Below are 57,671 nucleotides of genomic sequence, written 5' to 3'. Positions count from 1 at the left end.
GGCGAAGATGGTGGAGGAGGCAACGGTTCATAAAGGGCAAATCAATACCGAGCTTCCCGAGATCCATTCCGGTATTTATGAAGTCAAGCAGTTATTCCAAAGCGCAAAGCTGGCTTTGGAAACCATTGATCATCGCATGCATCAGCTGCACATGGACATACAGACGGATGCTTTGACCGGATTGGCCAATCGCCGTACGTTTGATCAAAAGATGAAGGAACATCTGGAAAGCCACACTCCGTTTTCCCTGATCTTTTTAGATATTGATTCTTTCAAAAAGGTGAATGATACCTTTGGTCATTTAACCGGAGATGAGGTTTTGAAATACTTGGGGGGAATGATGTCCGAGCTGACCCGCCCCGGCGACTTGTGTTTCCGTTACGGGGGAGAGGAGTTCGCCATTATCGTACCTTACGGGGATCGAGACATTGCCAGGGATGTAGCGGAGCGTTTGCGCTCAAAAGTAGAGCTCACGCAAAGTCCCACAGGCCAACCAATCACGATTTCCCTGGGAATCGCCATTTATCCAGAACATGGGGCGGATGCCGCCGAGATCATCCAGCATGCCGATCAGGCTATGTACCAATCAAAAGCACAAGGAAGAAATCAGACAACGATATTCTCTAAGGAATAAACGAAAGCAGCAAGAAACCCCTGACCCACTTCAAAAGAGTGAATCAGGGGTTTCTTTGCGACCAGCTATTCCATCATCCGCGTCAGTTTTCTCGAGAACAGGAGCAAGATCAATCCAAGCCCAATCACGGAAAAACCAATCAGGCTGAAGACTTCGCTGTAGCCCAGTGACTCTGTGAAAGCTGCCAGCTGACCGGCCAACACATTGGCCAAGCCCGATCCGGCAAGCCATACGCCCATCAAGAGGGAAGCGAAGCGGATTGGCGCGATTTTACTCACCATCGACAAGCCGACCGGTGACAGGCACAATTCCCCGAGCGTATGCAGGAAATAGGTCAGAACGATGAACGTGATATTGGCTTTCGCCACAATGTTGGTGTCATCGCTGCCGGTAATCCAGATCGCTGGCAGCAGGACGAGGAAGCCTAGCCCCAGCAAAATCATTCCGAGCGCCATTTTGGTCGGAATGCTCAGATCGCGATTGGAGCTTGCAAGCTTGATCCACAATGCCGACAGGATCGGTGCCAGCAGGACGATGAACAAAGGGTTCAGTGATTGGAACCAGGAAGTCGGCACCAGCCATCCTCCGATTTCCCTGTCGATAAAGGTGTCTGCATAGATGGTCAGCGAGCTTCCGGCTTGTTCAAACCCAGCCCAGAAAAAGACCACAAAGCAGACCAGGATCAAGATGACAGCAGTCCGCATTTTTTCCTGTTTGGTCAAAGGCGCATTTGCTGCTGCGGTATTATGATTGGTCTGAGCAGGTTTGCCGGTAGGTGCTTTTCCGATGTCACCCAAATATTTATTGCCCAGCGTATTGAAAATGACCTGCCCGATAATCATCCCGATGGAAGCGGCCAAAAATCCGTATTTGAAACCGAAGTGCTCGACACCGTCCACGACGGTTTTAAAGTAATCCTCGGCCAAAAATCCGCAGATCAACGGAGCAAAGAACGCGCCGACGTTAATGCCCATGTAGAAAATCGTGAAGGCAGCGTCCCGGCGTTTGTCATTTTCGGTATACAGCTCCCCGACAAGAGTAGAGATATTCGGCTTGAAGAAGCCATTCCCGATAATTAAGAAAGCGAGTCCAAGATAAAAACCGGTTGTATTGTTGAGGGCAAACAAGGCAAAGTTCCCCAAGGCCATCAAAATACCGCCGATGGTAATCGCAGTTCTCCTGCCGATAAACCGGTCGGTCAAATACCCGCCGATCAGTGGGGTAATGTAGACAGCACCGGTAAAGAACCCGTAAATGCTCATGGCATACGCTTTGTCAAAGCCAAGGCCCCCGCTAATCAAAGAGGTAGTTAGATATAGTACCAGAATGGCCCTCATGCCATAGTAACTGAATCGTTCCCACATCTCCGTGAAAAATAACAGGTAAAGCCCCGGAGGGTGTTTCTTGTTGTGTGGATCCTCAAGGTGAACAGCATCAGATGCTCCCATGGTATCCCCTCCCGTAAAAAGTATTCAGAATCACGTAAAAAATTTTAACGTTAAATTAAATTTAGGTCAAATGTATGTTTCACAAACAGAGGTATTTATAGGCTTGTCAGTTATTTTGGGATTGATTCATGGAGCGGAAAGTTATTTATTCCCAAACCATTTTAGGGTTCCCCACATATAGTAAATGGAGCTTGCACATGGGAGGGAATGCAATTTGGCTGATATGATGGGAGACCTGCTGGGAAAGCTGAGCAGAAAAACGGGTCGAGAGTGGACCATGCTGGACTTGCTTAGACTGGCCCAAAAGCTGCCGGAGTTGCAGAAGGATGGGAATGCAGACGGTTTGTTCGCGGAATTGGGCGAAATGGGATTGGAGCTGCCGGAAGAAACGAAGGAGAAAGTAAAAGATAAGCTTGCCAACGGTGGAGTTTCCCAACAGCAGGCCGCACAGATGCTCGACGATATCTCCGAAAAAAAGGTGGAAAAGGTATCGGCCCGAAAATCGGTTGTGAAGAAAAAATCATCCAGTAAAAAAAGAAAGTAAGCAAAAACAGCCGATCATGCGGAAGCATGGGGGCTGTTTTTTAGTGGATACAGTGTGAAGCTGGGGCTGTCCGCTCCGAAGTGAACCGCCGCCCTTACTTTCCTTCCCTCGCTACCATGTACGGATAACGAATTTTTTTATATGTACGAAAGGTGCGATGGTGCCAAGTTTTCTCGGTAATAACCTTGAAGATTACGTACATTTATGCTTTAATATCAGTATATTGTTCGTGTTTTGTCCAATGAAGATAGCGGGAGGTTCTTTTTGTGACGAAGAAAAAAGCGCTGATCAGTGTTTCTGATAAGACGGGACTGGTTCCCTTTGCCCGCCAGCTGTCCGAGCTGGGAGTCGAGATCATTTCGACGGGCGGAACAGCGGCCCTGTTGAAAGAGGCAGGCATTCCGGTAATCGGTATATCCGAAGTAACCGGGTTTCCGGAAGTGATGGATGGACGGGTAAAAACACTGCATCCTGCGATCCATGGCGGCCTGCTGGCTGTGCGAGACAACCCGGTGCATGTGCAACAAATGAACGAACAGGAAATTGAGCCGATTGATTTGGTGATTGTTAACCTATATCCTTTTAAGGAAACGATCTCCAAACCTTCCGTAGCGTTTTCGGAAGCGATTGAAAATATTGATATTGGCGGTCCGTCCATGCTGCGCTCTGCCGCAAAAAATCATGCATACGTGACGGCAGTTGTAGATGCCGCGGATTATGACACCGTACTCGCGGAATGGAAGGCGTATGGCAATACGACGCTGGAAACCAGGCAGCGTCTGGCGGCGAAAGTGTTCCGTCATACAGCCGCATACGACGCAATGATTTCCCGTTACCTCAGCCAACAGGTGGGGGAAACCATGCCAGAGAGCTATACCGTTACGTATGAAAAGGTAATGGATATGCGCTATGGCGAAAACCCGCACCAAGCGGCGGCGTTCTATGCAGAGCCGTTGGCCGGGAAAACCAGCATTGCCAAAGCGGAGCAGCTGCATGGAAAAGAGCTTTCCTATAATAATATTAATGATGCGGATGCAGCACTTGCGATTGTACGGGAATTTGCGGAGCCTGCGGTAGTGGCGATCAAGCATACGAACCCATGTGGGGTAGGGATCGGCTCGACGATTGCAGAGGCTTACCGCAAGGCGTATGAAGCAGATCCGGTTTCCATTTTCGGCGGCATTGTCGCAGCAAATCGGACGATTGATGGTAAAACGGCACAGATGCTTCGAGAAGTATTTTTGGAGATCGTGTTGGCCCCAGATTTTACCGAAGAAGCGCTTGAAATTTTGAAAGAAAAGAAAAATCTGCGCCTGCTCCGTCTAGATATCATGGCGGAAGCAGGAAGCACACAGGAAAGTCAGCTTCGCATTGCGCCAGTTGTCGGTGGCGCATTGATCCAGGAGTATGACCGCAAACAGATTGGCGCAGAGGATCTGCAGACCGTGACGGAGCGTCAGCCTACACAGGAAGAGCTGGAGCAGCTGCTGTTTTCCTGGAAGGTCGTCAAGCATGTCAAGTCGAATGCGATCGTACTGGCTCGCGACAACATGACGATTGGCGTCGGTGCAGGGCAAATGAATCGTGTTGGTTCTGCCCGGATCGCGATCGAGCAGGCAGGGGAGAAAGCAAAAGGGGCCGTTCTCGCATCCGATGCGTTTTTCCCGATGCCCGATACGGTAGAAGAAGCGGCAAAAGCCGGCATTACCGCGATTATTCAACCGGGCGGCTCCGTCCGCGATCAGGAATCCATCGACGCCTGCAATCGTTATGGCATTGCGATGGTCTTTACGGGAGTTCGTCATTTCAAGCATTAATCGATTGGCTTTATCGATTGTCTCTATGGAAATCTCCTCTCGGCTCAAAGGGATGTTATGAGTGAGAGGAGCTAAGGAGGATCAGTATGAACGTATTGGTAATCGGCGGCGGCGGACGAGAGCATACCATCGCCTGGAAGCTGACGCAGAGTCCCAAAGTGAAAAAGATATACTGTGCACCGGGGAACGGCGGAACGGCCCAATTTGCCCAGAATGTGCCCATTGATGTTCATGACTTTGCCGGACTTGCGCAGTTCGCCAAAGACGAAGGGATCGACCTCACCATCGTCGGACCCGAGGATCCGTTGTTTGCAGGCATTGTCGATTTTTTTGAGCAGCGCAATTTGCCGATCTATGGTCCCCATGCGGATGCGGCCAGAATGGAAGGCAGCAAGTGTTTCGCGAAAAAAATGATGAGCCGCTACAACATCCCGACAGCACGCTACGAATCGTTCATTGACTATGAATCTGCGCTTGCGTACGTACGGGAGCAGGGAGCTCCGATCGTGATCAAGGCGGACGGATTGGCTGCAGGAAAAGGAGTCGTGGTGGCCGAGTCGTTGGAGGAAGCCGAAAACGCTTTGTTTGACATGATGAAGACCGGCTCTTTTGGTGAAGCGGGGGCACGTGTCGTGATCGAAGAGTGCATGCGGGGAGAAGAATTAACCTTGCTGTCCTTCGTGGATGGGGAAACGGTCAAACCGATGATTGCCTCGCAGGACCATAAGCAGGTATTTGACGGGGACAAAGGACCGAATACGGGCGGTATGGGCACCTATGCGCCTGTCCCGCAAGTATCGGCTGCCCTCATGGAGCAAATCGTGGAGACGATCGTCAAGCCGATTGCCAAAGGGATGGTACAGGAAGGATTTCCGTTCAAAGGGGTCTTGTACACCGGATTGATGCTGACTGCGGTAGGTCCAAAGGTAGTTGAATTCAACGTGCGTTTTGGCGATCCGGAAACCCAGGTGGTATTGCCGCTGCTTAAAACCGATCTGGTCGATATCGTGCTGGCAACCATCAGCGGAGAGCTCGCGTCCTTGGATATTCAGTGGAAAGAGGGAAGTGCGGTTTGTGTCGTCATGGCCGCCCCTGGTTATCCTGGCGAGTATCCAAAAGGAGCGGTAATCGAAGGGCTCGCGGACGCAAAGGCGGATGACAATGTGTTTGTATTCCACGCGGGAACCAAGCAAGCAGATGATGCCGTCGTGACCAATGGGGGACGCGTATTAGGCGTAACGGGAATTGGGAACGGCTTGATTGAAGCGCGGGATGCCGCTTATGCCGGTGTGAAAAAGCTTCGGTTCGAAGGCGCCCATTACCGGACCGATATCGCTGCCAAAGCGCTTCGCCGCGTATAGGAACGGACGAATCAAGCGAAAAGAAGGGAAGTACCGTCTTACTGGCGGTATCTTCCCTTTTTTGCATTTGCGTGGTAGAGGAAATAACCAATGGCTGCGAGTGAGCCGATGGCCAACGCCAGCACAAAAAAATTGTGCGAAGCCCATTCGTACAGAGGTGTCCCTACAAGCATACGGAGTACCTCCTAGGTGTAATTTGGATAGATGCGCTCGTCCGCTCGGTAGGCATCGGATGGTCGGTGCTGGTGCTCATGATAGGCAGGAGTGGTTGTCCCTTGGCCAGCCAAGTAGTCCTTCAAGTCGTTTTCGATTTGTTGATCCTGTTGGGAAAGGCCTTGCTTAGCTTGGGAGGTTCGAGTCTCTGTGCCGACCATGTTTTGTACTGCCTTGGCGATCATGGTGTCTGTAAAGGATGAGGTTGCTTTTGTCCCTTCCTTTTCATCCGTTCCTTGCAGATTCCCGCGCGTGTTGGTTCCGATCGCATCAAGCATCGGGCAGTAGCGCGTAATGCCTTCCGCGACCTTCATGGCGGAGAGCGTCATTAACACCCATGGGGTGCGCCCGGTGCGTCTGCTCATTTTGCCGATCCCGTATGCCAACCCCAAAAGTCCCATGGTAATACGAATAGTTGCATCTATCGTGCCGACGTTTTTGCGCAAGTCGGTTCTCCTCCTTCAAGTGCTTGGATATACGTAGTGTGCACAGTGGATCGGAAAACACCCAAGGAAAATGTTGTCGCACCTCTCCGGATGCTTTAGTTAAATAAAGTAATGATATAATTAATTGATTTATCATTCGATCAATTTAAGATCAATATGTCCATCGTAAATAGACACGATAAAAATAATTTTCTATCTTGTATATTTTTTAATTTATCTTACAATATTCAATAACCAAGCTATTTCTGGGCTTTTTTCACGGTTTTGCAGGGCCGCTCTCACACCTGAGACCTATCGGAGAAAAGAGACAGATGGTGCAGAAATATAAAAATAAATAAAGTAAAGGGGGATTCAATTGGTCAAAAAGAAATCGTACATCGCATTATTATCAGCCGCGTTGGCGGCAAGCGTTGCCTTGACTGGCTGCGCTGGCGGATCGCAAAATGCTGGTGGAAGCAATGCCGGTGGCGGTACTTCTGCCGAGCAAGGGTCTGCATCAGGTGGAGCTGCTAATGGCGGCAAAATTTTAATCGCAACACAAACACCTTTGTCAGGCAGTCAATCTTCTCTGGGGGATGCGATCAAAACGGGTGCTGAATATGCGCTTTCGCTCCGTCAGGAAGAATTCAAAAAAATGGGTTTTGATTTGCAATTGTTCCCACAGGACGACCAAGCTGACCCGAAAATCGGCGTGTCTAATGCGGAGATGCTTATCTCCAACCCCGATGTAATGGGAGTTGTCGGACACTTGAACTCCGGGGTGGCCATTCCTTCGTCGGTAAAATATGAAGAGGGCAAGTTGGTCATGGTGTCTCCGGCAAATACGGCGGTTACCTTGACAGAAGAAGGAAAGAAAACCGTTCACCGCATTTGCGCACGCGACGACGCGCAAGGACCGAAGGCGGCAATTTACGCGAAAAACTCCCTCGGGGTCAAAACCGCTTTCCTGATTCATGATAAGACCGCATACGGACAAGGGCTTGCGGATCAGGTAAAAGCGCAATTTGAAAAAGATGGCGTTACCGTCCATGGCTATGAAGGCATCACCCAAGGGGAAAAAGACTACAGCGCCGTGCTTAATCAAGTCATCGCAAAGAATCCAGACATCATTTTTTATGGTGGTTTATATCCAGAAGGCGGTATTTTGATCAAGCAGGCACGAGAAAAAGGTTATAAGGGATATTTTATGGGTGGCGACGGCTTGGACTCTTCTGATATGATAAAGATTGCGGGAGATGCCGTTGATGGAGTGGTCTTCACATCGGTTGCCGGCGACGTGGAGCAGACCGCTGAGGGTAAGAAGTGGGCGGAGGAGTATAGAAAAGTGACCAAGAAGCCGCTTGAAACATACTCCGTATACGGCTACGATTCGATGAACGTTATCCTCAACGGTTTGGAAGAAGCGATAAAGGCAAACGGTGGCAAAAAGCCTACTCGCGAACAGGTGCTTGAGGCGGTTCACAATACGAAAGATTTCCAAGGTCAATTTACCAAGGTCACTTTCGATGAAAAAGGGGACAACGCAAGCGCCGATGTCTTTATCTACAAGTATGAAAAAGGTAAGGACAGATCAACATTTGTAGGAAAAGCAGAATAAGACGCACTACACCAACGAATTTTTCTACGCAGCCTCAACTGATCATAAAAGGGGCAACACGAAGGTGTTTGCCCCTTGTTTTGTCGGTCGGAATTGATTGAAAATTGCGATCGAGCCGCGGGCAACTAAGGCCCCGCCATAGCTTGGCGGACCCTAGTTTTCTTTATGGTCCAGAGAGGTTTATCAACAAAGTACTAAAAGGAAATGAGGGATACGAGAGTGCTGCTGAGCATATTACCTCAAGTATTAGTCGACGGCTTGACGCTTGGCTTTATGTACGCGGTTGTGGCATTGGGCTACACAATGGTGTACGGGATTTTGGAATTTATTAACTTTGCCCATGGTGAAATCTTCATGGTCGGCGCGTTTGTCGGTACAGAAGTCTTGTTGATCGCCGATGCCATGGGTTCCTTGGAAGGGATGAATCCTTATTTTGCCCTCATCTTGATTCTCGTAGTCGCGATGGCGGTGACAGGAGCGCTGGGGGTAGGGATTGAAAGAGTTGCGTATCGTCCGTTGCGAGGAGCTCCCCGACTTATCCCGTTGATTTCAGCGATTGGCGTATCTTTCTTGCTGCAAGACCTGGTACGCTTCACTGAAGCGGTAGCGCGCAACGAGTTTTATCTGAATAGTCCGATCTTATTTAATGGTTCCGTAAATCTGGGTATTGCTACTATTCCGCAAAAAGCACTGATTGTAATTGTAATTGCGATTCTTATGATGATGATCTTGTCTTTCTTTGTAAACAAAACAAAATGGGGAATTGCCATGCGGGCGGTTGCTCAGGACCAATCCACCGCTTCGCTGATGACGATAAACGTTGACCGCGTGATCATGCTGACCTTCTTGATCGGTTCCAGCTTGGGCGGGGCAACCGGTGTATTGTTCGCGCAAAACTACGGGACGATCGATCCGTACATTGGCTTTATTCTCGGTTTGAAAGCGTTCACGGCTGCCGTGCTTGGCGGTATCGGCAATCTGCGCGGCGCGATGGTCGGCGGTGTCCTGCTGGGCTTGCTGGAATCCCTGGCCGGCGCTTACATGGGGCCGCTTACTTCCGGTGCATTCGGGGCAGAATATAAGGACGTATTTACGTTCAGTATCTTGATTCTCGTGCTTTTGTTCAAACCAGAAGGACTGTTTGGCGAAGCAGTCAAAGAGAAAGTGTAGGTGAGAGCGAGTGGCAAAGAAATGGTTATCGTCGTTTAAAGGAATTCCGCTGCTCATTACCCTTCTGTGGATCGTTGGCTTCTCCGCTGCGCTCTTTTTCGCGGAGCGATCCGTAACGGCGTTTATCGGTGTGTTGTTTTCGATTATCGTAATCTATTACACCAATTCTCAGAAAAATGTTAAATTGCTCCTCGGGGCACTGGTGCTGCTAGTCATTATCCCCGTCGTTGCGGGGGACAACCGCTATTACATGGAGGTTGCTTCCCAAGTCGGGATCTACGTGGCGATGGCGCTTGGCCTGAATATCGTAGTTGGTTTTGCCGGTTTGTTGGACATGGGGTATGTTGCCTTTTTTGCAGCCGGTGCTTACGCCTACGCCATTTTTGCGACTTCGCAGGCAAACGAGTTCATTCCGGGGGACATCTTTCCGCTATCCGGTGAATGGTTCTGGCCTTTCCTGATTGTCGGACTGATCGTCGCCGCTATATTCGGGATCCTGCTGGGCTTGCCGGTGTTACGGGTAAAAGGGGACTATCTCGCCATCGTAACGCTTGGTTTCGGGGAAATTATCCGAATTATCTTTAACAACCTGGATAAGCCGATCAATATTACGAATGGTCCGCAGGGTCTGACCCCGATCGCATCACCGGAGCTGTTTGGCATCAAGATGAACACGCCATTCTACTTCTATTTCATTGTCTTGGTCGTGATCGCCTTCATCGTATTGGCGAACGTTCGCTTTGAGCATTCCCGACTGGGGCGCGCTTGGATCGCCATTCGCGAGGACGAGCTGGCTGCCCAATCGATGGGGATTTCTCTCTTGAATACAAAGCTGACCGCATTTGCCATTGGGGCATCGTTCGCGGGTGTCGTAGGTGTCATTTTCGCGGCGAAGCAAACCTTTGTCGATCCAACATCGTTTACATTGATGGAATCGATCGGAATTCTCGTGATGGTCATTCTCGGGGGCAGCGGAAGTATCCCGGGTGTCGTTCTCGGTGCTGCATTTGTAACCGTCCTGCAGGTACAGCTGTTGAAGGAGTTTTCCAACTTCCTGCACCAGCTGCAATCGGCCGGGATTATCGACCTGCCGAACCAGCTGGATCCATCGAAATTCCAGCGTTTCATCTTTGGTCTCTTGTTGATTCTCGTGGCGCTGTATCGTCCGAATGGATTGATTCCGGCCAAGCGTAAGAAAAATGATATCGATAAGATTAAAAACAGTGACTATAACAAAGAACCGCAGGGCATTCTGGCCAAGATCAGCCAGAGCAAATAAGACCGCACTAGGAGGGAATCAAGATGGCAATCTTGGAAGCGAACGGCTTAACGAAGCGATTCGGTGGCTTGGTCGCCAATCAGGATGTGACAGTTAAAATTGAAAAAGGTACCATCACGGCAGTCATCGGCCCGAATGGTGCGGGGAAAACCACATTTTTTAACATGATCACGGGCTTCTATGTACCGGATGAAGGCGATATTTTGCTGAACGGGAAAAGCATCAAAGGACTGCGTCCCGATCAAATCGCCGGACGCGGCATCACCCGTACTTTTCAAAACATCCGGCTGTTTAAAGACATGACCGCGCTGGAAAACGTGCTGGTAGGGATTCACACCCGTTTGAACGCCGGTATCTTGGGGATCTTGTTCAACAGTAAAAAAGTGCGTCAAGAAGAAGAGCGTGCGCGCGTGGAAGCATACAAATTGATGGAGTACGTAGGGATCGAGCACATTGCCAATGAAAAAGCAGGCAGCTTGCCCTATGGCTTGCAGCGTCAGTTGGAGATTGCCCGCGCACTAGCCACCAATCCGGAAATCATTTTGCTGGATGAGCCGGCTGCGGGGATGAACCCGCGTGAAACGGTGGAGATGACAGACTTTATCCGCCGCCTGAAACGCGAGCTGGATTTGACCATTATCCTGATTGAGCACGATATGAAGCTGGTCATGGGACTGAGTGAGTATATCCATGTACTCGATTACGGACGCAAGATCGCGGAAGGTACACCGGATGAGATCCGCAACAATCCAGCGGTGATTGAGGCGTACCTTGGCAAAAGCGCGACGGAAGCGTCGTAAGAGGGGGGAGAGAACGATGGCGCTTTTAGAGCTGAAAAACATACACACGTACTACGGCGGAATTCACGCTTTGAAGGGTTTGTCCATTGAGGTGGAGCAGGGTGAAGTCGTTACCCTGATCGGATCCAATGGTGCAGGCAAATCCACGACATTGAAAACGATCTGCGGCCAGACACGTGCGCGTGAAGGCAGCGTCCATTTCAATAATCAGGACATTACGGCGATGCGGACGCATGACATCGCGAAGCTGGGCATTGCCCACGTACCGGAAGGGCGCCGCATTTTCCCGAAGCTGACCGTTCGTGAAAATCTCGAAATGGGTGCTTTCTCTGTAACGGATAAACAGCTGATCGAAGAAGGGATCGAGCGGGCATTCAAGTATTTTCCCCGTTTGAAGGAACGGATCAATCAAAAGGGCGGCACGATGTCCGGGGGCGAGCAGCAAATGCTGGCGATCGCTCGCGGCCTGATGATGAAACCGAAAATTTTGATGCTCGATGAACCGTCGATGGGTCTCGCGCCTATCCTGGTTGAGCAGATTTTCGAAATCGTCACGGAATTGAATCGGGAAGGGATGACCGTCCTCCTGGTGGAGCAAAACGCGAATCAGGCGTTATCGGTCGCCCATCGCGGATATGTGATCCAGACTGGGGAGATTATCCTGAAAGATGATGCAGAAAGCCTGCTTGCGAATCCGCAAGTACGCGAAGCATATTTGGCTTAACTTATTCTTATGCCGGTGGACATTCCTTTGTCCATCGGTTTTTTATGTAGCTGTGGTGGAGGGAGAAGCGAGTTTTCCAGGCTAGGCTCAGGCCTGCGTCCGCATGGATGACGCACTGTCCGCTCCACACCGATTCCGTGGGAATGGCAAAAAGTAGGACAGCATCGGAGTGTGTTCAAGTTTGCCATTCGGATCCACGGAATCGGTGTTCCGCTGAGTTGGACGCAGACAAGTCGCTACGCCTGAAAAACTCGCTTCTCCACAGCAATTGTGTCCTTTTTCGTACATTGAAAGAAAGTTCTCATTTCGATTAGGCTTTGTTAAGATAATGCATAGCAATAGCTTGACCTTTTCTATCGAGGTCAGCGAAAACATGCATTTCGGGTCAGGAGGACATGGTGTTGGAGATCACGCCGCGTATTCGGGAAGAAAGTGACATTCCGCTGTATCGACAGCTTTATCAATATTTTCGGGAAGAGATTCAAGCGGGCAGGATGCAGTCGGGGAGCAGGCTTCCTTCGGTTCGTGGGCTTGCTCAGCAGATCAATATCAGCAAGACAACGGTGGAGCTTGCGTACCATCAGCTGCTGGCGGAAGGGTATATCGAGAGTCGGGAGCGCAGCGGCTTTTACGTAGTCGAGGTCGATGCGTTTCTGGAGGAAGACGAAGCGCAGCCGCAGGTCTTCGAGTCGACGGCTGTTCCTGTGGATGAGCAGACCTTCCGCTATGATTTTCATATGGCTCGCATCGATTTGGATTATTTCCCGTTTGCCATCTGGCGGAAGTTTTCTAATCAAGTCCTGCGGCCGGAATCCAAAGAATTGTTTCTATATGGAGATCGTCAGGGCGAGCTGGGGCTGCGCGTGCAAATCGCCCGTTATTTGCATCAGGCGCGAGGCGTTGACTGCAAGCCCGAACAAATCGTGATCGCAGCCGGCACACAGCTGGCAATCTTGCTGATCTGTCAAATGATCGGCATGAACGGTCAGGCCGTAGCGATGGAGGAGCCGGGATACCAGGATGTGCGCCAGACCTTTTTGCAGTTCGGCTTTCAGGTAAAGCCGATTTCCCTGGAAGAGGACGGACTGGACGTGGAAGAGCTGAGGGCGAGTGGGGCTCGCGTCGTCTATGTCACCCCTTCTCATCAGGAAACGCTCGGAATGGTGATGCCGTATGCGAAGCGGATGAAGCTGCTGCAATGGGCGGAGGAGACCAATAGCCTGATCCTTGAGGACGACTACGATGGCGAATTTCGCTATCGCGGCAAGCCGATCCCTTCCCTGCAAAGCCTGGATAAGCGAGGCAACGTGATTTACATGGGGACCTTCTCCAAATCGCTGCTGCCTGCCATCCGGCTGAGCTATATGGTGCTGCCCCCCCAACTGGCCGAAAAGTTTCGCGAGCAATCGATGCTGTTCGACCAGACGGTATCGCGGCTGCATCAAAAGACATTGGAGCTGTTCATGGCCAGCGGTGAGTGGGAGCGGCACATCCGGAAAATGCGGGTGATCTATCAAAAGAAGCACGAAATCATGCTGCAGGCGATCAAGCAATCGTTTGGCGAGCACGTCGCCGTGACCGGACAAGGTGCGGGTCTTTCCATTACGCTGGAGGTCTATAGCCACAAAAGCGCCGAGGAGCTGGTAGAGCTTGCGAGACAGGCGGGCATACGCGTATTTAGCACCGATCGAAAATGGATGAATCCGCCGGCTGGCAGACTGCCGACCTTTCAGCTAGGCTTCGGCGGGATTCCGTTGGAGGAGATCGAGCAAAGTGTCCAGCAGTTGGCACAGGTATGGTCTCCTTACTTTATCCAATCGTAGACGTCTGGTTAGAGGATCGACAGGTAAAGAGAGAAAAACGATGGAGGGAAAAAAGGAGTGGACTGGACGTTATTTTGCCAAGGGATGAGGCAAATCATTCCGGTGGCGGCCGCGGGTGTCGTGGATGGCTTGGTATTCGGCATTTTGGCCAGACAATCGGGCCTGGGGGTCACGGAGGCGATGCTCTTGTCGCTACTGGTCAATGCCGGATCGTCGCAATTCGCAGCTGTTGGTTTTTTTGCCCAGGGAGTTGTCGGCTGGCCGATACTGGTCTCCACCGCACTCTTGAACGCGAGGCATCTCTTGTATGGGATGTCACTCGGCCCGTCATTTCGCGATACGGCGCCCTGGAAGCTGTCCCTGATGGCTGGTTTTCTCAATGATGAGACCTATGCGTTAAAAGCGACCTATTTGTCAGAGGGCAAGCCGAAAAGTCTGTCGTATTTTTTCGGGGCAGGACTGGTGGATTACGGGATTTGGTGTGCGTGTACGCTCGGGGGAGCGATTTTTGGCGCGGTTATCTCTCATCCGGAGCAGTATGGTCTTGATTTCGCCTTTGTCGCCACGTTTTTGGGCTTTTTGGCGGTGAATATGCTATCGCGCTTTCACCTGCTGGTAGCGGTATGTGCAGGGGCAGCCGCTTGTCTTGGTTATTGGTGGCATGGAATGGCAACCGCTGTCATCGCAGGCACGCTGGTCGCGGTGATGATTGGAGTGGTGAAGCGTGAATGAATCGATTTTGATCACGATCGTACTCATGGGGCTCATCACCTATTTGACGCGTTTTCCGCTGTTGGTCATCAGCTCCCGGATCGCACTTCCCGCTTGGTTGAAAAGGGGGTTGATGATGGTTCCGATCGGTGTGTTCACGTCATTAACGGTACCAGCACTTTTCTTTCACACCCAAGACGGACGCTGGAGCGAGGAGTATCTGGTGGCGGGGATCGTGTCGTTGGCGGTAGGCTTGTGGAAACGGCAGATTGTCTATTCGCTCCTGGTGGGGATCTTATGGATCGTTCTCTATCGCAATCTATTCTAGATTCTTCGATTAACCACGATGAAAGAAAGAAGCACCTGCGTTCATATGCAGGTGCTTCTTCGCTTTTCATAGCATAGGCGGAGCGCCGATGATTACTTGCTTGCTTCACCAACGAACTCTGCTTTTTCTTTGCCATAACGGTAAATGTATACTTGGGAGAACTTGTTGTCGCCTTTTTCGTCAAACGTAACCTTGGTGAATTGACCGCTGAAATCGGTTGTGCCACGGACCGCATTCATCACTTGCTCACGGGATGGCTTTTTACCGCCGTTTTCCTTGATCGCTTTTTCAATGCCATTCAGGGCAACCAGCGCAGCATCGTAGGCGAAAGCGGAGAAGGCGCCAGGATCTTTCCCGAATGCAGCTTTATACTTTTCTACCCATTTCTTGCCTTCTTCTTGGGAACGAATATCTCCTACAACCGTTGCATAGATGATTCCTTCGGCTGCCGGGCCAGCGATTTTGTACATATCATTGGACTCCAGTCCTTCGCCGCCCATGATGGTGCCTGCAAAGCCTTTTTCTTTTGCTTGCTTAGCGATGATGCCAGCCTCAGCGTACATGCCGCCGAAGAAGACCAGGTCAGGTTTTTGCGCTACCAGCACATTGATGACAGAGCTGTAATCTTTTTCGCCTGCAGTGACACCTTCATAGCCAAGCTCTTGGACGCCCAGATCTTTGAAAGCTTTGCGGACCTCGTCAGCAAGACCTTGACCATAAGCGGTTTTGTCATGCAGGAAATATACAGACTTGATGCCGAGCTTTTCTTTGGCATACTTGGCAGCGGCCGGAGCAATCTGGTCATTGCGAGCTACCAGACGGTTAACTGATTTTTTTCCTTCTTCGGTCAATTGAACCCCTGTGTTAGCCGGGGAGACCATGGCCAGCTGGCCTTCTTCATATTTTACGGAAGCAGGAATCGCCACACCCGTATTGTAATGGCCGACTACGGCGAGCACATCCGCGTCCGAGATCAGCATTTCTGCATTGGAGACGCCAATTTTCGGGTCAGCCTGATCATCCTGCGGGAACAGCTGCAAATCAATGCCGAGCTTTTTGAAATCTTCTGCACGATCTTTCACGGCGAGTTCAGCGCCGAGCTTGATGCCCTCGCCTTCCAACGATTGGGGACCGGAAAGCGGGCTTTGCGTAGCGATCTTAATAACGCTTGTACCTGCTTGCGCGCCGTTATTTTCACCGGTTGTTCCGCCGGCGTTATTGCCAGCACCGCCTCCTGCGCCGCAAGCTGTGAGAAGAGCACCTGTTAAAATGGCAGATAGAAGGAAAGCACTTTTCTTTTTCTTCATGATGTGACCCCCTGTATTTCTAGTAAATATGCTTGTCCCTAACATAACAAGTGAAACCGCTTTCGTCAACAACTTACAAAAACTGACACCCGCATGGGCAGGCGTCTTTTGCGGTCAAGCGGAGTGTCAGTGGTCTGTCGAGTGTGATAGCGGAAGCATGATGGTAAAGCATGGGCCATCCGGCAGATTTTCGACCTGAATGCTGCCTTGGTGCGCTTCCATGACAGCGCGGGCGATGGCCAGGCCCAAGCCATGCTTTCCTGCCTTTCCTTTGCGGAAGCGTTGAAACAGGTTGGGCAGCAGCGTTTCCTCGATCGGTGGCCCGTCATTCGCGAGCGTGATGATGACCTGCGAGGAGGCGGTATGCGCCCGGATGGTGAGCTTACTTTTCGCATAGCGCAATTGGTTTTCCAGGATGTTCATGAAGGCGACACTCAGCTGTTCCCCATCGGCCGTGATCAGCAGGGGTGACGGCATGCGGACATCCCATGCAATCTGCGGATTCAGGACGGAGAGACGCTGCTCTATCAACTCGAACATTTCGCTCAAATCAACCCGGCTGGTCTGCAGCATTTGGGATAGAGATTCAACCTTGGTGATATATAAGAGCTGCTCGACTACCTTTTCCAGCCGTTTGCTCTCCTCCATGATGATGGCAAGTCCTTTTTCCGCTTGCGGGCCCTGAAAAACGCCATCCAGCAAGCCCTGGGCATACCCCTGTATCGCCATGATCGGGGTTTTCAGCTCATGGGATATGTTTTGCACGAAGTGGCGCTGTGATTCATCGTACTCCTGCAGATGATTTTTCATCGCGTTGAAGGAGCGTGACAGCTGCCCGATTTCATCTTCGCGGTCCACCATCAGCGTGATGTCGAATTGGCGCTTGGCAATCCGCTGACAGGATTCCTCGAGCTTGCGCAGCGGGTTGCTCAAATAGCGGCTGAACCAGACGGCCAGCAGCATGCTGACAGCCAAGATGATGATGAAGACCAGCAGAAACTGTCGGGTCAACAGCGTGTTAATCTGGTTGATTTCCCGTTCCTTGGAGAACAGAATCATATAGTACTGGAAGCCGTGGTAGTCCATCTTTTTGCTGACAAACAGGTAGCTCTCCTGGCCGAAATCGAGACTGCCGTGCTGCGGTCGTTTCCCTGCGTAGGACGAGCTGACTTTATACAGAGCCTGGTAGGCATCCACCGGAATCCGCTCGGTGACCCGCTCGCCCAGCTTTTGGCCATCCGTCGAAAAAACGATGACATCAAATGAAAATTCATACCGGGACAGCAGCAATTGCAAAAAGTACGGAGCTGAAGCGGGAAACGGCAGCAGCTCGCGGTCTTCGCTGAAGGCAATGTGGCCGGACAGCGTTTGGAGCTCTTCTTCCAGCAGGGAATACGTATTGTTGACCAGGTATTGCTTGATGGTCAAAGGATACAAAATCCCTACACTGCCGCCGAGCAGCAGCGTCAGCAGCATGAACAAGATCAGGATTTGTCGGGAGAGCGGCAAATTCTTTAACTTCCACTGTGTCATACCGGCGTCATCCGATAGCCAAATCCGTAGACGGTCTCCAGCGGAAATTTGGGCATTTTTTTGCGGATTCGCTTGACGAGATCATCGACTGCGCGATCCGAGCCGATGTAATCCTCGCCCCAGATGGCAACCAGGATATGCTCCCGGTGCAGCGCCCGGTTTTGATTGCGCAGGAAATAAAGGATCAGGTCAAACTCCTTGGTTGTCAGCTCAATCAGCTTTTCGCCCTCTTTCACCAAGCGCCCGGCCTCTGAAATCAAATAGGGACCCACCGCTACCCAGTCTTGATAGACGACCGGAGCAGCCGCAGCAGGAGCGGAGGGCAAGGCACTGCGTTCATACGTGCGCTGCAGCAGCTTTTGTACGCGAATCACCAATTCGCGGGGAAGAAACGGCTTGGCGAGATAATCATCGCTACCGAGCTCCAGGCCGATGATTTTATCGATGTCCTGGTCACGGGCAGAGATAAAGATGATCGGCACGTCGGATTTGCTGCGGATCAGCCGGAGCAGTTCGTAGCCGTCGATGTCCGGCAGCATGATATCCAAAACCCATAAATGGGGCTGTTCTTCCTGTTCGAGTACGGGCAGTACTTCGGAGCCGCTCTGGAACGCTTTGACCTGGTAGCCCGCATTTTGCAGATAAGATTGAAGCAATTCCATGAGATTGGTTTCATCATCCACCAAATAAATGACATATGGTCGATTCATGCAAATCTCCCTCACTTTTTTCATAGAAGCTGTGTCATACACGTAAAAACATTGTAGCATAGGGGAAGAATGGATGTGTGGCAGAGGCGTAGCAGGAATGTGGGAATCTTGTGGAAGCAGGATTCACCAGCCGCTTGCCGAAATGGAAAAATGTGAAAACCGATTCAGGAAAGGAGCATATTTGATGTACCTACGATGGAAACCGGCTCTTTGCGCTGCGGTATTGACCACGTTGCTCGCGGCATGCAGCCAGGAGGCAGTGACGAATCCGCCGAAGCCGCCGCAAACCCAGCCAGCCAATCCCCAAGGACCTGAACAACCGCCTGCTCCTACCTATGCCTATACCGCTCCTTTTACGGGGATGGGGACCAATGAACATCTCGAGGGAAAACGACCGGTCATGGTCATGATCAACAACCATCCATATGCTAGGCCGCAATCTGGTCTGGATAAAGCCGACATCGTCTATGAAGTGCTGGCAGAAGGAGAGGTCACGCGCTTTCTGGCCATCTATCAAAGCCAAAAGCCGGAAGTCATCGGGCCTGTCCGCAGTATCCGCCCTTATTTTATTAAAATCGGGACGGGCTTTGATGCCTTCCTGATTCACGCCGGGGGCAGCCCGGAGGCTTTGGAGACGCTTGCCCATGCGGATTACGGGAATATCAATGAAATCAGCAATGGAGCCTACTTCTGGCGGGTCAACTTCCGCAAGGCTCCGCATAATTTGTATACCGATCTGGACCGGATTCAAAAGGCAGTCGCAGATAAAGGAATGCGCACGACGACGGAGCTGCCTTCCTTCTCCTTTTTGCCGGCGGATGCGGAAATTACCACGGGGCAGCCTGCCACCAAAATCGATCTTACTTACCATACATTGTATAAAGCGGGATACCAGTATGACGCGGGCAGCAAAAAGTATTTGCGCTTCACAGAAGGGAAGCCTCATCTGGATCTGACCACAAATCAGCAGCTTTCCGTTACGAATCTGCTCGTAATCGCGACAAGGCACCGAGTATTGGATAATGAAGGGCGGCGTGACGTCGATGTCGTCGGCCCGGGCGACGGGTATTTGTTCCAGCAAGGAAAAGCGAGACAGGTAAAATGGGTGCGAAAAATCGGTGTGATCCGGATATATGAGGATGCGGGCTTGACCAAAGAGTTGCCGCTGCTGCCCGGAAATACATGGATCAACATCGTGCCGAACATGCCCGGTCTTTCAAGTGCAGTAAAATTCCAATAACCCCTTGTGGGAACGACAACTTTCCAATAATATAGTTGTGGGGCTTTAACGCTTGAAAATTGTAAAGAAAAAAAGCTCATCATGCCACCGGGGTGATGTTATGCAATTGGAGAAACTGAAGGGCAAGGGTATTGAGCAACTGTTCGAAGCGATCTTGTCGTTGGAAACGATGGAGGAGTGCTATCAATTTTTTGATGATCTCTGCACGATCAACGAAATGCAATCGCTTGCGCAGCGGCTGGAAGTAGCGCGGATGCTGCGAAAAGGGCATACGTACAACCAGATTGAAGCAGAAACAGGCGCAAGCACGGCGACCATCTCACGGGTAAAGCGTTGCCTCAACTATGGCAATGACGGCTACCAGATGGCGCTGGAGCGGATTGGGAAATAGATTGGGAGGCAGCATACGTGATTGACATGACTGGCTGGCGTCATACATTCAAATTGGATCCTGATAAAAGCTTGGGAGAAGAAGCGCTCGAAGCTCTTTGTGAATCTGGCACCGATGCAGTGATCGTGGGCGGAACTCAGGGCATCACATTTGACAATACCTTGGAGCTCATGTCCAGGATTCGTCGTTATGCGGTGCCGGCTGTTCTCGAGGTATCGAGTCTGCAGGCCGTGGTTCCAGGCTTTGACGCTTTTCTGATTCCATTGGTGCTGAACGCAGGGGATCCAGACTGGATATTTGCGCCGCATGTCGAGGGATTGCATGCGTATGGGTCTTATATTCATTGGGATGACATCGTCACGGAAGGCTATGTCATTTTGAATCCGGAGGCCGCCGTGGCGAAAGTGACGAAAGCCAAGGCGGTAACCTCCAAGGAAGAAGCGAAGGCGTATGCCCAGGTCGCTTCCCGGATTTGCCGCTTGCCAATCGTCTATGCGGAATACAGCGGCTGTTACGGAGATCCCGAGTTTGTACGAGCGTGCAAAGCGGGCGCTGCCAATGCACAGTTGTTTTACGGCGGAGGAATTCGGACGGCTGCACAAGCAAGCGAGATGGCAGCGATCGCGGATACGATTGTAGTGGGCAATGTGATTTATGAAGACCTGTCAGCTGCACTGTCGACGGTGAAAGCGGTGCGGGAGCTGGACGGTGTATAACGGTCAGGTGTAGAGGCGCAACGGTTAAGAGTCCATTGCGTCTTTGCATTTACAGATCGGTAAAGTGGGAAATGAATATAAAAATATGTGATAAGTTCAGGAGAATGTGGTAGTATATAGGAAAGCTGAAGCAAAAAAGCCGTATGGTGCTGGAACACCATACGACTAAACAATAGACGTTCCCTCTAGAGGGGCGGCTCATGTTGCAGGGAGTAGATCATTGAGCGTGGTGACTCAAGGGTGATCTACTTCTTTTTATTGTTCAGAAGCAGAATAATGAGTGTCCCAAATGCGATCATCACACTGAGAGTCTCATATACTGTCATGGCATCACCCCCTTTCTGACGGGGATGAGCCGACCACCCTTGAGGAGCCGTTTCTATTGTTCCTTGCTATTATAGCATGTTGAACTTGAAGAAAAATTAATATTTTGGCAATTCATAATGCAACACGTGCTGAAGGCCGTTTTTCCCCATTCTCGTTATCCCTTTATCTTGAAAGCCTGTTTTTTCATAGAGGCGTTTGGCTGCCAGATTGCGGGCATTCACCGCAAGTACGATTTCTGTTAAGTCGGGGAAATGCTTGGCCGTAAACGCAGGCAAAAGCAGCATGGCAGCTTTGGCATAGCCCATTCCCTGATGAACATGATCAATGGAAAAGGCACGGAGCAGCAGTGCTCTTTCGTTGCTGGTAAAGGGACCGATCTCTTTTCCATGATGCAATACGAAAAATCCGACTGGCTTCTCGCCAGCCGTAATGACGACAGGGTGACGATTGGAATCACGCAGGGACTCGCTGAGTACCTCAGCAGGCAATGCGGTAAATTGCTTTTGCTCCTCTGGCAGATAAAAGGCGGATAAACCAGCAGAATGCTCTGGGCGATAAAAACATAACGTTACGTGCTTGGAGGTATCCTTTCCATAGATCCCCATGTACTGCTCACCTCGACAGGATAATGTGTATTGGCGGGTTCAATCAAAAAATGAATTTGGCAGGAGAGGAGATAATTCCTGCTTTTCCAGGAGACAGTGGATTTAGTTTGTTATTTTTCTTGACTGAACGATCCGAAAAGAGATATGATAATACTGGAAAGGAGGTGTCGGGAAGTGGGCAGAAGCAAGGAGTTCGATACGACGATGGTTTTGCATAAGGCGATGGAAGTCTTCGGTCACTATGGCTATGAGGGGACTTCGCTGCAAAATTTGCTCGATGGCTTGGGGATTGCCCGTCAAAGCCTGTATGACACATATGGGACAAAGCAGGATCTGTTCGTGTCTGCCGTCAAACACTATGTGACGGCGAAAACGGAAGTGGTGCTTGCTGAACTCCAACGTCCAGGAGCAGTCAAGGAAGCGATCGCCCGGATCTTTCGCGAAGGCGCAAATGTGCTGAAAGATGAAAGGCGGCGCAAGGAATGCTTTATCATGCATAGCGCGATCGACCAAGTTCCGCATATTCCGGAAATCGCCGCGTTTTTCCAACAGGATGTCGCCCGGCTGGAGCAGGCCTTTCATGAAGCACTGGTTCGTGCGAAAGAGCAAGGCGAACTCAGCGACCGTCACGATAACCTTGTGGCTTTGGCCCGCTATCTGAATCATGCGCGGCTGTCTTTGACCCAAACGGCTAAGTTGACTTCCGTTCCGCAGGTCTTGGACGATATCGTAGCAGTTACTCTTTCTGCTCTTGATTAATAGTGAAGCGAATGGGGGCTTCATTATTATTTTGCACATTTTAGACCGATCGATCTGGAAAATGAAAGTCGGGATGGACGTCTGGAAACGTACTTTTTTATTTGTTCTTTTTGGACTGAATGGTCTGTAAAAATTTCGAAGGGAGATTGTAGGTATGAATCAAAACAGACACAAGGGATTGGCCATCTTTATCCTTGCCTTATCCCAGTTGATTCTGGCGCTTGACTATACGATCATCTATGTGGCGTTGCCTTCGCTTGCCGCTGATCTTGGATTTACAACCAATCATTTGCAGTGGGTGGTAAGTGCGTACTCCTTGATTTACGGCGGATTTTTGCTGATTGGCGGCAGACTGTCGGATTTACTTGGCAGGCGAAAAATGTTTCTCATTGCGATGGGGCTTTTTGGCCTCGGCTCGCTGCTCGGTGGGGTTTCCGATTCCCAGTTGCTCTTGATTCTCGCAAGGGGTCTGCAAGGTCTGGGCGGAGCATTGCTTTCCCCTTCTACCTTGTCGCTGATCATGTCCAATTTTGAAGAAGGGGTAGAACGCAACCGTGCGCTGGGAATATGGGCAGCTATGGGGGGCGTCGGCTTGTCGCTTGGTTTGCTGCTGGGCGGGGTGTTAACGAGCTATATTGGCTGGGAATCAACCTTCCTCGTGAATGTGCCGATCGCTCTCTTTGTTATGATTCTGACTCCGTTTGTTCTCATGGAAAGCAGCAGCCAATCGAAAACGCGTCATTACGATCTTGCCGGAGCGTTTTCGGTGACACTGGGGATGATCCTGATCGTCTATTATCTGATCCAATCGCCTGCGGAAGGCTGGCTGCACACTGGCACGATCATTCCAGGCCTTGCCGGCGTTGCTTTGCTGCTGTTGTTTGTCGTCATTGAAGCCCGGACAAGGGACCCTTTGCTTCCGTTTCGGTTGTTTCGCAACCGCAGTTTGGTCGGGGCCACGCTATCGGCAGCATTATTCTCCGCCTCTTTCGGTACCTTGTACTATTTCCTGACGCTGTACACGCAGGAGGTCCTTCATTTTACCGCGATACAGTCGGGATTGAGCTTTTTACCTCTGACCATCAGTGCCTTTGCAGGTGCGAGACTGGTCAATCGATCGGTTGCTTCCATCGGTGTTTCCGGAACGATTGCAAGCGGGATGGTCCTTGGTGCGATCGGTTTTCTCCTTCTCGCCCAGCTGTCTGAAACGGGATCAGCCTGGGGGATCATCCCGGGGACGGTCATTGCCGGTCTGGGTCAGGCTCTTGTCTTTACGACCATGTACATTGCAGCGTCTACAGGCATTGACATCCATGAACAAGGTGTCGCCTCCGCGATCGTCTCGACTGGACAGCAAATCGGCGGCTCTATCGGGTTAGCCGTGCTAATGGCATTGATCTCCGCACGGTTGGGGTCAAATACTGCTTTGGAAAATCTGCAACCAGCCGATCTGAATGGAGCCATACAGACCGCCTTCTACCTGATTGCGGCAATTGCGGTTATCGGCTGCGTCGTAACGTACAGCATACTGAAAACGAAAAAAGCCAAGGCAGGTGATTCGTCTCAAGCGACTGCATAAAGAGGGGACGAAGCTGCTCGCCCAAGGCTTAAAAGCAAACCAATAAACCCCAAATTAGGGTGAATACCTAGTTCTCGTACTGGCCCCCATTAATACTATGGTAGCATCTCAATGGTGAAAGGAAGGTATTGATGGTTGCTGCTAATAGGATTCAATGGAAAATCAAATCCAAAGCAAAAGCAAAAACCAAATCAAAAGGGAAAGTAAGGCAAAGACATGTCCATGAATTCCTGGGAAGTACCAAACTCGCAGAAGAGGGCGATGATCGGCATAATCATCGTTTCGCTGGAGTTACTGGTGAAGCGATTCCATTTGGGAAAAGCCATGTGCATGTGATTAAAACGAATACCGATTTCCTTGATCACCACCATCAACTTCGTCGGATTGTGACCGGCCCGGCGATTCCTGTTGGAAACGGAAAACATATTCATTTTGTGAAAGGAACCACTACATTTGACGATGGGCATGTCCATGCTTTCAATTTTGCCACACTCATTGACAGACCATTGGTTTGAACGCATTGCGCATAGAAAAGTAGGGGAACCATCCCTACTTTCATTGGACAAGCACAATCGCTTCGCCTCCCGTGATTGGTCAGTACGGAAGCTTGCAGGACAACTTTAGGCAACACTGGAAACGCTTGAGCCGCTTTCCTCCATTTGGCCGTTCAATCCTAGAATGAAATGTCGATATACAAGGAGAGGGATTAACTATGTGCCTAGGAGGAACGATTGTGCCGAACAACAAGATGCTGGATCCAATGTGGGTAGAAAGTTACCTGAATGAGCAGGAAGAAAAAATGATGAACGAGCTGGATGCGGAAGAAACCAAAAGCATCATGCATGCCGTGCGAGTGATGTCCATGCAGCTCCTCTTAAAACAAGCGAAAAAATAAAAGGGAAAAGCAGACTGTCGGCAGAGAAATGGCCGGCGGTCTTTTCGTTTCATCGAACTTTTGCAATCAGATGAAAACACGGTTGCGCGTTGGCAGATAATGAACTAGCATCCCAACCAAAGATATGTCAAAATAAGAACGTATGTCTTCTTTTTTCTTTTTTAGGCTCCGCACAAAAGCTTGGCGCAGCCAAGTTTTCTATTGAAAGGTGGCAGTGACTGATGTTTTCAAAGGGGAATTTGCTGGCTGGCTTGAATCCGCAGCAAGCTGAAGCCGTCCAACATACAGAAGGTCCCGTCTTGATCCTCGCGGGTGCGGGCAGCGGAAAGACAAGAGTGCTGACACAGCGGATCGCTTATTTGATTTCGCAAAAAAATGTGGCGCCTTGGAGCATCCTGGCGATCACGTTTACGAATAAAGCGGCCAGAGAAATGAAAAACCGGGTGCAGAGCATCGTGGGAGCGGGCGGGGAGGAGATCTGGATTTCCACGTTCCACTCCCTCTGTGTGCGCATTTTGCGACGGGATATCGACCGCCTGGGCATTAATCGCAGCTTTAGCATTTTGGATGCGGGGGATCAGCTGTCGGTAGTCAAGCAGTGTCTGAAAGAGCTGAATATTGATCCGAAACAGTGTGAGCCGCGCTCTGTGCTGGCGGCCATCAGCGGGGCGAAAAATGAACTGCTCACCGCAGCCAAATACGCCGAGCGTGTAGGCGATCCTTTTACCAAAAACGTCGCCCGCGTCTACGAGCTGTATCAAAAAAAGCTGCGCACCAACCAATCGCTGGATTTTGACGATTTGATCATGACCACCGTTCGCCTTTTCCAGGAAGTACCAGAGGTGTTAGAATTCTATCAGAAGAAGTTCCGCTATATCCATGTGGACGAGTATCAAGATACCAACCGGGCGCAATACTTGTTGATCAAGATGCTTGGCGAAAAGTACCGCAATGTCTGCTGCGTGGGGGATGCCGACCAAAGTATCTATAAATGGCGCGGTGCGGATATCTCCATCATTTTGAACTTTGAGAAAGACTACCAGGAGGCAAAGATCATCAAGCTGGAGCAAAATTACCGCTCCACCAAGACGATTCTGGACGCCGCCAACAAGGTGATTGCGAATAACGCAGGGCGCAAGGAAAAGAATCTGTGGACCGAGAATCAGACGGGCGATAAGATCTATTACTTCCAGGGCGATTCCGAGCATGAGGAAGCCTACTTCATCGTAGAAACCATCAAACAGCAGCTGGCTACCTACCGCCGTTATGACAAGTTTGCCATTCTGTATCGGACCAATGCGCAGTCCCGTGTGATCGAGGATGTGTTCGTCAAATCGAACATACCGTATACGATCGTGGGCGGCACGAAGTTCTATGACCGAAAAGAGATTAAGGATGTATTGGCTTACCTGCGGGTCATTTCCAACCCGGATGATGACATCAGCCTGACCCGGATTATCAATGTACCGAAACGCAATATCGGGGACACGACGGTCGAGAAGCTTTCTTCTTACGCAGCCGCACATGGCATGAGCATGTATGCGGCGATCCAGGAAGTGGGCTACATGGGACTGCCTGCACGCACGACGAATGCGATCAGCGCCTTTGGCGAGCTCATGACCAATCTGATCGAAATGGCGGATTTCCTGAGCGTAACGGAGCTGGTGGAAGAAGTGCTGAAACGGACTGGCTACCGTGATTCCTTGCGCGAGGAAAAGACCATCGAAGCCGCAGCCAGACTGGAAAACATCGAGGAGTTTCTGTCTGTCACGCAGGAGTTCGAGAAGAAAAGCGAAGACCGCACCTTGCTCGCCTTCCTGACCGATTTGGCCTTGGTCGCGGATATTGATACACTGGGCGAAGATGCGGAAGAAAAAGCGCCGGAAGCCGTGGATGGGCAAGTGACGCTGATGACTTTGCACAGTGCCAAAGGATTGGAGTTTCCGGTCGTGTTTCTGGTGGGCATGGAGGAAGGTGTCTTCCCGCACAGCCGCGCTTTGTTTGACGATACGGAGATGGAAGAGGAGCGCCGTCTCGCTTATGTGGGGATTACCCGGGCGGAGGAGCGCCTCTATGTCACGGGTGCAAAAATGCGTACCCTCTTTGGCCGAACCAACTACAATCCGGCTTCCCGCTTTCTGCAGGAAATCCCGGAGGAGCTGCTGGAAGGGACAGAACGGAGCAGTTCACCGGCAGGCGGCGGCTTCGGGCTTGGACGCAGTGGAGCTGGCTTTGGTGGCGGAGGCAGCGGCTTTGGAGCCAGAAGCGGCGGAAGTTTTGGGAGCACAGGTTCAAGCTTTGGCAACCGCAGCGGGGAATCTCGTTTCGCGGCGAAGCCCACGGCTGCCACGGGCGGTGCTGCTCCGGCGGCACGAAGCTTCACACAGCCCGTCAAGCTGCCGCATCATGGAGCAGCTTCTGGCGTCGAGTGGAGATTAGGAGATAAGGTTAAGCATGCGAAATGGGGAATCGGCACCATCGTGAAGACGAAAGGAAGCGGCGATGATCTCGAACTGGATATCGCGTTCCCAAGTCCAACCGGCATCAAGAAGCTGTTGGCCAAGTTCGCCCCTGTAGAAAAAGTGTAAGCTTACTGGAAGGATGAACAATCGATGGATCGACTGACCGCGGAAAAAAAAATCTTGGAATTGCGCAACGAAATAGACCGTCATAACCGTCTATATCATGTAGAGGACCGTCCGGAAATTAGCGACCAGGAATACGATCAATTAATGCGGGAGCTTCGCGATCTGGAGGATCTTTTCCCGGACATGGTCACCCCGGATTCTCCTACGCAGCGCGTGGGCGGAGAACCGCTGCCTTATTTCGAAAAAGTGGTGCACAAGTCGCCGATGCTCAGCTTGGGCAATGCGTTCGGGGCAGATGATCTGCGTGATTTCGACCGCCGTGTAAAAAGCGCGCTTGGGAATCAGCAGGTACGTTACATGTGCGAGCTGAAAATTGACGGATTGGCGATCTCCCTGCACTATGAGAATGGCATGTTCGTCCGTGGCGCTACCCGTGGAGATGGTACGGTCGGGGAAGACATTACGCAAAATCTGCGGACCATCCGCTCGATTCCCCTGCGCTTGTCGCGGCCGCTGACCTTGGAGGCGCGCGGAGAGGCATATATGCCGAAGCGTGCGTTCGAAAAGCTGAATAAAGAGCGGGAAGAACGCGGGGAGGCGCTTTTTGCCAATCCGCGCAACTCGGCGGCAGGATCGCTGCGCCAGTTGGATCCAAAGATCGCAGCATCCCGTCAACTGGATACTTTTATCTACGGGCTGGGTGAGCTGGTGGGAGAGACAGTGGAATCGCACAGCGAAGGGTTGGATCTGCTGGAGTCCCTCCATTTCAAGGTGAATCCGGAGCGGCGCGTATTTGATGATATGGAAGATGTAATCGAATTTATCAACGGCTGGACGGTAAAACGTCCGGAACTGCCGTATGAGATCGACGGCATGGTGATCAAGGTGGACAGCTATGCCCAGCAGCAGGAGCTTGGTTTTACCGCGAAAAGCCCGCGCTGGGCCATCGCTTACAAGTTCCCGGCGGAGGAAGCAGTCACCGTACTGGAAGGGATCGAGGTCACGGTCGGACGCACAGGTGCCGTCACGCCGACAGCCCTGCTCAAGCCTGTCAGCTTGGCGGGGACTACCGTGAAGCGGGCCAGCCTGCATAATGAAGACATCATCAGGGAAAAGGGACTTTTGATCGGGGATCATGTGGTCGTGAAGAAGGCCGGAGACATTATCCCGGAAATCGTGGCCGTACTGCCAGAGCGTCGTACGGGCAACGAGACGCCGTTCGCCATGCCGACGCATTGTCCGGAATGCGGCAGTGAGCTATTGCGCATCGACGAGGAAGTGGCGCTGCGCTGCGTCAACCAGAGCTGTCCTGCATTGGCGCGGGAGGGTATGATCCATTTTGTCTCCCGGCAGGCGATGAATATCGAGGGCTTGGGCGAAAAGGTGATCGCTCAGCTGTTCGAAAGCGGCCTGATCGCCAATGTAGCGGATTTGTACGATCTCCATGAAAAACGCGACCAATTGCTGCAGATGGAGCGCATGGGTGAAAAGTCAGTGGACAATATGCTGGCAGCGATTGAAGGGAGCAAGGAAAACTCCGTGGAGCGCCTGATTTTCGGGCTGGGCATCAGACTGGTCGGAGCCAAGGCTGCCCGCGTGCTGGCGGAGCATTTCGGGGATATCGACGGGATCATGAATGCCTCGGAGGAGGAGCTGACCCAGATTGATGAAATCGGTCCGAAAATGGCAGCAAGCATCGTCAGCTACTTTTCTCTGCCGCAGTCTCGGGAGATTATCGACCGGTTGAAGCGAGCTGGCGTCAATATGATCTTCAAGGGGGCGCGTACCGTCGAAGGTATCGATTCGCCATTTGCCGGCAAAACGATTGTCCTGACTGGTACGCTGGCGCAGATGTCTCGTACGGAAGCGGAAGAAAAAATCGCGCTGCTGGGCGGAAAAGTAACAGGCAGCGTAAGCAAAAAAACCGATATCGTGATTGCCGGGGAAAAAGCCGGCTCGAAGCTGGAAAAAGCAGAGAAACTGGGCATCACCGTATTGGATGAAGCAGCCTTCTTAGCACTCTTGGAAGAATCAAAGGAATAGAAGCGCGTAGAAGACTGCAGTAAGGAAGTGAGAGAGATGAAGGGCATTATACGATTTTGGATCGGTCTTGCTTTATTTCTGGTAGCGACAGGCTGCAGTAGTCAAGAATCTTCTACAGAAAACGGAAAGTCATCGGTTGTCGCCGCTACGGTTTTGGGGGATTTAACCTATCAGGATGTGCTGCAAAAAGGAGCGGTCATCCATAATCTGGCGATGACAGACAGTGAAAAAATATGGATCGGCACGTTTGCAGGATTATTCAGTTCATCGGACAACAATCTGTGGTATGAGATCTCGCCAAAGCTGGCAAGCGTGGATGTGGCAGGGTGGTACATCGATCCCGAAGTTTCCACCAATATCTATATCGGCGGCAACCATGTGATGAAGAAATCGAAAGACGGCGGAAAGAACTGGAGCGATTTTAACGAGGGCTTGCCGGAAAATCCGGATATTCGCGGTTTGATCGGAATGAAAAAAGACGGTGATCTGCATCTATACGCGGCCGTATCCGGTGATGGTGTATACCAATCGGTGAACGGAGCAGCGTGGAAAAAATGGATGCCGCTCGATCAGGAAGTCTATGCAATCGCGTACCAAAAGGTCGAGGATCGGATCTATGTCGCGACCCAGTACGGCTTGCTGTACGCAACGGATAAGACGTGGGAACCGGAGCAGCCGGGCAACGTGGAGCAAATCTATTCGCTCTGCATTGATGAACGCGACGGAGCTATCTATGTAGCGACGGAGCAGGGTGTCCTGAAAAAGGAAAAGGGAGAATGGTCCGCTTTCGTTCATAAGGCTCCGGAGCGGCTTGTCGTATTGAGCCAAGGAAAAGGGGATTACCAGCTGGTAGGTGTCGGAGAGTCGGCCTATATATACACGCTGCGCAATGATACCTGGACCCGGATGGAATAATTGCAGAAGAAAAAGGAGTGCCTTCATTGGAGAAAATCGCCATCGTAGATATGGGCTCCAACACGATACGCATGGTCATCTTTCAGGTAAGCAATCAAGCGTACCACCTGATTGACGATACAAAGGAAACGGTTCGCCTGAGCGAAAAGATGGGGGAAGAGCGGACGCTGAAGCCTGCTGCAATCAAGCGGGCGATGGCTGCTCTTTTGCGCTTTATGAAAATATGCAGGTCGCGAGGTGTCAATCGCATTGTGCCGGTCACAACGGCGGCCGTGCGTCAGGCGGTGAATGGCGCTGAATTTCTGCAGCAGGTCGAGCGGGAAACCGGCTTGGTGTTTCGGATCTTAAGCGGTCACGAGGAAGCGTACTATGGATTTTTGGGCGTGAAAAATGGATTTACTCATGCGGGCGGTTATACGTTGGACATCGGTGGAGGAAGCAGTGAAGTCACTTTCTTCGACAAGCGTGCCCTGGAGCACTCGGTAAGCATGCCTTATGGCGCCCTCACGCTGACCGAACGCTTTCGTTTGGAAGGCGGCGAGGGGCGGGTGGCCATTCAGGAGCTGCGTCATTATTTGCGGGATTCGCTGCAAGCAGTGCCGTGGATGGGCACGCGAACAGGTCTCCCGCTGTTTGGCTTGGGCGGAACGGTTCGCAATATCGCCCGTGTGCATCGGCAATTGATCCGGTATCCATTGGAAAGTGCCCACCATTACGAGATGGACAAAAGCCAGGTAGATGCGACAATGGAGATGCTGGGTGGCCTATCTTTGAAGGAGCTGCAGGAGCTGCCCGGCTTGTCCAAGGAGCGTGCCGATTTGATCGTGGCAGGAGGTTTGATTATCCAGACGCTCATGGAGACTACCCAAGCCCCGTCTTTGCTGATCAGCGGAAACGGTTTGCGTGAAGGGCTGTTCTACGAGTATTTGCATGATCAGGTATTCCAAGAAGCGGACGACGATGTGCTGATGAACGAAGTGGTCAATCTGATGCGCTATTACCACGTCAATGAAGCGCACTCTCGCCATGTAGCCCATCTTTCATTGCGGCTGTTTGATGAGTTGGCACCGATCCATGGGATGGACGAATCCGCACGCAAGGTGCTCCAGGTAGCCGCCCATCTTCATGATGTGGGGGTGGCGGTCAGCTTCTATGATTGGCAGGTGCATACAGCGTATGTCCTGCTCCATTCCAAAATACCGGGGCTGACTCATCGTGAACGACTGCTGGTTTCTCTCATCGCCTCCTATAAAAACAAGAAAAAGATGCGCGAGCTGCTGACGCCGTATCGGGGATTGTTGGAGTCTGACGATGAAGATACCATTCAGAAGCTGGGGATCCTGCTGCTCATGGCCAGAGCGCTGGATCGCGCGTTATCCCACGATATCGAGGATCTCCGCTGCGCCATCAGCGACAAGCGTGTCCAGATCATGCTCAAAAGCGTCGATCCGGATATCCATCTGGAATTGAAAGAAGCGAGCGAGTATCAGCAGCGTTTTGAAAAAGTGTTTGGCCGGGAGTACGTATTGGTGAAGGAGCATAGCAGCACGGAGTAATGGGAATGAAGGAGCGTAACGATGAAAACTAGATGGTTACGATTTGGTCTGGCAGCAGGGCTTGCGGTAATCACCACGGCCTGCTCGCTGTGGCCGGGGAAAGAGGAGACGAAGGAAACGCCAACGCCAACCATTTCGCCGGTGATTGAAGTCTCGGAAAATTACTATGGCAGTGTACCGCCTTACCGGCAAAATCAGACGCGCGGGATGCTCTCCAGACTCACTCCATCTTCATATCGCATGGATTTCAGCCATCTGGAGTTGGGGTTAATGGAGATTGCCCAAGAGACGTTTTCCAACGAAGATTTTTATTTTCAAGAGGGACAACAAATCAAAAAGGAACAGGTAACGGCGTGGCTGTCGCGGGCCAAGGATGATCCTGCGGGAATCAACCCGGATCAAGGGCCATCCTTGCTCGTGCATGTGCTCGAGCATGATTATTTGGAGAAGGAGACACGCAAGCTGTCGGGCATCGTCCTTGGCCTCTCGCTGTCTCCGGTATATGAGGATGCATCCGGTCAGCAAAAAAAATATACCGTAGAGGAGCTGCGGACAAAAGGACAGCAGATTGCTGCGCGGATCGTGCAAACCGTGCGCGCCGAAAATCAGCAGATTCCGATGGTGGTCGCATTGTATCAGGTGCCTGATCGCAACTCGACAATGATCCCGGGCAACTTCATTTCAACGGGAACGGTGAATGCGTCAGATAGCTCCGTTTCCAAATGGCAGCCGATCGACGAGAAATATTATTTGTTTCCGAGCACAGAGGTAGAAAAAGATCAGCCGCAAATTTCCCTGCAGTTTGACAAGCTGATGAAGCAAATCCAGTCATTCTTCCAGGAATATGTGGGCATCACCGGGACAGGGCGGTTTATGGGCGGAAAGATGACAGAGTTGACGATTACCGCTACAGCGGAATACGACTCGCGTACAGAGGTCCTGCAATTTACTCAATTTGCAGCGAGCTTGATTAACCAATTGATTGACAAGGATGTGCATGTCAATTTGTACGTTCAGTCGATTAACCAGCCGCTGTCGATCTATGTCCGTCCGCCAGAGGGCGAACCGTATATGCATATTTATCGAAAATAAGTAGAAAAAAATGGCTGCGCGGAGTCTTACGCACAGCCATAGGTGCACTTGTGTCGACGGGAATTCCAGTAATCCCGCCGGCCAACCAACACCAGCCGGTGAACTGGCTGGTGTTTTTGTTTTTGGCTATTCCGGTGTCCAGGTCGGATGGTCGGTAAACAATCCGTTGCCGATGCCGAGTTCATACATCATCATCAGTCCGAATACGATGCTAAAAGAAGCTGTCGCCAATCCCAGATAGCGATGAAAGGTATGCAATCGCGTCGTAAAGATATAAGGCAGTCCGATGACCAAGGTGCAGACCATCATGCCTGCCATGGTTCCCAGCCCGAAGATCAACAGATAGATGGCACCAAGTGTTGGAGAGGGGATGAGTGTCAATAGCATCAACGCAACAGCTGCCGAGCCGGCCAGTCCGTGAATCAGACCAATGATGAAGGGGCGAAGGAGAATGGTTTCCTGAGCACTCTCCTGGGGGCGAATGAACTTCCGAAAGCTGATGATGCCAAGCACGACGATCATTACACCCACTGAAAACTCCATAAATAGGCCAACGTGCGGGGGGATCACGATCTGCAAGTAAATGATCAGCGACCCGACCAACAGGATCGTAACCGTATGTCCAAGTCCCCAGAAGGCGCCAATCATAGCCGCAACCGATAGTTTTTTCTGGCGGCTGACGATCGTGGTCACGGCGACGACGTGATCCGCATCGGTCGCATGGCGCATTCCTAATAAAAATCCAACCAACAATATGTACCAAGCTTCCATCATGTCCCTCCCCCATATCAATCGTATGCTTTCCAACGATGGAACATTTCCATTTTACATGATAATGGCAAAGAAGAACACTGGTGTATATTTTTGAACATAGGTTGAACAAAAGTGTTCAAGAGCTTCTGTCTGGAAACATGCGTGGAAACGTTATGAAATGCAAAGACTAGAGGATATCTTACGTGTTTCAGAAAGTTGGTATGATCCTTGCAAGTTCTAAGAGGAAGGTAGATGAACCCAAAGAGTCTTTATTGAGGAGGACATTAGATCATGCTTATCGATTTTAAAAATGAGCCATTTACGAATTTCCGCCTGCCAGAAAATAAAAAGGCATTTGAAGAAGCGCTGGCAAAGGTAGAAAGCGAGCTGGGCCGCGAGTACGATCTGATCATTGGCGGTGAGCGGATCAAGACGGAAAAGAAATCCCGTTCGATCAATCCTTCCAATAAGGATCAAGTAATCGGCATCGTGTCCCAAGCGGATCAAGCCTTGGCTGAAAAAGCGATGCAAGCAGCTGTTAGCACCTTTGAAACATGGAAAGCAGTGCCTGCACAAGCTCGTTCCCGTTATCTTTATAAAGCAGCTGCGATCCTGCGCCGTCGCAAGCATGAATTTTCCGCTTGGCTGGTAAAGGAAGCAGGAAAAAGCTGGTCGGAAGCGGATGCCGATACGGCAGAAGCAATCGACTTTATGGAATACTATGCACGTCAAATGGATAAATTGGCTGAGCGCCATCCATTGACTCGCATTCCTGGAGAAGACAATGAGCTGTATTACATCCCGCTTGGCGTAGGGGTTGTGATTCCGCCATGGAACTTCCCGCTTGCCATCATGGTGGGGATGACAACAGCTGCACTCGTTGCTGGAAATACCGTTGTCCTGAAGCCAGCCTCCACTACTCCCGTGATCGCGGCGAAATTCATGGAAATTTTGGAGGATGCAGGCGTACCTGCAGGTGTAGTCAATTTCGTGCCAGGAAGCGGCAGCGAGATCGGTGATTACCTGGTTGAGCATACGCAAACACGTTTCATCAGCTTCACAGGCTCCCGTGATGTCGGTCTGCGCATCAACGAATTGGCAGCGAAGCATCGTCCGGGACAAAAATGGATGAAGCGTCTGGTAGCCGAGATGGGCGGAAAAGATTCCATCATCGTTGACAGCGATTGCGATCTGGAACTGGCTGCTCAATCCATCGTGGCATCAGCATTCGGTTTCTCTGGTCAAAAATGCTCGGCTTGCTCCCGCGCAATCGTGCATCAAGATGTGTATGACCAAGTGCTGAATCGCGTGGTTGAACTGACCAAGCAGCTGACTGTTGGCGATGTTGTGAATCCTGATTTCTACACAGGACCTGTGGTGGATGACAAAGCCTACAATAAAATTCTGGAATACATCGAGATCGGAAAAACCGAAGGCAAGCTGATGGCAGGTGGAGAGAAAGCGGAAGGAAACGGCTACTTCATCAAGCCAACGGTGTTTGCCGACGTAGATCCGCAAGCCCGCATCATGCAAGAAGAGATTTTTGGTCCAGTGGTTGCCTTCTGCAAAGCGCGTGACTTCGACCATGCTCTGGAGATCGGCAACAATACCGAATACGGTTTGACTGGAGCAGTAATCAGCCGCAACCGTGCCAACCTCGAAAAAGCACGCACCGAATTCCATGTCGGTAACCTGTACTTCAACCGTAAATGTACGGGTGCGCTGGTCGGCACACATCCATTTGGCGGATTCAACATGTCCGGTACAGACTCCAAAGCAGGCGGACCGGATTACCTGCTGCTCTTCACGCAGGCAAAACTGGTTTCCGAGTTGCTCTAATCTAGTCCACAGAATGTATACAAAAACGGTTGTCCGCGCTAGGCATGCGGGCAACCGTTTTCTTCTATTTCGTGGCTTTGGTGGGGAGAGCATGTTCCGAAACTCCGCTTCATTCTACGCCCCGCTGAGAGTGGGAACTGTCCGCTCCACAGCAAATCGCAGGGGTCCGCAAAAGTGGGAATGCTACGTGGCTGCGGTGAGGAGAGCATGTCTCGAAACTCCGCTTCATTCTACGCCCCGCTGAGAGTGGGGACTGTCCGCTCCACAGCAAATCGCAGGGGTCCGCAAAAGTGGCAGCCGCTCCGCAGCTCGGGCAGGTTGCGGCCCTTTTTCCTGCGATTCACTGCTCCGCTGGGAAGGGCTCCGCAGGCGCTCCGTTTCGAAACATGCTCTCCAACGTAGCAGAAGCTATATTAAAAAGATAAAAGGAGTGAATGAAAGCATTAAGTCATCGTACTTTTCAGTTTTTATCCGTCCGCCTTTGCGTTACAGCCACGTGAGGAAGGGAAGAGAGGGACGGGGCGGAGTTTTTGCCACGCCTACAAAGGTGGAGCTTCCAAAAACGGTACACGCTTGTCGCGCAACCTCTACGTATGAATAGGCTTCCTCGAAACTTTTGCGTGACGTACCGTTTTTGGCAGCGGAACCGGACAGTAAACACTCCCCTGCAGGTGTGGCAAGTATGTAGCCCCGCCCTCTCTTCCCTTCCCCCACCACGATGTTTGCACAATTGTTTGTTATACAGAAAGAACGGATCGACCAGACTAAAAAGAAAAGAGTCTTAGGCTGGTGAGGTCTTATCGTCTATTATCTGGTTCCGTTCTTGGCATCCTTTTTTCTGGTGTATCTGCTGATTCCGTTGGCCAAGCAGGTCGCCTGGCGGTTTCGATTGATTGATATGCCGATTGGCAGAAAGGCGCATACCAAACCAATGCCCCTGTCTGGCGGAATCGCGATGTACGCAGGGATCGTTGCCATTACGGCGTGCTTTGCGGGAATGAATGCGTTATGGCTGGTGCTGACGATTGGAGGTGCGCTCTTAATCGGGGTTGGCACGCTGGATGATTGGTACAAAGCCCGGCGAATGGAGTTTCCAGTCATGCCGAAATTGCTTGTACAGCTTTTGGCAGCGACTTTGGCTTTTGCGATGGATATCCGGTTTCGGGGGCTTGGCCTTTCCTGGTTGGGCGGAGGAGATCATGCCTTCTTTCAATTTCCGCTCTGGCTTGCCTATCTGGCTACCGTAATCTGGATTCTCGGCTTGATCAACATGCTCAATTTTCTTGACGGCGCAGATGGTCTGGCTGGAGGGGTTACAACGCTGGCAGCGACCACCTTGTTTTTTATCGCACTGGTAAAAGAGCAGGAGCTGACTGCCCTGATCGCAATCGTGCTGATAGGGGCAACATTAGCGTTTCTGCGGTTCAATTTTTTTCCTGCAGAATTATTCATGGGTGATGCGGGAGCGACGTTTTTAGGCTTTGCCCTGGGAATCGTCTCGTTGGAAGGATCGATGAAAGGGGCTACGATGATTTCCCTGGTCGTGACGGTGCTGGCATTGGGGCTGCCTGTTATGGATACGCTGCAGGTCATGATCAGCCGATTGCTGGCGGGTACCTCCATCACGCAGGCGGACAGGAGGCATGTCCACCATCGCCTCATGTCGCGCGGGCTGACCGCCAAGCAGACTGTAGTCGTTTTATATGTCGTCAGCTTCTTGTTTTCGGTTGTTTCGCTTTTGCTGTTTTTAGCGGTTACTTAGGCTGGCTGTATAGTTTATAGCGGTTGCGGCCGAGATCCTTTGCCTGGTACAGCGCTTCGTCAGCTCGTCCGATCAGTTCATATTTTTCCTGGCCGTCACGGGGATAGAGAGAAATCCCCACGCTGACGGTGACGCTTAGTTGCTGCTGTTTGATGAGCCAAGGCTGTCCCAGCGAATGAATAATCCGTTCCGCGATCCTGGCCACTTCTTCTTCGTTGGCAATGTCTGGAAGGATAATGACGAATTCGTCCCCGCCAAAGCGGGACAGAATGTCCGTATCCCGCACACAGTAGCGCAGGCGCTTGGATAAGCCGCGCAGAAATTCATCGCCCGCCTCGTGGCCGAGCGTGTCGTTGATCTTCTTGAAATCATCGCAATCGAGATACATGACGGCGAGCATTTTGCGATTCTCTTGTGTTTGTTTAAGCGCATCATCGATCAGATCATACAGTTTACGGCGATTGGGTAGCTCAGTCAGCATGTCATGATACGCCATGTAGTGCAGCTGGTCCTCCAGCCGCTTGCGCTCGGTAATATCGCGAGTGACGGAAAAAACATGGGTACAGATGCCCACTGAATTAAAAATGGGAGTCAGTACGGATTCGCCGCAAATGTCTTCCTCGTCGATGAAGGAGAAGGGTTTGCGGGAACGTACAGCTTCCCTGTATTGATGATTCATGCGATTTGCTTTTTCAGGCGGATATACTTCTTCAAACGTTTTTCCGTAGGCTTCTTCGGTGAGTCCGGCAACACGCATGGCGCTCGGATTCATCATGACGTATCGGAACGTACTTTCATCTTCGACAGCCATCAGGAAAATCATGTCGGAAATCGGATCAAAAAAGCGGGAAAGGACCTGACCGTATTCCTGAATCAGCTCCGTCAGATCTAATGTGGACATATCGCTACGTCTCCTTAATCCTTCACAATCAACTGCTCATTTTTCATTATAGTATACGACTACGGTTATGCAAATCTCGTCTTTTGCCGAAACCTGTCGGCTTTGCATACAAGGTTTGCTCCCACAAGTGGTTCATGGTAGAGTATGGGGTAGTATGATAGCCGGGAAAGTCCGATCTTTTGGGAGATGACATATGAGTAAAAAACTGCTTGGCGGTATTATCCATCGTTTACCGCAAAATGCACTTTCGCGTACCATGGGGAAAATCACGGGTACACGATTCAGTCGAATGGCAATACGGCGTTATATCCGGCATTATCAGATTGATGTCGAGTCGATCGAAAAGCCGGTTGAACAGTATAAATCCTTAAAAGAGTTTTTTACGCGCCGCTTGAAGCCCGGAGCAAGGCCGATCGCTGCCGGCACCGACACGATTGTCAGTCCGGTCGACGGTACCGTGTCCCAGCTCGGGGATATCCAGGAGGGCACGCTGATCCAGGCAAAAGGAAAGGCGTATCGGGTGAGCGAGCTGCTGGGGGGATCGGAGGAGCTGGCCAAGCGCTATCAAGGCGGGAAGTTCATCACGATCTATCTCAGCCCGCGTGATTATCATCGGATTCATATGCCGGTAAATGGCACGCTGCACTCCTACACGTATGTGCCGGGGCGCTTGTATCCGGTGAATCAGTTGGGCGTGGAGCAGGTCGACCGACTTTTTGCCCGCAATGAACGGCTGGTCACGTTTGTCGAGTCGGAGGAAATCGGCTCTGTCGCGGTAGTGAAGGTAGGGGCGCTCTTCGTGGGCAGCGTAAAAGTCACCTACTGCCGAGCGACTACGAACGTGAAGCGCGGGAAACCGGAGAGCGAGCCGATCGTAAACACCCCTTATTTGCAAAAAGGAGACGAACTGGGCTGGTTTGAATTTGGCTCCACGGTGATTCTCGTTTTTGAAAATGGACAGATTGACTGGGCTCCCGACGTGAATGTGGGCAGCAAGCTGATCATGGGGCAATTGCTGGCGAAAAAAAGATGATAGCATATGCACTGAATCGACCTTGGCTATCAGCTGGGTCGATTTTTTTACGGTATCAGAAAAGATAAGCTTCACGGCGAATCAGCCTGATACCGCATGAAAAACTTCCTCTAAAGAAGGTCTCGACAACTTCTTCGGGGTTGCTTCTATTGAAGTTTTACTTACACATACGGGGGGAAGCTTGCCGACATGTCTATGACACTGCTACGATCCTATAATTTCTTTTACTTTTCCATGTTTTCCGTGTTCCTGTCGTTTCTTCCGGTCTATCTGTCTGCTCAAGGCGTATCCAAGACACAGATTGGTTTTCTGATTGCCATGGGCGGTCTTGTCGGGATGTTCTCCCAGCCTTTATGGGGAGTCGTCAGCGACAAAACGAAAACGGTCAAGAAAGTGCTGTTGCTGATCTTATCTGCATCCATTCTCGTGGGAACGCTTTTATTTCAGACTACGCAGCTTTCCTTGCTGATACTGCTTGTCGGGCTGATGTATTTTTTCTTCATGCCCACCGATCCATTGACGGAAAGCCTGAATTTTCAGCTTTCGCAGAAGCATCAAATCAATTATGGGTCGGTTCGCATGTTCGGCGCGCTTGGTTATGCCTGTGCTTCGCTGATCATCGGGTACAGCTCGGACCATTTCGGCATGGGCAGCATGATGGTTCTCTTTCTCGGCTACGGTTTGATTACGCTGTTATTTGGTCTGGCGCTGCCGGATGTCCCTGCGAACGCGAAGAAGCTCGCATGGAAGGATTTGCGGGCTTTTTTTGCCAAGCGGGAGACGATTACCTTCTTTATTCTCGTATTTCTGCTGGCGATTCCCCACCGATTGAATGACAATTTCATCGGGATTTATGTGGAGTCGTTGGGAGGCAATATCCGGTTGATCGGGCAAGCATGGTTCCTGATGACGCTGGTGGAGGTGCTCTTTTTTGCGATGAGTCATCGCTTCGTCAAGCCGGGGAATGAATGGAAGGTGATCACGGCTGCGGGAGGGATCTACGCCATCCGTTTTTATCTCTCGTCGATCGTAACGGATCCGCATCTCGTGGTGTATCTCCAGCTGCTGCAGGGTGTCACGTTTGTCCTGTTTTACACCGCTGCGATTCAATATTTGTACACGATCATCCCGGAAGAATGGAGAGCGACGGGACAAACCATTCTCGCGGTACTGTTCTTCGGCGTGTCAGGTATTTTTGGCTCCGTGATCGGCGGCTGGATTTTTGAGGTGTATGGCGGCAGTATGCTGTATACCGTCATGGCTGTACTTTCGCTGCTGGGGGTTGCTTACAGCCTGCTGATGGCGGGAAGGGCGAAAAGCAGAGGCAGATCCTAGTGACATGTTGGTTCTTGGCGAAAAATTGAGGTAAAAAATATTTGATCGCTTTAAACCGATAAATTCCGACCAAGCAAATTGACTATCGCTGCTTTATTCAAGTATGATCGAAGTTATGATATAGCATTGAGGCTGTTTTCCATGGCTTGGAGCAGCCGTGTTTTCTTTAGCACGTTTTTGGAGGTGGAGTGAAATGGGTGCCATTACACGAAAAGAAGTAGAGCATGTGGCCAATCTTGCGCGTCTGCAATTGACAGAAGATGAGGCGGAGCGAGTTACGAATGATTTGAATGCGATTCTGGTTTTTGCAGCCAAGCTGGATGAATTGGATACATCGGATGTTCCGGCTACGAGTCACGCGACGGATGTGAAAAATGTGATGCGCGAAGACGTCAATCGCCCATCCCTGCCGCAGGAAGAAGTCTTGCGGAATGCACCGGAGCATGAGGACGGGCAAATCAAAGTGCCGGCGGTATTTGAATAAGGCATCGGCGAAAGGAGGAGACTTCAGTGTCACTATTTGATCAAAAACTGTCGGATATACATAGCCAGCTGCGCAGCAAGCAGCTCAGTGTGAGCGATCTCGTGGAAGCATCGCTCAAGCAGGTAAGCGAGACGGATGATACCATCAAAGCGGTCCTGCGCGTAGATGAAGAAGGAGCGCGCCAGCAGGCAAAAGCGCTGGACGAGCGTCTGGCCAAAGGGGACGAGCAGTTGGGACTGCTGTTTGGCTTGCCGGCAGGGGTAAAGGATAACATCGTCACAAAAGGGATCGTAACTACCTGCGCAAGCAAATTTTTGTCCAACTACGACCCGCTCTATGATGGAACGGTGAGCAGCAAGCTGCGTGAGGCAGATGCCGTGATCGTCGGAAAATGCAACATGGATGAGTTTGCCATGGGAGGCTCCAACGAAAACTCCGGATTCTATCCGGCGAGAAACCCGTGGAATCCCGAGTATGTGCCGGGTGGATCCAGCGGCGGTTCTGCAGCAGCGATGGCAGCGCGCCAATTTTTCTTTACGCTTGGTTCGGACACAGGCGGTTCGATTCGCCAGCCTGCAGCGTTCTGCGGCGTCGTGGGAATGAAGCCGACATACGGCCGCGTGTCCCGCTTTGGACTGGTTGCCTTTGCTTCTTCCCTGGATCAAATCGGTCCGATCACGAAAAATGTGGAGGATGCAGCGTACGTCCTGCAGGCGATTGCCGGCTACGATGAGCTGGATTCGACTTCTGCCAACGTAGATGTGCCTGACTTCCGCGCAGCGCTGACAGGTGAGGTCAAAGGACTTCGCATCGGGGTACCGCGCGAGCTGATCGGAGAAGGAATCGATCCGGAAGTCAGAGAGGCTGTACTCGCAGCGCTGAAGCAGCTGGAAAGCATGGGCGCGACATGGGGAGAGATCTCGATGCCGCATACCGAATACGCGGTTCCGGCTTACTATCTGCTGTCCTCCTCGGAAGCATCGTCCAACCTCGCGCGCTTTGACGGCGTTCGCTACGGCGTGCGCGCAGACAATGCGGCGAATCTGCTGGAAATGTACAAGGAATCCCGCAGCCAAGGCTTCGGGGCAGAGGTAAAGCGCCGGATCATGCTGGGTACTTACGCATTATCCGCAGGCTACTACGATGCTTATTACAAAAAGGCGCAGCAGGTGCGTACGTTGATCATTCGCGACTTCCAGGCTGCTTTTGACCAATATGACGTCATCCTTCACCCGACCACACCGACTACGGCCTTCAAGCTGGGCGACAAGCTCGATGATCCGGTGAAGATGTATCTCGAAGATATTTGTACCGTTCCGGTAAACCTCGCGGGTCTGCCAGCCATCAGCGTGCCATGCGGCTTTTCCGCAAATGGTCTGCCGATCGGCATGCAGCTCGTCGGAAAAGCATTCGACGAAGCGACGATCCTGCGCGTGGCGCATGCCTATGAGCAAGCGACAAGCCATCATCAGCGCAAACCGGAATTGGTGAGGGGGTAAGCTTTCATGAGCCAGTTTGAAACCGTCATCGGCTTGGAGGTTCATGCCGAGCTATCGACCAACAGTAAAATCTTTTGCGGGTGCCCGACCGAATTCGGAGCGCCGCCCAATACGCATACATGCCCGATCTGTCTGGGCCATCCTGGTGTCCTGCCTGTGCTCAACAAGCAAGCTGTGGAGTTTGCCATGAAAGCGGCGCTCGCGCTCAATTGCGAGATTTCCCGCGAGACCAAATTCGATCGCAAAAACTACTTCTACCCGGATTCGCCGAAGGCTTATCAGATCTCGCAATACGATCAACCGATTGGCTACAACGGCTGGATCGACATCGAAGTGAATGGCGAGAAGAAGCGCATCGGGATCACGCGCATCCATATGGAGGAGGACGCGGGGAAACTGACCCATGCTCCCTATGGCGGCGGCTCGCTGGTCGACTTCAACCGCGTCGGTGTGCCGCTGATCGAGATCGTTTCCGAACCGGATCTGCGCTCGCCAGAAGAGGCCAAGGCGTATCTGGAGAAGCTGAAAGCGATCCTGCAGTACACCGAAGTGTCCGATGTGAAAATGGAGCAGGGCTCGCTGCGCTGCGATGCCAACGTATCGATCCGCCCGGTCGGACAAGCCGAATTCGGCACCAAGACCGAATTGAAAAACATGAACTCTTTCCGTTTTGTGCAGACGGCACTGGAATATGAAGTCGACCGCCAAAAGCACGTGATCAAAACCGGTGGGAAAATCATTCAGGAAACACGCCGCTGGGACGAGGGCGAGAAAAAGACGATTTCCATGCGCTCCAAAGAAGAAGCCCATGACTATCGCTATTTCCCAGACCCTGATCTGGTGAAATTGCAAATCCCGGAAGAGTGGATCGATTCCGTGAAGCAGACGATTCCCGAGCTGCCGGACGCGCGTCAGACACGCTATGTGGAGCAATATGGCCTGTCTTCGAATGATGCCGGAATCATCACCATGACCAAGGATTCTGCAGATTTCTACGACGAAACGGTCAAGACAGGCGCAGATCCGAAGCTGGCTGCCAACTGGTTGATGGTAGAGCTGCTTGGATATCTGAACGCCAACAACCTGGAATTTTCCGATGTGAAAATCACCCCGCAAGGCCTCGGGGAAATGATCAAGCTGATCGAAAAAGGAACCATCTCCTCCAAGATCGCCAAAACCGTCTTCAAGGAAATGGTGGAGACCGGCAAAGATCCGGCAAAAATCGTGGAAGAGCAGGGGCTGGTGCAGATCAGCGATGAAGGTGAGCTGCAGCGGATCGTCGAGGAAGTGGTAGCAGGCAATCCGAAGGTCGTACAGGATTTCAAAAACGGCAACGAGAAAGCGCTCGGCTTCTTTGTCGGCCAAGTCATGAAGCAAACCAAAGGCAAAGCGAATCCGCCGATGGTCAACAAATTGTTGAATGACGTGTTATCCAAACAATAAACACAAAAGAGGGATGCTTACACAAGTAAGCCATCCCTCTTTTTTTAATTGGCCGCGACGGCATCCTCATGGACGTAGAGCAGCCAGGTTTATGCTATTCGCTTTGCTGGGCCACATTCGGACGTGCATTCCCCATCTTCCCGATTTCCGTAGGGAAAGGAAGTTGTTCGACAAGCGATTCAAACATCCGTGAATCAAGGATTACTTCTTGAAATGCCTGAACCACCTGATAATCATACTTGTCACCAATTCCCTTTTTCAGCTCTTCCATCGCGAAGTCATGGGACATGGCAATCCGATATGAGCGGCTGGTCGTGATCGCGTCATACGTATCGGCCACAGCGAGGATTCGGGCTGACAGCGGGATCTCGTCCCCGCGCAGGCCATAGGGATAGCCGGAACCATCCAATCGCTCATGGTGATAGAGGCACATTTTATCAATACCTTTTTCACAAAGCGGCGCGATATCCTTGACGATCTCAAAGCCTTGCACAGGATGCAGCTTCATAATCGAAAATTCCTGTTCCGTCAGCTTTCCTTTTTTGTTCAGGATGTGCTCCGGGGTAGCGATTTTCCCGATATCGTGCAAAAGCCCCCCCATAAAGATGTTGAGCGATTCTTCCTCTGGGAGCCCCAGATTGACCGCAGTCACATAGGCGTAGGTCGCAACGTTTCGAGAATGATAAGAGGTGTATTCATCTCGAGCATCCACGCTTTTGGCCAGCGAATAGATTGTCTGCAGGAACAATTGACTCAGCTCTTCATTTTTGGAGTACAGAGAAGTTGTCATCGACTCCAATGATTGGGCCATCAATTGGATGGTTTTCTCCAAAAGGATCAGCTCTTCGCTTTTTTGCATCGGCCCGCGTTGCTTGAGCTTGAAATCCCCCTCGGCAATCGCTTGAATTTGCTTGGTGATGGCGTCAAGCGGGCCGACGAGAACCCTTGAAAGCAGTGAGCCCAAAACGATGGAAGTAACTATGACCGCAAGTAAAATGATCAGATCTCCAATCAATTTGCCATGGAGGACGGAGTCAATGGTTGTGGTGCTCGCAACCGTTATCAAGATTCTCTTTCCGATAGGCGTATCTAAGGCTGTATACGTTTTATATACGTTTTGTCCATTTGCATGATCAGCTTGTGTCACGGTATGTCCGGTTTGCTGCACTTGTCGAATCGCATCCTGATCTGCAGGAGTCTCATAGGAATAATGGCCATAAGGGACGGGAAGATCAAGGATTTCCGTTTCAATGCCTACTTTTTCCGGCTTGCCAAACGTTGCTGGATTGACAATCGCCATTTCGAGCAGGTGGCTATTCTCTTGGACCGCTTTGCCCATAATGGCCTCGGGACCGGAGATCTGGTTATTGACCCTGCCGATTCGGGCATCCCGGATATATGGATTAATCATGAAATCCGAAGTGCCATCAAAGTAATACCCCCATTTATCCATGTGCTCGGGATTCGATTCCGCTACAGAGATGGGACCCGCCCAGTAATTGGAGAGCTTTTGGCCGAGCGAGGTGGTCACAGGCTTGCGGTCAAATAATTCAATAAGGGAAGCATACCAATAGTCGCCCCAGTTTTTTGCATTCAAGCCGATTTCCGCTTCGTCCGTACTCATGACGCACACGATATCCGGGCGCCCGGGTTCTTTGGAGTCCTTACGTACGAACAAGGAAATATGAGAGACTTTTACATCATCTCGTACCTTCTTCAGTTCTTCGAGGGTAATATCTTTCAGTTTTTTGTCAGCAAGGGCGAGTTTGATCGCGACGCTGGCAGAATAGAGCTGGTTGCCCAGACTGGCTTCCATTTCTTCCATCATGTCTTCAGAGGTCTCAATGCTTGTCTTGATCATCTCAGCTTCAGCTTTTTGCCATTGCTGGGCGCTGCTCTCAAGCTCTCGTTTCGTTGTCAAGATGCTGGCGATGGAACCTAGAATAAAAACACTCGAAATCGTGATGGCAATGATCATGGTGACTTTTCTTCGAAATGTCATGTGTATGCTCCTTGCTCCTAATTATCCTAATACACTATACCCGAAAATCCGGAATGAAAACTTGTCAGTAACTAGAAAGTAGGTGAACATTCCTTGACATCTTGAAGGGAAGACGATAGGATGTTGTTAGATATTTAGAGAGTTATCTAATAATCTAAAAGAACCGCATGAAAAGGTTGTGGCCACATGAATGATACGTTCAAAGCTTTAGCAGACCCTACACGGCGACAGATCATTCGTCTTTTAAAGGAGCGAGATATGTCAGCGGGGGAGATCGCCGATCATTTCAGCATGACAAAGCCCAGCATCTCTCACCACTTGAACATTCTCAAGCATGCGAAGCTGGTCCTGGATGAGCGGAAGGGTCAAAGCATCCTGTATTCCTTAAATACAACGGTGGTACAGGATGTGATGGGGTGGTTTTTTGAGATTATCGGTGGGAAAACGGAAGAGGAGGGAAGCAAGCATGAATAGATTTGTCATGATGATTATCTGGTCTTTGCCTTTGCTGGCGGGTATCTTTACGTATGGTGATCTTCCAGAGCAGATGGCCGTCCACTTCAACAGCGAGGGGATTGCAGACGGATTCCAGAGCAAGCCGCTGTTTTTTGTGATCTATGTCGTGATCAGCTCGGTGATTATGGGGGCGCTCCTGTTTACGCGCAAGCTCGATCCGAAAAAACAAAATTACGAGAAATTCCCGAAAGCATATGAAGCGATCCGCTTTGCTGTCCTCATCTTGTTGAGCGTATCGTATCTATTTCTGGTGATGAACAATCTGGGTGTTTCTTTGGACGTGCGCATTTTCGTCCATCTGCTGCTCGGGTTGGTCTGGGTCATCGTCGGAAACTACTTGGGGCAAGTCCGGAGCAATCATTTCATCGGCATCCGGACACCATGGACAATGGCGGATGAGGGGATCTGGCGCAAGACCCACCGGATGGCGGCTCCCGTTTGGGTATTGGCTGGATTGCTGCTCATACTGGCTGCTTTTCTTCCTGCTTTGCGGGAAAGTCCGATTCTGGTGCTTAGCGTCATCATCGTTTCCATCGCTTTGCCCATCGTGTATTCCTTTATCCTTCACCGGCGTATGCAACGATAGGCGGGCCATGCACAAGCGGCAGGAAAAGCTTGCCAAATGCAATTGGCAAATTTATACTTCATGGTATTGAAAGAATGAAGGAGTGGTTGGGATGTATGTGATCATGAACGTGCCAGCAAAGGTTGCAAGAAGAACAGGAATGAATCGACTCGTCTAGCCAAAAGCCGAGCTCTCTCCCTGTGATCCTGCTGGCAACCGAAGCATGTGATCGATCGTACATGAGGGGGAACTACCGTTGAGCAACCATTTCTTTTTTAAAATTCATCGGGATCTTTTGCGTGAAGGCCCGGGGAACAATGAATCGACACGCAGGGCATATCGCATGTTGTCTGAAGTGCCAAAGCATCCGCACATTTTGGATGTCGGCTGCGGGCCAGGCGCGCAGACGATCGAGCTCGCGAAGCTGTCAGCAGGAACCATTACGGCTGTCGATACGCATGAACCTTTTCTGGACGAATTAAACCGGCGTGCACAAACAGCTGGAGTAAGCGAACAGGTGACAGCCCAAAAAGCCTCGATGTTTTCGTTGCCATTTGCAGCGGGAAGCTTCGATTTGATTTGGTCCGAAGGCGCGATTTATATCATGGGCTTTGAACACGGCCTGCGTACATGGCGTCCGCTTTTGAAGCCGCATGGATCGATCGTCGTTTCCGAGCTGACCTGGCTGCGAGCGGCTCCGCCGGTTGAGATCGCCGAATTTTGGACAGAGAACTATCCCGGCATGCAGGATGTAGACGGGAATCTCGCACTCATTGAGCAAGCAGGCTTCGAGGTGGTAGGTCATTTCATCCTTCCGGAGGCAGGCTGGTGGGAATATTATCAGCCACTGGAAGAGCGAATCGCTGTCCTGCGCGAGCAATACAAAGACAACGAAGAAAAGCTGGCACATTTGGCTGTTGCCCAGCAAGAAATCGATCTGTATCGACTATACTCCGCCTACTATGGTTACGTATTTTATGTGATGCAAGCCAAATAAACATGGATAACCGAGCTCATTTACAAGATGAAAAGGAGTTGGACCGATGGGCTCAACTCCTTTTGCTGATGTTAAAGGATTTCTAATAACATGTTTTATCAGTTTGACATTATGCAATCGTGACATGAGGAAGGGAAGAGAGGGACGGGCGTAGTTTTTTGCCATACCTACAAAGGTGGAGCTTACAAAAACGGTACACGCTTGTCGCGCAACCTCGTCGGTTGAATATGCTTCCTTGAAACTTTTGCGCGACGTACCGTTTTTGTAAGCGGAACCGGACAGTAAACACTTCCTTGCGGGTGTGGCAACTACGCAGCCCCGCCCTCTCTTCCCTTCCCCCACCACAATGTTTGACAACAGAGAGATAAGAAAGAGAGGGAAAGCACATGTCAGCACCATCCATTGAGATCATTTCCGTAAATGTAGGAAGACCGCAGCGTTTGCTATACCAAGGAAAAGAAGTCGAGACAGGCATTTTTAAAGAACCGGTTGAAGGTGAGCTCTTTCTTTCCAAAGTCAATCTGGATGGCGATGAGCAAGCCGATCTCGTGTACCACGGTGGAGTGGAAAAGGCCGTCTGTGTTTATCCATACGAGCATTACCCGTATTGGGCTGAGCGATTGGGAAAAGAGATGAGATTTGGGGCTTTCGGTGAAAACCTGACTGTGACCGGGCTGCTTGAGGATGAAGTATGCATCGGGGATATTTTTCAGTGGGGAGAGGCAGTCGTCCAGGTAAGCCAGCCTCGGCAACCTTGTCACAAGCTGGCGAAACGGTATGATATCCCGGAGCTGGCATTATGGGTCCAGGAAACCGGCTATACCGGTTTTTATTTCCGCGTGCTGCAGGAAGGGATGGCAGGAAAAGATCATCAGCTCCGCTTGCAGTCCAGACATCCAGCGGGCATCACCTTGGCTTATGCCAACCGAATCATGCATCAGGACAAGAAAAATCAAGAAGCACTGAAGCGCATTTTGGCTGTGGAGGAGCTTTCGACAAGCTGGCGGGAGACGTTCACCAAGCGGTTGACAGGGGAAGTAGAGAATACGGTGAAACGGATCAACGGTTAGGCTATAATAGGGGAAGAAATAGGGTCGAAGGGGATTGAGGCACTATGAAAATATTGTCCGTGATAGGGGAAAATGTACCGGCTGGAAAAGGAGGCTCCCCATCCGATACGTTTGACCGTTCGATTGCCACTTATGAGGAAAACGGAGCAACCAAGACCATGACGGTCACCTATGTCCGTTACTTTGAAAAGCAGCTGGCAGAGGAAGGCATCTATGATCAGGAAGCGGGGGGCATCCCGGTCAATCGCATCGTCAGCGTGCTCTTTTTGGAAAAACATCCTGATGGGAAAACAGGAAGACATTATTATAATGATTTTGCATCGTTCAAGAAGCTGTTCGAGGGATTTTCGCTAGAAGTCTTCAAACATAAGTACAAAGAAGCAACCTTTGTGACGCAATGACAACGAATGCAGGATCGTCCTCTTACCAAGACGATCCTGCTTCTTTTTCCGCCATGCCTGGAAACGTGATGGTAAAGACAGTGCCCATCTGCGGCTTGCTGTAAACGGATACGGTGCCGCCGATCGCATGGATCACTTGATAGGAATACGTCAGCCCCAGTCCCGTACCGCTGGACTTGGTAGAGAAATAAATAGAGCCCAAGCGGTTGATTTGTTCGGCATTCATACCGACACCGTTATCCTTGATCACCAGGACCGCTTCGTTTTCCTTTTTCACCAGTTTGAGGAGCACGGCGCCATGCTGAACATCCGCGCAGGCTTCTATCGCATTTTTGACGAAGTTCACCAGTACCTGCTTGATTTCATCGGGGTTGGCCCATATCATGACGGGAATATTCGGTGTCTGCACCTGAAGGAGTACATTATGCATATTGGCGAATGGAGACATCACATCGCGGATGCTGATGAGCTGCGCAGACAAATCGAGCGGTTCATGTTTTTGGGTAAGCGGCTTGGAAATGGACAGATATTCAGAGAGAATGGATTCCGTGCGCTGAACTTCATCCAGGCAGATGTCGATATATTGCTCGAGCTTGACGAGGTCCTGCTTGTCTTCCTGGATCAATTTCAAAAATCCTTTGACAGCTGTCAGCGGATTGCGAACTTCATGCGCGAGCGAGGCCGCTACATGACTCATGGTTTTCACTTTTTCATTTTGGACATGGCGGATGTAGATTTCCTTATCCGCTACGGACTTGCTGAACAAGGTCATCAATAGCCAGATGCCGAGTGATGTCTGGACAGGGATAAAAATGATATGGAAGGTCAGATGTTCCATGACGTAGCTCGGGAAAAAATAATAGGTAAGGGTAAGAGGAATCAAAGAAAAGACAATACTGGCAAAGAACGTGACCATATTTTTGCGGTAGGAGGCATTATACAGTTTTGAGATATACAGGGATAAGCTGAAAACGATGGCCTGGATGAGCATGGCGACCCAAGCTCCTTGCCCACCGATATAGGCACGGTATAGGGCAAATTCGATCATGAGAAGAATCCCCGTCTGCAGTCCGCCATACACGAGCCCGAAAAACAAAATGACATAGCGTATATCAAAAATGAGACCATCAACCACACTGGCAGCGAATGTCATGGACAGCAGCAGGCAGATTGAGCTGGTGACGAATATGAAACGTTTGCTGTAATTGCGGAGTTTATCCCGGTAGTAGATACTGAAGACGACCATCGGGATCAAAGTAAAGAAGATTTGCAAAATCATTTGTTTGGCTAGACTCATGGTTCATCCCCGTTCTCGACAAACTACGTGCATCCCTCCTCTTTATTTCGACTAAATTTGGCAGAAAACCTTCCCATTTGCAAGTGCGAGGAAATTCATTTATACTATATTGAGTTTTCATAAAATTAAAAAAGTCAAAGAGGAGTCATATGAGAGAATTAACAAAGAGAGAAATCATTACTGTAGGTTTGATGTTGTTTGCGTTGTTTTTTGGAGCTGGCAATATGATTTTTCCGCCTGCCTTGGGACAAGCGGCAGGTACGAATGTATGGACGGCCATGCTCGGTTTTATTGTGACTGGGGTAGGACTCCCGCTGCTAGGTGTCATAGCGATTAGTGTCGCCGGAGGGAATTTGCATACATTGGCAGGCAGAGTCCATCCGCGGTTTGGCGTGATTTTTACGGTGATTGTCTATTTGGCGATTGGGCCATGTCTGGCAATTCCGCGTACGGGAACGGTCACGTTTGAAATGGCGATCCTGCCGTTTTTGCCGGAGGCTGCCAAGGACAGCTGGCTTCCTTTGTTTCTGACTACGGTGATTTATTTTGCCATCACGTATTGGCTGGCTCTGAATCCATCCAAACTGGTGGATCGCATCGGGAAGATATTGACCCCGGCCTTGCTGTTGATTATTGCGCTGTTGTTTGTACAATCTTTGCTGAAGCCGATGGGGGAAATCGGCAGTCCATCGGAAGCTTATCAAGCCGCACCCTTTTTCAAAGGCTTTCTCGAAGGGTATCTGACACTTGATGCCTTGGCTGCACTGGTGTTTGGGATTGTCGTTACGGCATCCGTGGAGGCACTCGGGGTTACAGAGCGTAAAACGGTCTCTTGGGCAACGATCAAAGCTGCGATCATTGCCGCAGCCGGATTAGGCATGGTCTACCTCGCTCTGGGATACATCGGAGCAACCAGCATAGCGCTGGGACAATCGGAAAATGGCGGGCAGATCTTAACCGGGGTCGCCAATCACCTGTTCGGCCCGCTGGGTACCATTTTGCTGGGCTTGGCCGTCATGCTGGCGTGCCTGACCACATCGATCGGGTTGGTAAGTGCGTGCAGCCGTTTCTTTTCCGAACGATTGCCGCGTGTGTCCTACCGCACGATGGCTACGATCCTGTCGATATTCAGTGCGGCAGTCGCCAACGTAGGCTTGACCCAGTTGATCTCGATTTCCGTACCTGTGCTGATGGCGATTTATCCATTGGCGATCGTACTGATGCTGCTGGCTTTCCTGCACAAAGCATTCAAGGGCTATCGGGCTGTGTATGTAGGAGCCGTGATCGCTACAGCTGCGATCAGTCTGGTAGATGGGTTGAAGCTATTGGGGCTGCCGGTAGAGTCTATCACCAATCTGTATAAAAATCTGCCGCTGTATGCGGAAGGCATCGGCTGGTTGCTGCCTGCCTTCGTTGGCGGTTTGCTCGGGTTTTTATGGAGCGGGATGAGACCGAAGCGAAAAGTAGAAAAACGCGATTATCGGGAGATGCCAAGTAATTAGATGAGCGGATGCGGAGTGATTTGCTGGAAAAGTGGCATGCTAACAAGTAAAACGGCAGGTGACGGAAATGATTCCCTACTTTTTGCTGAAGGCATTGCTGCTGCTTTCCTCGATCGGTCCTGAAGCGCCGATGCATGCCATCCACTCCGCTCAGATGAGCATTCAGGAGTTTGACTTAACCTTATATGATTGGCGCAAAGGAAAGGAGATTCAATTGAGTCATCCTTTCTTTGTGCTGAAGAGCGTTCGGGCTGAACCGGACGATACAATTGTCTTCCAAGGCGAAAGCGGCGGGATGGCGGGAACCATTTTTGTGCAATTTTACACACTGTCTGGCCGCTTGATCCCCGTTGCGCCGGAAAAGCAGAGGAGTGTCCATGTAGACAAAAAGAAGCGGCCTTTTGAGGTCGCTTCGGTTATTCCCGTCGAGTTGAGAGGGAAACAAGGCGTTGTGCAAGTGACGTTTCAAGGGGAGAAGCGCGCCGCTTTTCTCCTCAGCGTCTTATTCTAATTGGTGGAAGCGTTTTCTTTGCAAGAGGGACAAATGCCTCTGATTTCGATGTACACGTCATCTACGGCAAAACCTTCTGCAGCCTGCAGCTCGGCGATCGGAAGCGGGAGCGGGTAATAACAGTCCGTAATCTTGTCACAGATCTTGCAAACCAGGTGGTGATGGGTGTCGATATTGCCGTCATAGCGGGTGATGCCGGTATGGCTGTAGATTTCTTTCACCAGCCCGTGCTTTTTCAAGATCCTCATGTTGTTATAAATGGTGGTCGTGCTCAGGGAATGGAAGCCTGGATAGTTGTCGCAAATCTGGCGGAACAGCTCTTCCACGGTAGGATGATTCCGGTTGTGATACAGATTATGCAAGATGACCCGACGCTGTGGAGTCATTCGGATACCAGCTTGCTGGAGCACCTCTGTCGCTTTTTGCATCAGTCTGTCAGCCATGCGCGGCAACCTCCTGGCGTTGTAGTACATCTACGATTTGGGCGTATTCGGGTTGAATCAGACCATTTCCCCAGCGGCGCATATGGCGAAGCCGATCGAAATAGACGACAGACAAGGATGGAACTTGCTTGATTCCCTCCACCTCCGGAAGCAAGATTTCCAAGCTGCGGCTGACCTCGCGATTGGCATCGCTTAAGAGATGGAACGGGAGCTGAAGCTTCTCACGGAATGATTTAAGCGCAAAGATACTGTCGATGCCGAGTCCAACTATACGGATATTCTGCTTTTGCAAGGCTTCGTGATGGTCGCGGAACCAGGTCAGATGCTGCTCGCTCTCGTCCATGAAAGCGAAGGGGAAAGAGAGGATTATCAGACCATCGGTTTCTTTGAGCAATTGGCCAAAGGAGACGCGGGTTCCTTCTGTGGAGGGCAAGGAGTACTTATACAATGCTTGAATCCGTTTCATCAAGGATCACCTCCGTGACATATATTACAGTTGATAATGATTTTAATTAAATAATTCTTTTTTTTATCGTAACATCTATATGAGTATTTATCAATAATCATTCTAAAATTATAATATTTATAGCGAATTGGTGAAATCGGTTGATTCACCTTGCGTTTGTTGGTATATTTCATCATAGCAAACGAGATTTAGAGGAAAGAGAGGCTGTCCTCCGTGAAAAAAAGTGGAGCATTGATTATCGGTCATGGTTCCAGCAATGCATCCTGGGTGGCATTGGTGGATGAAGCAGTCAGCACTTTGGACGTGCCTGTACCCGTGGTTACCTGTTTTTTGGAGCAGGTGGAAGGCCGATTGATTGAAGATGGAATACGAGCCTTGGAAAGCCAGGGCGTAACGCATATTATTGCAGTGCCGCTCTTTGTGGCATCAGGAAGCACTCATATCGATGAGATCGGGTATTTGCTCGGCATTCATGACGAAAAAAAGGATGAAGAGTGGGAACGCATCGAGACTTCGGCTACGATCACCTATTGCCCGCCGATGGATGATCATCCGCTGATCGTCCAAATCCTGCAAGAGCGCGTACGTGAGCTTTCCGCTGATCCGGAGTCAGAAGTATTGTTGTTGGTCGGTCATGGCGCTGACGAAGGCGAGTATCATAAAAAGTGGGAAGGTGTCCTGCAGCGGCTGGCCGTTACGCTTCGCAATGAGCTGGGGTTCAAGGGAGCGACCTATGGAACGCTGCATCCGGATAATGTGAGCGATCGGGCAAAGGCTGTGTCGAAAAAAAATCGGACCATCGTGCTGCCGCTGTTCCTCAGTGAAGGCTACTTTACGAAAAAGGTGATCCCGAGCCGACTGGAAGGAGTCGAATCCATTTACAGCGGCAAGACCTATCTGCCGCACCCGATGGTGACCCGATGGATGCAGGAAACGATTGAACGTGAACTGAGCAAGGCAAACTGAATAGCAGTAGAGAAATAATCTTCCTATGCATATAAGCAAATAGGGAGATTTTTTTCGGTCGATAGGAGCGTGCTGCAGTGGAACCTGTTACCGTAAAGGGCATCAGCAAATGTTTTGGTACGATCACCGCAGTGGAACCCCTGACATTTTCCATCCGAAAAGGGGAAGTGCTTGGCCTCATCGGTGAAAATGGAGCGGGGAAAACAACGACGATGAGGATGATGGCCACCATCTTAAAGCCGTCCACCGGGGAGATCCGCATCAATGGCTATTGTGTTCAGAAAGAGGCGATGGCTGTGCGTACCCAGATCGGGATTCTTTTCGGTGGGGATGTGGGCATGTACAATCGGCTGACCGCACGGGAGAACATCGCCTTCTTTGGTACACTTTACGGGCTGGCAGGGATGGAGTTGAACAAGCGGATTGACGATCTGGCAGACATGCTGGAAATGGGCGCTTTTATCGACAGGCGCGTAGGCCCGTTTTCACGCGGGATGAAGCAAAAGGTCGCCATCGCGCGCACACTCGTCCATGATCCCCAGGTCATCTTGCTGGACGAACCGACGACGGGTCTGGATGTCAGCGCTGCGGTGATCTTCCGCCAATTGATCACGACGATGCGCCAAGCTGGAAAAACGATTCTTTTTTCCAGCCACAACATGGGCGAGATCGAAAAGCTGTGCGACCGTGTGGCGATTATGCATAAAGGAAAGCTGCTTTTCCATGGGACGATTCCCGCCTTGCGGGCGAAAAGCAGCATTCATGATCTGGATGATCTGTTTGTGCACTTGGTGACGGGAGGGAAGCCGATTGAGTAGCCGACACGTCTGGATGATGTTTCAGAAAGAACTGCTCGATATCTGGCGGGACACCAAGACATGGATTGCCGCTCTGGTCATCCCCTTCCTCGTCATTCCTTCCATCATCTATCTCATGACCCAATCGATCAGCAATGTAGAGCAGGAAGCGCGAGCCTATGTGCCGATCGTCATCACGGGGGACACCAGTCAGGGGCTTGTCGCGCATTTGCAAAAGGAACCGGGTGTCAAGCTGCTGACCGCTGCTGATCCGATCCAAGCGGTCAAGGAGGGAGCGGCACGGGCCGTGATCATGATTCCGCCCAAGCTGGATCAAGCGCTGCGGCAGGGGGCGCTCGTCAACATGGAAGTCTGGTATGATGCCGCCAACCAAAAATCGGTATACGCCAGGGAATTGATTGAGAAGAGTGTCCGCACCTACGAAGAAGGGATTGTCAGCAAGCGTTTGGAGGCAGCGGGGCTTACTTCTGCTGCGATGCATCCGATCAGCCTATCCGTTTCCAATCTCGCTTCCCAGGAGAGAGTCTCCGGGAGCATGCTGGCTTCCATCGTTCCCTTGATGCTGATGCTTGCCCTCGCCTCGGGGGGCATCCCGGTAGCAACCGATATCGTGGCGGGGGAAAAGGATCGCGGGACGCTCGAGACGCTGATTACTGCCCCCGTATCCGCCCAAAGCATCCTGACGGCCAAGCTGCTGACGGTCATGACGATGGGCTTGGTCAGCTCGTTGGCCTCGGGGGCGAGCCTCATGTGGGTGCTGCGCATGCAGCCAAAGGAGGGAGAGAAGCTGACCATTAGCTTTCTGCAGCCGGAAAGCGCCGTGCTGCTGCTGGGGACGCTTGTCCTCCTGTCTGCCTTCTTCGCCGCAGTGGAGCTGTGTCTCAGCACGATTGCCCGCTCTCCGCGGGAAGCGCACATCTATATGACCCCGGTCGCGTTTCTCGCATTGATTCCTTCTTATCTAATCATGCCGCTGACACCAGCAGACATACCTTTTGCGTATTATCTCTTGCCTATTTTTAACGGGGCGGCGCTGTTAAAGGAAATCTTCTACGGCCAAATCGAACCGTGGCATGTGCTGATCGTGCTGTCCACTTCACTTCTGTATGTGGTGCTGACGATCAGTCTGGCAGCGGCGCTGTTCCGGAGGGAAGGGCTGCTGGTGAAATGAGGGAAAACACCGTTCTTCGGAAAGAACGGTGTTTGTCTTATGTCGGGTCTTTATGGCGAGCTTATCGATACTGATTGTGAATCGGCTGGAATAAATCTTCACCTGTGTTGCGAACGACTGAAAAATGATCGACGTTGTAATGACCGTGGAGTATGCGATTGTGGTGGCTGATGATCTGTTCCGCGGACAATGTGCTGGAGCCAGGGGTCGAATGGCCGTCTCCCACCAGCGTGACATCGAACCCATTGACGGTTGCGGTGCGCACGGCTGTATCGATACAATATTCGGTCGCGCAGCCCATGATGACCAGATGCTTGACGTCATGCGCAGTTAAAAAGGATAGCAGGGGAGTTCCGTAAAACGAATTGGTCGCTTTTTTGTCAAAGATGTGGGCTTCCAGCGGCACTTGGATGTCCGCATGGATCTGAAAGCCATCTCCTTCGCCTTTCGCGACATCCTTGTCCCTCACGAACACGAGCAGGGCGTCTGCCTGCCGGGCCTGGGTGATCACCGTGTTAATGTTTTCAATCAGCGTTTCTTTTTGAAATACGGATTTTTCTCCATCTGATCCATCGATTAAGGCTTGCTGCGCATCAATGACGAGAAGAGCTTGCTTCAATCAAACAACTCCCTTTCATGGCATGATAGGAAACGTTGCGGGAAATACAAGTATATATTTGTCATCGCCATCACCTCGCTTATCCTTGTTGTGTTACATATATGACACGCCTATGGAAAATTCCTCT

The 57,671-nt window shown here is 51.0% G+C and carries 56 protein-coding genes (1 of these 56 only partly in view); 41 read left to right on the top strand and 15 right to left on the bottom strand.

Annotation, left to right across the window (positions count from 1 at the left end):
- Positions 1-634: the 3' portion of a sensor domain-containing diguanylate cyclase gene (locus EIZ37_RS12675; protein ID WP_134684972.1), read on the top strand. It extends 938 nt beyond the left edge of the window; the window shows 634 of its 1,572 coding nt (coding positions 939-1,572); the start codon falls outside the window, past its left edge; it ends in the stop codon at positions 632-634.
- Positions 635-699: 65 nt separating this feature from the next.
- Here EIZ37_RS12675 and EIZ37_RS12670 read toward each other — a convergent pair whose 3' ends face one another.
- Complete coding sequence (locus EIZ37_RS12670; RefSeq protein ID WP_134684971.1) at positions 700-2,082, bottom strand: peptide MFS transporter; 1,383 nt, start codon at positions 2,080-2,082, stop codon at positions 700-702.
- A 214-nt stretch (positions 2,083-2,296) separates the two neighbouring features.
- On the opposite strand from EIZ37_RS12670, the gene EIZ37_RS12665 reads away from it, so the two are divergent.
- From EIZ37_RS12665 to purD, 3 genes are all read left to right on the top strand, one after another.
- Entirely contained in the window at positions 2,297-2,626 is a 330-nt protein-coding gene (locus EIZ37_RS12665; protein ID WP_134684970.1) for a hypothetical protein, read from the top strand.
- Between the two features lie 266 nt (positions 2,627-2,892).
- Entirely contained in the window at positions 2,893-4,443 is a 1,551-nt protein-coding gene (gene purH, locus EIZ37_RS12660; protein WP_134684969.1) for a bifunctional phosphoribosylaminoimidazolecarboxamide formyltransferase/IMP cyclohydrolase, read from the top strand.
- 86 nt (positions 4,444-4,529) lie between these two features.
- Positions 4,530-5,804, top strand: coding sequence for a phosphoribosylamine--glycine ligase (purD, locus tag EIZ37_RS12655; RefSeq protein ID WP_134684968.1), 1,275 nt, complete (start codon positions 4,530-4,532; stop codon positions 5,802-5,804).
- Positions 5,805-5,842: 38 nt separating this feature from the next.
- On the opposite strand, the gene EIZ37_RS26550 is transcribed toward purD, so the two are convergent.
- The gene (locus EIZ37_RS26550; protein WP_268898746.1) at positions 5,843-5,977 is read right to left on the bottom strand and encodes an EYxxD motif small membrane protein; all 135 of its coding nucleotides are present in this window, start codon (positions 5,975-5,977) and stop codon (positions 5,843-5,845) included.
- 12 nt (positions 5,978-5,989) lie between these two features.
- Positions 5,990-6,463: a YgaP family membrane protein gene (locus EIZ37_RS12650; protein WP_134684967.1), complete on the bottom strand. Its 474-nt coding sequence runs from the start codon at positions 6,461-6,463 to the stop codon at positions 5,990-5,992.
- A gap of 355 nt (positions 6,464-6,818) precedes the next feature.
- Here EIZ37_RS12650 and EIZ37_RS12645 point away from each other — a divergent pair, with 355 nt between their 5' ends.
- From EIZ37_RS12645 to EIZ37_RS12610, 8 genes are all read left to right on the top strand, one after another.
- The gene (locus tag EIZ37_RS12645) at positions 6,819-8,060 is read left to right on the top strand and encodes a branched-chain amino acid ABC transporter substrate-binding protein (protein ID WP_134684966.1); all 1,242 of its coding nucleotides are present in this window, start codon (positions 6,819-6,821) and stop codon (positions 8,058-8,060) included.
- A 273-nt stretch (positions 8,061-8,333) separates the two neighbouring features.
- Entirely contained in the window at positions 8,334-9,230 is an 897-nt protein-coding gene (locus EIZ37_RS12640) for a branched-chain amino acid ABC transporter permease (RefSeq protein ID WP_407921138.1), read from the top strand.
- A 10-nt stretch (positions 9,231-9,240) separates the two neighbouring features.
- Entirely contained in the window at positions 9,241-10,509 is a 1,269-nt protein-coding gene (locus EIZ37_RS12635; protein ID WP_134684964.1) for a branched-chain amino acid ABC transporter permease, read from the top strand.
- Between the two features lie 23 nt (positions 10,510-10,532).
- The gene (locus tag EIZ37_RS12630; RefSeq protein WP_134684963.1) at positions 10,533-11,309 is read left to right on the top strand and encodes an ABC transporter ATP-binding protein; all 777 of its coding nucleotides are present in this window, start codon (positions 10,533-10,535) and stop codon (positions 11,307-11,309) included.
- Between the two features lie 16 nt (positions 11,310-11,325).
- Positions 11,326-12,033, top strand: a complete 708-nt coding sequence (locus tag EIZ37_RS12625; RefSeq protein WP_134684962.1) for an ABC transporter ATP-binding protein — start codon at positions 11,326-11,328, stop codon at positions 12,031-12,033.
- Positions 12,034-12,428: 395 nt separating this feature from the next.
- On the top strand, positions 12,429-13,856 hold the full coding sequence (pdxR, locus tag EIZ37_RS12620) for a MocR-like pyridoxine biosynthesis transcription factor PdxR (RefSeq protein ID WP_328591358.1): 1,428 nt from the start codon (positions 12,429-12,431) through the stop codon (positions 13,854-13,856).
- Positions 13,857-13,913: 57 nt separating this feature from the next.
- Entirely contained in the window at positions 13,914-14,588 is a 675-nt protein-coding gene (locus tag EIZ37_RS12615; RefSeq protein ID WP_134684960.1) for an AzlC family ABC transporter permease, read from the top strand.
- Entirely contained in the window at positions 14,581-14,895 is a 315-nt protein-coding gene (locus tag EIZ37_RS12610) for an AzlD domain-containing protein (RefSeq protein WP_235827985.1), read from the top strand. The genes EIZ37_RS12615 and EIZ37_RS12610 overlap by 8 nt, the downstream gene beginning before the upstream one ends.
- Before the next feature lie 92 nt (positions 14,896-14,987).
- Here EIZ37_RS12610 and EIZ37_RS12605 read toward each other — a convergent pair whose 3' ends face one another.
- The 3 genes from EIZ37_RS12605 to EIZ37_RS12595 form a co-directional block, all read right to left on the bottom strand.
- Positions 14,988-16,202, bottom strand: a complete 1,215-nt coding sequence (locus EIZ37_RS12605; protein WP_134684959.1) for a branched-chain amino acid ABC transporter substrate-binding protein — start codon at positions 16,200-16,202, stop codon at positions 14,988-14,990.
- A gap of 126 nt (positions 16,203-16,328) precedes the next feature.
- The gene (locus EIZ37_RS12600) at positions 16,329-17,735 is read right to left on the bottom strand and encodes a sensor histidine kinase (protein ID WP_134684958.1); all 1,407 of its coding nucleotides are present in this window, start codon (positions 17,733-17,735) and stop codon (positions 16,329-16,331) included.
- Positions 17,732-18,445, bottom strand: a complete 714-nt coding sequence (locus EIZ37_RS12595; protein ID WP_134684957.1) for a response regulator transcription factor — start codon at positions 18,443-18,445, stop codon at positions 17,732-17,734. The genes EIZ37_RS12600 and EIZ37_RS12595 overlap by 4 nt, the downstream gene beginning before the upstream one ends.
- Before the next feature lie 184 nt (positions 18,446-18,629).
- Here EIZ37_RS12595 and EIZ37_RS12590 point away from each other — a divergent pair, with 184 nt between their 5' ends.
- The 3 genes from EIZ37_RS12590 (at position 18,630) to pcrB (ending at position 20,792) form a co-directional block, all read left to right on the top strand.
- Positions 18,630-19,685: a DUF3048 domain-containing protein gene (locus EIZ37_RS12590; protein WP_134684956.1), complete on the top strand. Its 1,056-nt coding sequence runs from the start codon at positions 18,630-18,632 to the stop codon at positions 19,683-19,685.
- A gap of 100 nt (positions 19,686-19,785) precedes the next feature.
- Positions 19,786-20,076 (top strand): YerC/YecD family TrpR-related protein, encoded by a 291-nt coding sequence (locus EIZ37_RS12585; protein ID WP_134684955.1) that lies wholly within the window; start codon positions 19,786-19,788, stop codon positions 20,074-20,076.
- 17 nt (positions 20,077-20,093) lie between these two features.
- The gene (gene pcrB, locus EIZ37_RS12580; RefSeq protein WP_134684954.1) at positions 20,094-20,792 is read left to right on the top strand and encodes a heptaprenylglyceryl phosphate synthase; all 699 of its coding nucleotides are present in this window, start codon (positions 20,094-20,096) and stop codon (positions 20,790-20,792) included.
- 245 nt (positions 20,793-21,037) lie between these two features.
- Here pcrB and EIZ37_RS26730 read toward each other — a convergent pair whose 3' ends face one another.
- Together EIZ37_RS26730 and EIZ37_RS12575 are read right to left on the bottom strand one after the other, a co-directional pair.
- Positions 21,038-21,118: a putative holin-like toxin gene (locus EIZ37_RS26730; RefSeq protein WP_407921137.1), complete on the bottom strand. Its 81-nt coding sequence runs from the start codon at positions 21,116-21,118 to the stop codon at positions 21,038-21,040.
- A gap of 96 nt (positions 21,119-21,214) precedes the next feature.
- Entirely contained in the window at positions 21,215-21,724 is a 510-nt protein-coding gene (locus tag EIZ37_RS12575) for a GNAT family N-acetyltransferase (protein ID WP_134684953.1), read from the bottom strand.
- Positions 21,725-21,898: 174 nt separating this feature from the next.
- Here EIZ37_RS12575 and EIZ37_RS12570 point away from each other — a divergent pair, with 174 nt between their 5' ends.
- From EIZ37_RS12570 to EIZ37_RS12535, 9 genes are all read left to right on the top strand, one after another.
- On the top strand, positions 21,899-22,483 hold the full coding sequence (locus EIZ37_RS12570; RefSeq protein ID WP_134684952.1) for a TetR/AcrR family transcriptional regulator: 585 nt from the start codon (positions 21,899-21,901) through the stop codon (positions 22,481-22,483).
- 154 nt (positions 22,484-22,637) lie between these two features.
- Positions 22,638-24,062, top strand: a complete 1,425-nt coding sequence (locus EIZ37_RS12565; RefSeq protein WP_134684951.1) for an MFS transporter — start codon at positions 22,638-22,640, stop codon at positions 24,060-24,062.
- A 131-nt stretch (positions 24,063-24,193) separates the two neighbouring features.
- Entirely contained in the window at positions 24,194-24,577 is a 384-nt protein-coding gene (locus EIZ37_RS12560) for a YmaF family protein (RefSeq protein ID WP_134684950.1), read from the top strand.
- A 218-nt stretch (positions 24,578-24,795) separates the two neighbouring features.
- Complete coding sequence (locus tag EIZ37_RS25935) at positions 24,796-24,957, top strand: hypothetical protein (protein WP_167568829.1); 162 nt, start codon at positions 24,796-24,798, stop codon at positions 24,955-24,957.
- A gap of 221 nt (positions 24,958-25,178) precedes the next feature.
- The gene (pcrA, locus tag EIZ37_RS12555; RefSeq protein WP_134684949.1) at positions 25,179-27,545 is read left to right on the top strand and encodes a DNA helicase PcrA; all 2,367 of its coding nucleotides are present in this window, start codon (positions 25,179-25,181) and stop codon (positions 27,543-27,545) included.
- 24 nt (positions 27,546-27,569) lie between these two features.
- Positions 27,570-29,588 (top strand): NAD-dependent DNA ligase LigA, encoded by a 2,019-nt coding sequence (ligA, locus tag EIZ37_RS12550; protein WP_134684948.1) that lies wholly within the window; start codon positions 27,570-27,572, stop codon positions 29,586-29,588.
- A 36-nt stretch (positions 29,589-29,624) separates the two neighbouring features.
- Complete coding sequence (locus EIZ37_RS12545; protein WP_134684947.1) at positions 29,625-30,503, top strand: beta propeller repeat protein; 879 nt, start codon at positions 29,625-29,627, stop codon at positions 30,501-30,503.
- Positions 30,504-30,529: 26 nt separating this feature from the next.
- Positions 30,530-32,059 carry a Ppx/GppA phosphatase family protein gene (locus EIZ37_RS12540; protein ID WP_134684946.1) on the top strand — a complete coding sequence of 510 codons (1,530 nt, stop codon included), beginning with the start codon at positions 30,530-30,532 and terminating at the stop codon, positions 32,057-32,059.
- A gap of 21 nt (positions 32,060-32,080) precedes the next feature.
- Positions 32,081-33,151, top strand: a complete 1,071-nt coding sequence (locus EIZ37_RS12535) for a CamS family sex pheromone protein (RefSeq protein WP_134684945.1) — start codon at positions 32,081-32,083, stop codon at positions 33,149-33,151.
- Positions 33,152-33,277: 126 nt separating this feature from the next.
- On the opposite strand, the gene EIZ37_RS12530 is transcribed toward EIZ37_RS12535, so the two are convergent.
- A complete protein-coding gene (locus EIZ37_RS12530; protein ID WP_134684944.1) occupies positions 33,278-33,925 on the bottom strand; it encodes a hypothetical protein in 648 nt (215 codons plus the stop codon).
- A 270-nt stretch (positions 33,926-34,195) separates the two neighbouring features.
- Between EIZ37_RS12530 and pruA the strand changes: the two genes are divergently transcribed.
- Together pruA and EIZ37_RS12520 are read left to right on the top strand one after the other, a co-directional pair.
- Complete coding sequence (gene pruA, locus EIZ37_RS12525; protein ID WP_134684943.1) at positions 34,196-35,743, top strand: L-glutamate gamma-semialdehyde dehydrogenase; 1,548 nt, start codon at positions 34,196-34,198, stop codon at positions 35,741-35,743.
- 823 nt (positions 35,744-36,566) lie between these two features.
- Positions 36,567-37,505 (top strand): MraY family glycosyltransferase, encoded by a 939-nt coding sequence (locus tag EIZ37_RS12520; RefSeq protein ID WP_235827983.1) that lies wholly within the window; start codon positions 36,567-36,569, stop codon positions 37,503-37,505.
- Here EIZ37_RS12520 and EIZ37_RS12515 read toward each other — a convergent pair.
- Complete coding sequence (locus EIZ37_RS12515) at positions 37,498-38,406, bottom strand: diguanylate cyclase domain-containing protein (protein WP_134684942.1); 909 nt, start codon at positions 38,404-38,406, stop codon at positions 37,498-37,500. The two genes, EIZ37_RS12520 and EIZ37_RS12515, sit on opposite strands and share 8 nt — an antisense overlap.
- A 193-nt stretch (positions 38,407-38,599) precedes the next feature.
- Between EIZ37_RS12515 and asd the strand changes: the two genes are divergently transcribed.
- From asd to gatB, 5 genes are all read left to right on the top strand, one after another.
- Positions 38,600-39,439, top strand: a complete 840-nt coding sequence (gene asd, locus EIZ37_RS12510; RefSeq protein WP_134684941.1) for an archaetidylserine decarboxylase — start codon at positions 38,600-38,602, stop codon at positions 39,437-39,439.
- 189 nt (positions 39,440-39,628) lie between these two features.
- Positions 39,629-40,774 (top strand): MFS transporter, encoded by a 1,146-nt coding sequence (locus EIZ37_RS12505; protein WP_134684940.1) that lies wholly within the window; start codon positions 39,629-39,631, stop codon positions 40,772-40,774.
- Between the two features lie 193 nt (positions 40,775-40,967).
- The gene (gene gatC, locus EIZ37_RS12500) at positions 40,968-41,258 is read left to right on the top strand and encodes an Asp-tRNA(Asn)/Glu-tRNA(Gln) amidotransferase subunit GatC (protein ID WP_134684939.1); all 291 of its coding nucleotides are present in this window, start codon (positions 40,968-40,970) and stop codon (positions 41,256-41,258) included.
- Between the two features lie 26 nt (positions 41,259-41,284).
- Positions 41,285-42,757 (top strand): Asp-tRNA(Asn)/Glu-tRNA(Gln) amidotransferase subunit GatA, encoded by a 1,473-nt coding sequence (gene gatA / locus EIZ37_RS12495; RefSeq protein WP_134684938.1) that lies wholly within the window; start codon positions 41,285-41,287, stop codon positions 42,755-42,757.
- A 6-nt stretch (positions 42,758-42,763) separates the two neighbouring features.
- Positions 42,764-44,200 carry an Asp-tRNA(Asn)/Glu-tRNA(Gln) amidotransferase subunit GatB gene (gatB, locus tag EIZ37_RS12490; protein ID WP_134684937.1) on the top strand — a complete coding sequence of 479 codons (1,437 nt, stop codon included), beginning with the start codon at positions 42,764-42,766 and terminating at the stop codon, positions 44,198-44,200.
- 94 nt (positions 44,201-44,294) lie between these two features.
- Here gatB and EIZ37_RS12485 read toward each other — a convergent pair whose 3' ends face one another.
- On the bottom strand, positions 44,295-46,202 hold the full coding sequence (locus tag EIZ37_RS12485; protein ID WP_134684936.1) for an HD-GYP domain-containing protein: 1,908 nt from the start codon (positions 46,200-46,202) through the stop codon (positions 44,295-44,297).
- Positions 46,203-46,388: 186 nt separating this feature from the next.
- On the opposite strand from EIZ37_RS12485, the gene EIZ37_RS12480 reads away from it, so the two are divergent.
- From EIZ37_RS12480 to EIZ37_RS12460, 5 genes are all read left to right on the top strand, one after another.
- Complete coding sequence (locus EIZ37_RS12480) at positions 46,389-46,676, top strand: autorepressor SdpR family transcription factor (protein ID WP_134684935.1); 288 nt, start codon at positions 46,389-46,391, stop codon at positions 46,674-46,676.
- Positions 46,669-47,304 (top strand): SdpI family protein, encoded by a 636-nt coding sequence (locus EIZ37_RS12475; RefSeq protein ID WP_134684934.1) that lies wholly within the window; start codon positions 46,669-46,671, stop codon positions 47,302-47,304. Before EIZ37_RS12480 ends, EIZ37_RS12475 begins: the two co-directional genes overlap by 8 nt.
- A gap of 235 nt (positions 47,305-47,539) precedes the next feature.
- Entirely contained in the window at positions 47,540-48,280 is a 741-nt protein-coding gene (locus EIZ37_RS12470) for a class I SAM-dependent methyltransferase (protein ID WP_134684933.1), read from the top strand.
- Between the two features lie 386 nt (positions 48,281-48,666).
- Positions 48,667-49,350 (top strand): MOSC domain-containing protein, encoded by a 684-nt coding sequence (locus EIZ37_RS12465; protein WP_134684932.1) that lies wholly within the window; start codon positions 48,667-48,669, stop codon positions 49,348-49,350.
- Positions 49,351-49,394: 44 nt separating this feature from the next.
- Positions 49,395-49,751, top strand: a complete 357-nt coding sequence (locus EIZ37_RS12460) for a hypothetical protein (RefSeq protein WP_134684931.1) — start codon at positions 49,395-49,397, stop codon at positions 49,749-49,751.
- 22 nt (positions 49,752-49,773) lie between these two features.
- On the opposite strand, the gene EIZ37_RS12455 is transcribed toward EIZ37_RS12460, so the two are convergent.
- Positions 49,774-51,048, bottom strand: coding sequence for an ATP-binding protein (locus tag EIZ37_RS12455; RefSeq protein ID WP_134684930.1), 1,275 nt, complete (start codon positions 51,046-51,048; stop codon positions 49,774-49,776).
- A gap of 149 nt (positions 51,049-51,197) precedes the next feature.
- Here EIZ37_RS12455 and brnQ point away from each other — a divergent pair, with 149 nt between their 5' ends.
- Both brnQ and EIZ37_RS12445 read left to right on the top strand, forming a co-directional pair.
- Positions 51,198-52,550, top strand: coding sequence for a branched-chain amino acid transport system II carrier protein (gene brnQ, locus EIZ37_RS12450; protein WP_134684929.1), 1,353 nt, complete (start codon positions 51,198-51,200; stop codon positions 52,548-52,550).
- Positions 52,551-52,617: 67 nt separating this feature from the next.
- A complete protein-coding gene (locus tag EIZ37_RS12445) occupies positions 52,618-53,061 on the top strand; it encodes a hypothetical protein (protein ID WP_134684928.1) in 444 nt (147 codons plus the stop codon).
- On the opposite strand, the gene EIZ37_RS12440 is transcribed toward EIZ37_RS12445, so the two are convergent.
- Together EIZ37_RS12440 and EIZ37_RS12435 are read right to left on the bottom strand one after the other, a co-directional pair.
- On the bottom strand, positions 53,058-53,504 hold the full coding sequence (locus EIZ37_RS12440; RefSeq protein ID WP_167568827.1) for a Fur family transcriptional regulator: 447 nt from the start codon (positions 53,502-53,504) through the stop codon (positions 53,058-53,060). The genes EIZ37_RS12445 and EIZ37_RS12440 overlap by 4 nt on opposite strands.
- Positions 53,497-53,970, bottom strand: coding sequence for a redoxin domain-containing protein (locus EIZ37_RS12435; protein WP_134684926.1), 474 nt, complete (start codon positions 53,968-53,970; stop codon positions 53,497-53,499). Before EIZ37_RS12435 ends, EIZ37_RS12440 begins: the two co-directional genes overlap by 8 nt.
- A 213-nt stretch (positions 53,971-54,183) precedes the next feature.
- Here EIZ37_RS12435 and EIZ37_RS12430 point away from each other — a divergent pair, with 213 nt between their 5' ends.
- The 3 genes from EIZ37_RS12430 (at position 54,184) to EIZ37_RS12420 (ending at position 56,925) form a co-directional block, all read left to right on the top strand.
- On the top strand, positions 54,184-54,936 hold the full coding sequence (locus EIZ37_RS12430; protein WP_134684925.1) for a sirohydrochlorin chelatase: 753 nt from the start codon (positions 54,184-54,186) through the stop codon (positions 54,934-54,936).
- Positions 54,937-55,013: 77 nt separating this feature from the next.
- Positions 55,014-55,754, top strand: coding sequence for an ABC transporter ATP-binding protein (locus EIZ37_RS12425; RefSeq protein WP_134684924.1), 741 nt, complete (start codon positions 55,014-55,016; stop codon positions 55,752-55,754).
- Positions 55,747-56,925 carry an ABC transporter permease gene (locus EIZ37_RS12420; protein WP_134684923.1) on the top strand — a complete coding sequence of 393 codons (1,179 nt, stop codon included), beginning with the start codon at positions 55,747-55,749 and terminating at the stop codon, positions 56,923-56,925. Before EIZ37_RS12425 ends, EIZ37_RS12420 begins: the two co-directional genes overlap by 8 nt.
- Before the next feature lie 61 nt (positions 56,926-56,986).
- On the opposite strand, the gene EIZ37_RS12415 is transcribed toward EIZ37_RS12420, so the two are convergent.
- The gene (locus EIZ37_RS12415; protein WP_134684922.1) at positions 56,987-57,544 is read right to left on the bottom strand and encodes a cysteine hydrolase family protein; all 558 of its coding nucleotides are present in this window, start codon (positions 57,542-57,544) and stop codon (positions 56,987-56,989) included.
- Between the last annotated feature and the right edge of the window lie 127 nt (positions 57,545-57,671).

This window comes from Brevibacillus migulae (assembly GCF_004521915.1).
Taxonomy (GTDB): Bacteria; Bacillota; Bacilli; order Brevibacillales; family Brevibacillaceae; genus Brevibacillus_F; species Brevibacillus_F migulae.
This window is presented reverse-complemented; position numbering and strand designations above follow the sequence as displayed.

Excerpts from the sequence above, each read along its gene's own strand:
- EIZ37_RS12460 (WP_134684931.1), top strand. The coding sequence starts at position 49,395 with ATGAAAATATTGTCCGTGATAGGGGAAAATGTACCGGCTGGAAAAGGA.
- EIZ37_RS12590 (WP_134684956.1), top strand. The coding sequence starts at position 18,630 with ATGTACCTACGATGGAAACCGGCTCTTTGCGCTGCGGTATTGACCACG.
- purD (WP_134684968.1), top strand. The coding sequence starts at position 4,530 with ATGAACGTATTGGTAATCGGCGGCGGCGGACGAGAGCATACCATCGCC.
- EIZ37_RS12625 (WP_134684962.1), top strand. The coding sequence starts at position 11,326 with ATGGCGCTTTTAGAGCTGAAAAACATACACACGTACTACGGCGGAATT.
- EIZ37_RS12565 (WP_134684951.1), top strand. The coding sequence starts at position 22,638 with ATGAATCAAAACAGACACAAGGGATTGGCCATCTTTATCCTTGCCTTA.
- EIZ37_RS12475 (WP_134684934.1), top strand. The coding sequence starts at position 46,669 with ATGAATAGATTTGTCATGATGATTATCTGGTCTTTGCCTTTGCTGGCG.
- pcrA (WP_134684949.1), top strand. The coding sequence starts at position 25,179 with ATGTTTTCAAAGGGGAATTTGCTGGCTGGCTTGAATCCGCAGCAAGCT.
- EIZ37_RS12445 (WP_134684928.1), top strand. The coding sequence starts at position 52,618 with ATGATTCCCTACTTTTTGCTGAAGGCATTGCTGCTGCTTTCCTCGATC.
- EIZ37_RS12505 (WP_134684940.1), top strand. The coding sequence starts at position 39,629 with ATGTCTATGACACTGCTACGATCCTATAATTTCTTTTACTTTTCCATG.
- EIZ37_RS12595 (WP_134684957.1), bottom strand. The coding sequence starts at position 18,445 with ATGAATCGACCATATGTCATTTATTTGGTGGATGATGAAACCAATCTC.
- EIZ37_RS26550 (WP_268898746.1), bottom strand. The coding sequence starts at position 5,977 with ATGCTTGTAGGGACACCTCTGTACGAATGGGCTTCGCACAATTTTTTT.
- EIZ37_RS12630 (WP_134684963.1), top strand. The coding sequence starts at position 10,533 with ATGGCAATCTTGGAAGCGAACGGCTTAACGAAGCGATTCGGTGGCTTG.
- ligA (WP_134684948.1), top strand. The coding sequence starts at position 27,570 with ATGGATCGACTGACCGCGGAAAAAAAAATCTTGGAATTGCGCAACGAA.
- brnQ (WP_134684929.1), top strand. The coding sequence starts at position 51,198 with ATGAGAGAATTAACAAAGAGAGAAATCATTACTGTAGGTTTGATGTTG.
- EIZ37_RS12545 (WP_134684947.1), top strand. The coding sequence starts at position 29,625 with ATGAAGGGCATTATACGATTTTGGATCGGTCTTGCTTTATTTCTGGTA.
- pdxR (WP_328591358.1), top strand. The coding sequence starts at position 12,429 with ATGGTGTTGGAGATCACGCCGCGTATTCGGGAAGAAAGTGACATTCCG.
- asd (WP_134684941.1), top strand. The coding sequence starts at position 38,600 with ATGAGTAAAAAACTGCTTGGCGGTATTATCCATCGTTTACCGCAAAAT.
- EIZ37_RS12485 (WP_134684936.1), bottom strand. The coding sequence starts at position 46,202 with ATGACATTTCGAAGAAAAGTCACCATGATCATTGCCATCACGATTTCG.
- gatB (WP_134684937.1), top strand. The coding sequence starts at position 42,764 with ATGAGCCAGTTTGAAACCGTCATCGGCTTGGAGGTTCATGCCGAGCTA.
- EIZ37_RS12465 (WP_134684932.1), top strand. The coding sequence starts at position 48,667 with ATGTCAGCACCATCCATTGAGATCATTTCCGTAAATGTAGGAAGACCG.
- EIZ37_RS12455 (WP_134684930.1), bottom strand. The coding sequence starts at position 51,048 with ATGAGTCTAGCCAAACAAATGATTTTGCAAATCTTCTTTACTTTGATC.
- EIZ37_RS12585 (WP_134684955.1), top strand. The coding sequence starts at position 19,786 with ATGCAATTGGAGAAACTGAAGGGCAAGGGTATTGAGCAACTGTTCGAA.
- EIZ37_RS12515 (WP_134684942.1), bottom strand. The coding sequence starts at position 38,406 with ATGTCCACATTAGATCTGACGGAGCTGATTCAGGAATACGGTCAGGTC.
- EIZ37_RS12670 (WP_134684971.1), bottom strand. The coding sequence starts at position 2,082 with ATGGGAGCATCTGATGCTGTTCACCTTGAGGATCCACACAACAAGAAA.
- EIZ37_RS12480 (WP_134684935.1), top strand. The coding sequence starts at position 46,389 with ATGAATGATACGTTCAAAGCTTTAGCAGACCCTACACGGCGACAGATC.
- EIZ37_RS12575 (WP_134684953.1), bottom strand. The coding sequence starts at position 21,724 with ATGGGGATCTATGGAAAGGATACCTCCAAGCACGTAACGTTATGTTTT.
- EIZ37_RS12440 (WP_167568827.1), bottom strand. The coding sequence starts at position 53,504 with ATGGCTGACAGACTGATGCAAAAAGCGACAGAGGTGCTCCAGCAAGCT.
- EIZ37_RS26730 (WP_407921137.1), bottom strand. The coding sequence starts at position 21,118 with ATGACAGTATATGAGACTCTCAGTGTGATGATCGCATTTGGGACACTC.
- EIZ37_RS12640 (WP_407921138.1), top strand. The coding sequence starts at position 8,334 with ATGTACGCGGTTGTGGCATTGGGCTACACAATGGTGTACGGGATTTTG.
- EIZ37_RS12435 (WP_134684926.1), bottom strand. The coding sequence starts at position 53,970 with ATGAAACGGATTCAAGCATTGTATAAGTACTCCTTGCCCTCCACAGAA.
- EIZ37_RS12560 (WP_134684950.1), top strand. The coding sequence starts at position 24,194 with ATGGTTGCTGCTAATAGGATTCAATGGAAAATCAAATCCAAAGCAAAA.
- EIZ37_RS12600 (WP_134684958.1), bottom strand. The coding sequence starts at position 17,735 with ATGACACAGTGGAAGTTAAAGAATTTGCCGCTCTCCCGACAAATCCTG.
- pruA (WP_134684943.1), top strand. The coding sequence starts at position 34,196 with ATGCTTATCGATTTTAAAAATGAGCCATTTACGAATTTCCGCCTGCCA.
- EIZ37_RS12530 (WP_134684944.1), bottom strand. The coding sequence starts at position 33,925 with ATGATGGAAGCTTGGTACATATTGTTGGTTGGATTTTTATTAGGAATG.
- EIZ37_RS12605 (WP_134684959.1), bottom strand. The coding sequence starts at position 16,202 with ATGAAGAAAAAGAAAAGTGCTTTCCTTCTATCTGCCATTTTAACAGGT.
- EIZ37_RS12535 (WP_134684945.1), top strand. The coding sequence starts at position 32,081 with ATGAAAACTAGATGGTTACGATTTGGTCTGGCAGCAGGGCTTGCGGTA.
- gatC (WP_134684939.1), top strand. The coding sequence starts at position 40,968 with ATGGGTGCCATTACACGAAAAGAAGTAGAGCATGTGGCCAATCTTGCG.